Annotated in this window: 55 protein-coding genes (1 of these 55 cut by a window edge); 32 read left to right on the top strand and 23 right to left on the bottom strand. The window is 63.3% G+C overall.

Translation table 11 applies throughout. From position 1 onward, the window contains the following. The 7 genes from AC1DMA_RS15975 to AC1DMA_RS15945 form a co-directional block, all read right to left on the bottom strand. Positions 1-738: the 5' portion of a ParB/RepB/Spo0J family partition protein gene (locus tag AC1DMA_RS15975; protein ID WP_478127620.1), read on the bottom strand. The gene continues 204 nt to the left of window position 1, outside the view; only the first 738 of its 942 coding nucleotides appear in the window; its start codon is at positions 736-738; its stop codon lies off the left edge, out of view. Between the two features lie 5 nt (positions 739-743). Then, positions 744-1,286, bottom strand: coding sequence for an RBBP9/YdeN family alpha/beta hydrolase (locus AC1DMA_RS15970; protein WP_478127619.1), 543 nt, complete (start codon positions 1,284-1,286; stop codon positions 744-746). Positions 1,287-1,314: 28 nt separating this feature from the next. Then, positions 1,315-2,169 carry a ParA family protein gene (locus tag AC1DMA_RS15965; protein ID WP_478127618.1) on the bottom strand — a complete coding sequence of 285 codons (855 nt, stop codon included), beginning with the start codon at positions 2,167-2,169 and terminating at the stop codon, positions 1,315-1,317. Between the two features lie 65 nt (positions 2,170-2,234). Further along, a complete protein-coding gene (locus AC1DMA_RS15960) occupies positions 2,235-2,849 on the bottom strand; it encodes a LysE family transporter (protein WP_478127617.1) in 615 nt (204 codons plus the stop codon). A 59-nt stretch (positions 2,850-2,908) separates the two neighbouring features. Continuing rightward, complete coding sequence (rsmG, locus tag AC1DMA_RS15955; RefSeq protein WP_478127643.1) at positions 2,909-3,547, bottom strand: 16S rRNA (guanine(527)-N(7))-methyltransferase RsmG; 639 nt, start codon at positions 3,545-3,547, stop codon at positions 2,909-2,911. Between the two features lie 5 nt (positions 3,548-3,552). After that, positions 3,553-5,499 (bottom strand): tRNA uridine-5-carboxymethylaminomethyl(34) synthesis enzyme MnmG, encoded by a 1,947-nt coding sequence (mnmG, locus tag AC1DMA_RS15950; RefSeq protein WP_478144809.1) that lies wholly within the window; start codon positions 5,497-5,499, stop codon positions 3,553-3,555. Positions 5,500-5,664: 165 nt separating this feature from the next. Next, entirely contained in the window at positions 5,665-5,859 is a 195-nt protein-coding gene (locus AC1DMA_RS15945; protein WP_478127615.1) for a DUF1328 family protein, read from the bottom strand. A gap of 173 nt (positions 5,860-6,032) precedes the next feature. Between AC1DMA_RS15945 and gstA the strand changes: the two genes are divergently transcribed. Continuing rightward, positions 6,033-6,641: a glutathione transferase GstA gene (gene gstA / locus AC1DMA_RS15940; RefSeq protein WP_478127614.1), complete on the top strand. Its 609-nt coding sequence runs from the start codon at positions 6,033-6,035 to the stop codon at positions 6,639-6,641. A gap of 32 nt (positions 6,642-6,673) precedes the next feature. On the opposite strand, the gene AC1DMA_RS15935 is transcribed toward gstA, so the two are convergent. Beyond that, the gene (locus tag AC1DMA_RS15935) at positions 6,674-7,909 is read right to left on the bottom strand and encodes a YbfB/YjiJ family MFS transporter (protein WP_478144808.1); all 1,236 of its coding nucleotides are present in this window, start codon (positions 7,907-7,909) and stop codon (positions 6,674-6,676) included. Positions 7,910-8,027: 118 nt separating this feature from the next. On the opposite strand from AC1DMA_RS15935, the gene AC1DMA_RS15930 reads away from it, so the two are divergent. Next, on the top strand, positions 8,028-9,128 hold the full coding sequence (locus AC1DMA_RS15930) for an alkene reductase (protein WP_478144807.1): 1,101 nt from the start codon (positions 8,028-8,030) through the stop codon (positions 9,126-9,128). A gap of 130 nt (positions 9,129-9,258) precedes the next feature. Here the strand turns inward: AC1DMA_RS15930 and AC1DMA_RS15925 are convergent, their stop codons facing one another. Then, positions 9,259-10,629 (bottom strand): sensor histidine kinase, encoded by a 1,371-nt coding sequence (locus tag AC1DMA_RS15925; protein WP_478144806.1) that lies wholly within the window; start codon positions 10,627-10,629, stop codon positions 9,259-9,261. After that, the gene (locus AC1DMA_RS15920; protein ID WP_478144805.1) at positions 10,626-11,315 is read right to left on the bottom strand and encodes a response regulator transcription factor; all 690 of its coding nucleotides are present in this window, start codon (positions 11,313-11,315) and stop codon (positions 10,626-10,628) included. Before AC1DMA_RS15920 ends, AC1DMA_RS15925 begins: the two co-directional genes overlap by 4 nt. Before the next feature lie 157 nt (positions 11,316-11,472). Here AC1DMA_RS15920 and AC1DMA_RS15915 point away from each other — a divergent pair, with 157 nt between their 5' ends. After that, a complete protein-coding gene (locus tag AC1DMA_RS15915; RefSeq protein ID WP_478127609.1) occupies positions 11,473-11,667 on the top strand; it encodes a heavy-metal-associated domain-containing protein in 195 nt (64 codons plus the stop codon). 39 nt (positions 11,668-11,706) lie between these two features. Here AC1DMA_RS15915 and AC1DMA_RS15910 read toward each other — a convergent pair whose 3' ends face one another. Beyond that, positions 11,707-12,747 (bottom strand): cupin-like domain-containing protein, encoded by a 1,041-nt coding sequence (locus AC1DMA_RS15910; RefSeq protein WP_478144804.1) that lies wholly within the window; start codon positions 12,745-12,747, stop codon positions 11,707-11,709. A gap of 99 nt (positions 12,748-12,846) precedes the next feature. On the opposite strand from AC1DMA_RS15910, the gene creB reads away from it, so the two are divergent. Beyond that, positions 12,847-13,608 carry a two-component system response regulator CreB gene (gene creB, locus AC1DMA_RS15905; RefSeq protein ID WP_478144803.1) on the top strand — a complete coding sequence of 254 codons (762 nt, stop codon included), beginning with the start codon at positions 12,847-12,849 and terminating at the stop codon, positions 13,606-13,608. Positions 13,609-13,612: 4 nt separating this feature from the next. Then, positions 13,613-15,052: a two-component system sensor histidine kinase CreC gene (creC, locus tag AC1DMA_RS15900; protein WP_478144802.1), complete on the top strand. Its 1,440-nt coding sequence runs from the start codon at positions 13,613-13,615 to the stop codon at positions 15,050-15,052. Here creC and AC1DMA_RS15895 read toward each other — a convergent pair. Together AC1DMA_RS15895 and AC1DMA_RS15890 are read right to left on the bottom strand one after the other, a co-directional pair. Then, positions 15,046-15,651 carry a hypothetical protein gene (locus AC1DMA_RS15895; RefSeq protein WP_478144801.1) on the bottom strand — a complete coding sequence of 202 codons (606 nt, stop codon included), beginning with the start codon at positions 15,649-15,651 and terminating at the stop codon, positions 15,046-15,048. The two genes, creC and AC1DMA_RS15895, sit on opposite strands and share 7 nt — an antisense overlap. Positions 15,652-15,715: 64 nt before the next feature. Next, positions 15,716-18,100, bottom strand: coding sequence for a penicillin-binding protein 1A (locus tag AC1DMA_RS15890; protein WP_478144800.1), 2,385 nt, complete (start codon positions 18,098-18,100; stop codon positions 15,716-15,718). Between the two features lie 343 nt (positions 18,101-18,443). Between AC1DMA_RS15890 and AC1DMA_RS15885 the strand changes: the two genes are divergently transcribed. The 11 genes from AC1DMA_RS15885 (at position 18,444) to AC1DMA_RS15835 (ending at position 30,131) form a co-directional block, all read left to right on the top strand. Beyond that, positions 18,444-20,510 (top strand): VIT and vWA domain-containing protein, encoded by a 2,067-nt coding sequence (locus AC1DMA_RS15885; protein WP_478144799.1) that lies wholly within the window; start codon positions 18,444-18,446, stop codon positions 20,508-20,510. A gap of 18 nt (positions 20,511-20,528) precedes the next feature. Further along, entirely contained in the window at positions 20,529-21,419 is an 891-nt protein-coding gene (gene xrtQ / locus AC1DMA_RS15880; protein WP_478144798.1) for an exosortase Q, read from the top strand. After that, positions 21,400-21,972, top strand: coding sequence for a hypothetical protein (locus AC1DMA_RS15875; protein WP_478144797.1), 573 nt, complete (start codon positions 21,400-21,402; stop codon positions 21,970-21,972). Before xrtQ ends, AC1DMA_RS15875 begins: the two co-directional genes overlap by 20 nt. Before the next feature lie 7 nt (positions 21,973-21,979). Beyond that, a complete protein-coding gene (locus tag AC1DMA_RS15870; RefSeq protein WP_478144796.1) occupies positions 21,980-23,260 on the top strand; it encodes a biosynthetic peptidoglycan transglycosylase in 1,281 nt (426 codons plus the stop codon). A 44-nt stretch (positions 23,261-23,304) separates the two neighbouring features. Next, complete coding sequence (locus tag AC1DMA_RS15865) at positions 23,305-24,417, top strand: ABC transporter ATP-binding protein (RefSeq protein ID WP_478144795.1); 1,113 nt, start codon at positions 23,305-23,307, stop codon at positions 24,415-24,417. Positions 24,418-24,490: 73 nt separating this feature from the next. Continuing rightward, entirely contained in the window at positions 24,491-25,762 is a 1,272-nt protein-coding gene (locus AC1DMA_RS15860; RefSeq protein WP_478144794.1) for an ABC transporter substrate-binding protein, read from the top strand. Positions 25,763-25,910: 148 nt separating this feature from the next. Next, positions 25,911-26,828: an ABC transporter permease gene (locus AC1DMA_RS15855; RefSeq protein WP_478144793.1), complete on the top strand. Its 918-nt coding sequence runs from the start codon at positions 25,911-25,913 to the stop codon at positions 26,826-26,828. Further along, positions 26,825-27,715: an ABC transporter permease gene (locus AC1DMA_RS15850; RefSeq protein WP_478144792.1), complete on the top strand. Its 891-nt coding sequence runs from the start codon at positions 26,825-26,827 to the stop codon at positions 27,713-27,715. Before AC1DMA_RS15855 ends, AC1DMA_RS15850 begins: the two co-directional genes overlap by 4 nt. After that, positions 27,715-28,449: an aspartate/glutamate racemase family protein gene (locus AC1DMA_RS15845; RefSeq protein WP_478127595.1), complete on the top strand. Its 735-nt coding sequence runs from the start codon at positions 27,715-27,717 to the stop codon at positions 28,447-28,449. Before AC1DMA_RS15850 ends, AC1DMA_RS15845 begins: the two co-directional genes overlap by 1 nt. A gap of 49 nt (positions 28,450-28,498) precedes the next feature. Then, a complete protein-coding gene (locus AC1DMA_RS15840) occupies positions 28,499-29,410 on the top strand; it encodes a pirin family protein (protein ID WP_478144791.1) in 912 nt (303 codons plus the stop codon). A gap of 154 nt (positions 29,411-29,564) precedes the next feature. Beyond that, positions 29,565-30,131, top strand: coding sequence for a Spy/CpxP family protein refolding chaperone (locus AC1DMA_RS15835; protein WP_478144790.1), 567 nt, complete (start codon positions 29,565-29,567; stop codon positions 30,129-30,131). Between the two features lie 76 nt (positions 30,132-30,207). Here AC1DMA_RS15835 and AC1DMA_RS15830 read toward each other — a convergent pair whose 3' ends face one another. Next, the gene (locus AC1DMA_RS15830; RefSeq protein WP_478127592.1) at positions 30,208-30,636 is read right to left on the bottom strand and encodes a serine/threonine protein kinase; all 429 of its coding nucleotides are present in this window, start codon (positions 30,634-30,636) and stop codon (positions 30,208-30,210) included. Between the two features lie 208 nt (positions 30,637-30,844). Between AC1DMA_RS15830 and AC1DMA_RS15825 the strand changes: the two genes are divergently transcribed. The 4 genes from AC1DMA_RS15825 to AC1DMA_RS15810 all read left to right on the top strand — a co-directional run bounded on the left by AC1DMA_RS15825 (position 30,845) and on the right by AC1DMA_RS15810 (position 34,697). Next, positions 30,845-31,600 (top strand): endonuclease/exonuclease/phosphatase family protein, encoded by a 756-nt coding sequence (locus tag AC1DMA_RS15825; RefSeq protein WP_478144789.1) that lies wholly within the window; start codon positions 30,845-30,847, stop codon positions 31,598-31,600. After that, on the top strand, positions 31,597-32,838 hold the full coding sequence (clsB, locus tag AC1DMA_RS15820; protein WP_478144788.1) for a cardiolipin synthase ClsB: 1,242 nt from the start codon (positions 31,597-31,599) through the stop codon (positions 32,836-32,838). Before AC1DMA_RS15825 ends, clsB begins: the two co-directional genes overlap by 4 nt. After that, positions 32,838-33,830 (top strand): lysylphosphatidylglycerol synthase domain-containing protein, encoded by a 993-nt coding sequence (locus AC1DMA_RS15815; protein WP_478144787.1) that lies wholly within the window; start codon positions 32,838-32,840, stop codon positions 33,828-33,830. The genes clsB and AC1DMA_RS15815 overlap by 1 nt, the downstream gene beginning before the upstream one ends. A gap of 117 nt (positions 33,831-33,947) precedes the next feature. Next, positions 33,948-34,697 carry a TIGR03915 family putative DNA repair protein gene (locus AC1DMA_RS15810; RefSeq protein ID WP_478144786.1) on the top strand — a complete coding sequence of 250 codons (750 nt, stop codon included), beginning with the start codon at positions 33,948-33,950 and terminating at the stop codon, positions 34,695-34,697. Here the strand turns inward: AC1DMA_RS15810 and AC1DMA_RS15805 are convergent. Further along, positions 34,639-35,349, bottom strand: a complete 711-nt coding sequence (locus AC1DMA_RS15805) for an acyloxyacyl hydrolase (protein ID WP_478144785.1) — start codon at positions 35,347-35,349, stop codon at positions 34,639-34,641. The two genes, AC1DMA_RS15810 and AC1DMA_RS15805, sit on opposite strands and share 59 nt — an antisense overlap. Before the next feature lie 42 nt (positions 35,350-35,391). Between AC1DMA_RS15805 and AC1DMA_RS15800 the strand changes: the two genes are divergently transcribed. Further along, the gene (locus AC1DMA_RS15800) at positions 35,392-35,892 is read left to right on the top strand and encodes a polyhydroxyalkanoate granule-associated phasin (RefSeq protein WP_478127586.1); all 501 of its coding nucleotides are present in this window, start codon (positions 35,392-35,394) and stop codon (positions 35,890-35,892) included. 3 nt (positions 35,893-35,895) lie between these two features. Here AC1DMA_RS15800 and AC1DMA_RS15795 read toward each other — a convergent pair whose 3' ends face one another. The 6 genes from AC1DMA_RS15795 to dnaA form a co-directional block, all read right to left on the bottom strand. Further along, positions 35,896-37,077: a metallophosphoesterase gene (locus AC1DMA_RS15795; RefSeq protein ID WP_478127585.1), complete on the bottom strand. Its 1,182-nt coding sequence runs from the start codon at positions 37,075-37,077 to the stop codon at positions 35,896-35,898. A gap of 144 nt (positions 37,078-37,221) precedes the next feature. Continuing rightward, a complete protein-coding gene (locus AC1DMA_RS15790; RefSeq protein WP_478127584.1) occupies positions 37,222-37,692 on the bottom strand; it encodes a hypothetical protein in 471 nt (156 codons plus the stop codon). Positions 37,693-37,818: 126 nt separating this feature from the next. Beyond that, positions 37,819-38,316, bottom strand: coding sequence for a hypothetical protein (locus AC1DMA_RS15785; protein ID WP_478127583.1), 498 nt, complete (start codon positions 38,314-38,316; stop codon positions 37,819-37,821). Between the two features lie 136 nt (positions 38,317-38,452). Then, complete coding sequence (gyrB, locus tag AC1DMA_RS15780; RefSeq protein WP_478127642.1) at positions 38,453-41,080, bottom strand: DNA topoisomerase (ATP-hydrolyzing) subunit B; 2,628 nt, start codon at positions 41,078-41,080, stop codon at positions 38,453-38,455. Positions 41,081-41,214: 134 nt separating this feature from the next. Then, positions 41,215-42,321, bottom strand: a complete 1,107-nt coding sequence (dnaN, locus tag AC1DMA_RS15775; RefSeq protein ID WP_478127582.1) for a DNA polymerase III subunit beta — start codon at positions 42,319-42,321, stop codon at positions 41,215-41,217. A gap of 269 nt (positions 42,322-42,590) precedes the next feature. Further along, the gene (gene dnaA / locus AC1DMA_RS15770) at positions 42,591-43,970 is read right to left on the bottom strand and encodes a chromosomal replication initiator protein DnaA (protein WP_478127581.1); all 1,380 of its coding nucleotides are present in this window, start codon (positions 43,968-43,970) and stop codon (positions 42,591-42,593) included. A gap of 350 nt (positions 43,971-44,320) precedes the next feature. Here dnaA and rpmH point away from each other — a divergent pair, with 350 nt between their 5' ends. From rpmH to AC1DMA_RS15735, 7 genes are all read left to right on the top strand, one after another. After that, positions 44,321-44,455, top strand: coding sequence for a 50S ribosomal protein L34 (gene rpmH / locus AC1DMA_RS15765; RefSeq protein WP_047486751.1), 135 nt, complete (start codon positions 44,321-44,323; stop codon positions 44,453-44,455). 75 nt (positions 44,456-44,530) lie between these two features. Next, positions 44,531-44,920, top strand: coding sequence for a ribonuclease P protein component (locus AC1DMA_RS15760; RefSeq protein WP_478144936.1), 390 nt, complete (start codon positions 44,531-44,533; stop codon positions 44,918-44,920). Beyond that, the gene (yidD, locus tag AC1DMA_RS15755) at positions 44,920-45,207 is read left to right on the top strand and encodes a membrane protein insertion efficiency factor YidD (RefSeq protein ID WP_478144784.1); all 288 of its coding nucleotides are present in this window, start codon (positions 44,920-44,922) and stop codon (positions 45,205-45,207) included. Before AC1DMA_RS15760 ends, yidD begins: the two co-directional genes overlap by 1 nt. Further along, complete coding sequence (gene yidC / locus AC1DMA_RS15750) at positions 45,204-46,958, top strand: membrane protein insertase YidC (RefSeq protein ID WP_478144783.1); 1,755 nt, start codon at positions 45,204-45,206, stop codon at positions 46,956-46,958. The genes yidD and yidC overlap by 4 nt, the downstream gene beginning before the upstream one ends. Before the next feature lie 65 nt (positions 46,959-47,023). Continuing rightward, the gene (mnmE, locus tag AC1DMA_RS15745) at positions 47,024-48,430 is read left to right on the top strand and encodes a tRNA uridine-5-carboxymethylaminomethyl(34) synthesis GTPase MnmE (protein WP_478127578.1); all 1,407 of its coding nucleotides are present in this window, start codon (positions 47,024-47,026) and stop codon (positions 48,428-48,430) included. Between the two features lie 86 nt (positions 48,431-48,516). Next, on the top strand, positions 48,517-48,984 hold the full coding sequence (locus tag AC1DMA_RS15740; RefSeq protein ID WP_478127640.1) for a Crp/Fnr family transcriptional regulator: 468 nt from the start codon (positions 48,517-48,519) through the stop codon (positions 48,982-48,984). Between the two features lie 353 nt (positions 48,985-49,337). Next, positions 49,338-49,841, top strand: coding sequence for a hypothetical protein (locus AC1DMA_RS15735; protein ID WP_478144782.1), 504 nt, complete (start codon positions 49,338-49,340; stop codon positions 49,839-49,841). Between the two features lie 16 nt (positions 49,842-49,857). On the opposite strand, the gene AC1DMA_RS15730 is transcribed toward AC1DMA_RS15735, so the two are convergent. After that, positions 49,858-51,843, bottom strand: coding sequence for a monovalent cation:proton antiporter family protein (locus AC1DMA_RS15730; RefSeq protein ID WP_478144781.1), 1,986 nt, complete (start codon positions 51,841-51,843; stop codon positions 49,858-49,860). Positions 51,844-51,920: 77 nt separating this feature from the next. On the opposite strand from AC1DMA_RS15730, the gene AC1DMA_RS15725 reads away from it, so the two are divergent. Genes AC1DMA_RS15725 through AC1DMA_RS15710 form a run of 4 tightly spaced genes read left to right on the top strand, consistent with a single transcriptional unit; the run spans position 51,921 to position 54,887 of the window. Next, positions 51,921-52,922 (top strand): KpsF/GutQ family sugar-phosphate isomerase, encoded by a 1,002-nt coding sequence (locus AC1DMA_RS15725; protein WP_478127575.1) that lies wholly within the window; start codon positions 51,921-51,923, stop codon positions 52,920-52,922. After that, positions 52,922-53,470, top strand: coding sequence for a KdsC family phosphatase (locus AC1DMA_RS15720; protein ID WP_478127574.1), 549 nt, complete (start codon positions 52,922-52,924; stop codon positions 53,468-53,470). Before AC1DMA_RS15725 ends, AC1DMA_RS15720 begins: the two co-directional genes overlap by 1 nt. Then, complete coding sequence (lptC, locus tag AC1DMA_RS15715) at positions 53,467-54,120, top strand: LPS export ABC transporter periplasmic protein LptC (RefSeq protein ID WP_478127573.1); 654 nt, start codon at positions 53,467-53,469, stop codon at positions 54,118-54,120. Before AC1DMA_RS15720 ends, lptC begins: the two co-directional genes overlap by 4 nt. Continuing rightward, on the top strand, positions 54,117-54,887 hold the full coding sequence (locus tag AC1DMA_RS15710; protein ID WP_478127572.1) for an SDR family oxidoreductase: 771 nt from the start codon (positions 54,117-54,119) through the stop codon (positions 54,885-54,887). The genes lptC and AC1DMA_RS15710 overlap by 4 nt, the downstream gene beginning before the upstream one ends. Positions 54,888-54,946: 59 nt before the next feature. Here the strand turns inward: AC1DMA_RS15710 and AC1DMA_RS15705 are convergent, their stop codons facing one another. Beyond that, the gene (locus AC1DMA_RS15705) at positions 54,947-55,474 is read right to left on the bottom strand and encodes an RNA recognition motif domain-containing protein (RefSeq protein ID WP_478127571.1); all 528 of its coding nucleotides are present in this window, start codon (positions 55,472-55,474) and stop codon (positions 54,947-54,949) included. Positions 55,475-55,693 lie beyond the last annotated feature (219 nt).

Below are 55,693 nucleotides of genomic sequence, written 5' to 3'. Positions count from 1 at the left end.
TGATGAAGGCGTGAGGCTGAACTCGGCCGCTAGCTTCTTGACCAGCGCCTCGGTCTCTCGCACCGACATTTTCTTGGCTGCAATCTGATTGGCAGCGGTGATCTGCGTCGCCTTTTCGAGCGAGAGCAGCGCACGTGCATGGCCCATGTCGATGTCGCCCGCCATCAGCATTGCCTGAGCCGGTTCCGCAAGATTCAGCAGGCGCAACAGGTTGCTGGCCGCACTGCGCGAGCGCCCGACAGCCTGCGCCGCAGATTCGTGAGTAAGCCCAAACTCAACGACGAGACGGTGCAGGCCTTGGGCTTCCTCCAGGGGATTCAAGTCTTCGCGCTGGATGTTCTCGATCAGTGACATGGCCGCAGCAGCCTCATCGGGCACATCGCGCACCAGCACAGGCACACTGACGAGCCCGGCCAGGCTTGCGGCCCTGAAGCGCCGCTCACCCGCGATGATTTCGAACTCGGCCTTCTTGGCGAGGGCAAGCTCCGGTTCAAGCCGACGAACCAGAATGGGCTGCATGATCCCTTGCGCCTTGATGCTCTCGGCCAACTCGTAGAGCGCGCCCTCGTCCATCCTGGTACGTGGCTGGTACACGCCGGGAACCATCTGATCGAGATTGAGCGTCGTCGGGCTTGGCGGCGCCGAGTCGTCGGAGCTTGCCTGATCGGCTCCGTTGAAAGTCGGCCCGAGAAGGGCTTCGAGTCCTCGGCCCAGGCCCTTGAGTTTTTTGGTCGCCATGGATATCAGTTTTCTTTCAGGAGGTCGGTCAGCAGCTTGCGGCCTTCGAGCCAGTCGCCCAAGCCGGATTCGCTATTGATGTGGCCGCGGGCACCCAGATTGACGTAGTCGGCACCCCAGTCTTCGGCCATTTGGCGGGAGCGTTCGGCGGTGCAGTACGGGTCATTCGTGGCTGCAATCATCAGGGAACGAAACGGCAACGGGCGCCGCATGATGGGCGCCCAGCCGGGAATCATTTGCCGCAGGTCGTCGCGCTCCAGATCACCGGGGGCGACAAGCAGTGCGCCATGCACCTTGCTCGAATGGCTTGAATGAGCCGCCCATGCGGCCACAAGGATGCATCCCAAGCTGTGCGCGACCAACGCCACCGGCCCCGGCGACGCCAGCACCTCTTCCTCGAGCCGAGCCGACCAGTCGCCGCGCAGCGGGCGCATCCAGTCATGCTGATCGACCCGCTGGTCACCGTGAATGGCTTCCCAGCGGCTTTGCCAATGCGCGGGGTCGCTGTTCTGCCAGCCGGGCAGCAACAGGATTTTCGGCGTCTTCATCGATGCAAGATGCGTTCTCGGCGACGGCTCAGATGCCATCGGGGGCATGCACCGTGACCTCCGGTGCATCCATGGGCACGGGTGCGGGTGACGCTGTCTCGGTCGCCATTGCGCTCGCCGGTGGCATCTTGACGACCAATTCTTGCGCAAAGGCAATGAACGCCTGGCTGCCCTTGGCAGGCGGGTCGAAAACCACGCCCGGCAAGCCGTAGCTCGGAGCTTCGGCGAGCCGAACGTTGCGGGGAATGACCGTGTCGAAAACCTTGTCGCCGAAATGCGCCTTCAATTGCTCGCTGACCTGTTGCTGAAGCGTGATACGCGGGTCGAACATCACGCGCAGCAAGCCGATGATCTGCAGGTTCTTGTTGAGGTTGGCGTGCACTTGCTTGATGGTATTGACCAGATCAGTCAGACCTTCGAGCGCGAAATACTCGCACTGCATCGGCACGATGACACCATGCGCGGCGCACAAGCCGTTAAGGGTCAGCAAGCTGAGACTTGGCGGGCAATCGATCAGAATGAAGTCGTACTCCGCGCCCACTGCGGCCAGCGCCGTCCGCAAACGCTTCTCGCGACGGTCGAGCGCCACCATTTCGACCTCAGCGCCGGCCAGCTCGCGGTTTGCGCCCAGGACGTCGTAACCGCACTTCTCAGCCTTCACTCGGGCTTCTGCCACGGAGGCAGACTCCAGGAGCACGTCGTACACCGTCGTCTCGAGCTGACGCTTGTCGATGCCAGAACCCATGGTCGCGTTGCCCTGCGGGTCCAAGTCGATCATGAGCACACGCTGCCCTACGTTGGCGAGGCCGGCGGCAAGATTGACGGTTGTCGTCGTCTTTCCGACCCCACCCTTTTGATTTGCAATGCAGAAGATCTTGGCCATGTCTTAGCCGCCGTGCCCGAGGACATGGCCAGATGCAGGAGTGCGCGGCGGAAGGTTTTGCATACTTATTTGGAAACCGCAAGCCTGACGCCGAACGCGATCAGGAAAACACCGGCGAGCTTGCCTAGGACCCCCGAGATGCGCGGATTGGCCCGCATCCGTTCTGCAAGGAAATGGGTCAAGAGCGTTGCCGTGGCCCCGTACAAAAAGGTGAGCGCTGCGATCGTCAACGCCATAACGGCGAAGGTGGTGATGCCCTGATGACGTGCCGGATCGACGAACAGGGGGAAAAACGCCATATAGAAGACGATGGCCTTGGGGTTGAGCAGCGTGATCATCATCCCTTGGCGCAGGTAGTGCGACGGACGGATGTTGAGAATAGGAGCAGCGCCAGGCCTTGCGCGCAGCATCTTGAAGCCGAGCCACGCCAGATAGACGGCGCCCAACCACTGCACGCCCCGAAACGCCGCAGGATATGCGGTCAGCAGCGTTGCGACGCCGGCAACGGCCGCCCACATCAGCACCTGATCTCCCGCAATCACGCCTAACGTGGCGGCCAATCCGCCACGGATGCCGCCTTTGCTCGTCGACGTGATCAGCGCCAGATTTCCGGGACCGGGGAGCGCCAGAAAAAGAACAATGGCGGCGACGAACGCGCCGTAATCAGCGATGCCGAACATGCAAATTGCTCAAAAAGGGAAGCGTCGAGTCTAAGCGAGGTCGACGCGACAGATGCGGCTCAGGAAACGAGTTTTCGCATCCAGACGATGCATCGCTCGGCATCGAGCCCTGGAACGTTCAGTTGTTCCACGTGAAACGCTTCGGTCTGCGGGGGAAGTTGGACGATTTCGTCCGCAGGCACCCTGCCCTTCATGGCCAGCCAAACGCCGTCAGGCGCCAGCAGGTGTATCGAACCTGAGACGAAATCGACTAGCGAGGCGAACGCGCGAGAACTGATCACCTCGTAAGCGCCCGTCATGGACTCGACGCGCGCATGGAGGCCGCGAAGGTTACGAAGACCAAGCTCAGAGGCGGCTTGCTGGACAAAAGCGGCCTTCTTGGCGACAGCATCCACACAGGTTACGTGCACGTCCGGTCGCATGACGGCGATCACGACGCCGGGCAGGCCCGCACCCGCGCCGACATCCAGGAGCTTCGCAGGGCCGCTGTGCTCTCGTCCGAGTGGCCCGACGGCCGCCAAGCTGTCGAGCAAATGATGCGTGAGAACCGAATCCGCATCACGCAGTGCGGTCAGGTTGTAGACCTTGTTCCATTTCAGTATGAGGGCGCCGTAAGCCAGCAACTGCTCGGTCTGCCGATCGGTCAGCGCGATCCCGAGAGAAAGCGCTCCTTCACGCAGTCTTTCCTCCTGAACCATTCCGGTCATTCGGCAACCGGCGATTTTGACGCGAGGCCAACCGTGAATGCCCGATGGCCGCCTTTGCGGAGATGAATCATAAGAAGCGAGATCGCGGCCGGAGTCACCCCTGATATCCGGGATGCCATGCCCAACGTCTCAGGGCGGTGCTTGGCGAGCTTCTGTCGCACTTCGATGCTCAACGCCTTGACCTGACCATAGTCGAGATCACTCGGCAGCCGGAGATTCTCGAAATGGGCGGCGCGCTCGACTTCATCGTGCTGACGGGTGATGTAACCCGAGTACTTGGCGGCAATCTCGATTTGCTCGACCTCCGTCTCTCCGAGCGGCGCACTCGACCGGTACTTGCCGCCGTCGAGAGACATCAGAGACTCGTAGCTCACATTCGGGCGGCGGAGGAGCTCACCAAGATTGTGTTCGTGGTCGATGGCCTTCCCCAGCACGCGCTCGGATTCGGCTTCTGGCAAGTTCCGAGGATTGACCCATATCGAGCGCAGGCGCTCTGTTTCACGTGAAACAAGGTCGCGCTTCCGCGAAAAAGCGTCCCAACGCGCATCGTCCACGAGGCCGAGCTTGCGTCCAGCGTCGGTCAAGCGCATGTCGGCGTTGTCTTCACGCAGTTGCAGCCTGAATTCCGCACGACTGGTGAACATGCGATACGGCTCAGTGACGCCCTTTGTGATCAGGTCGTCGACCAAGACGCCGAGGTAAGCCTCGTCCCGCCGAGGAAGCCAAGCCTCTTCGTCGCGGCATTGCAATGCAGCGTTGATGCCGGCAAACAGCCCCTGAGCGGCGGCCTCCTCATACCCTGTCGTCCCATTGATCTGGCCCGCGAAGAACAAACCGCGGATTGCGCGCGTCTCGAAGTTGCTCTTGAGCTCACGCGGGTCGAAATAGTCGTATTCGATGGCGTAGCCGGGCCGAAGGATGTGCGCGTTTTCCAATCCAGCCATCGACCGAACCAGCTGGTACTGCACGTCAAAAGGCAGGCTGGTCGAAATTCCGTTCGGGTAATACTCGTTCGTGGTCAGCCCTTCCGGCTCGAGGAAGATTTGATGGCTTTCCTTGTCCGCGAATCGGTTGATCTTGTCTTCGACGCTCGGGCAGTAACGCGGGCCGACCCCATCGATCTTGCCGGTGAACATTGGGCTGCGGTCGAAGCCAGAGCGGATGATCTCGTGGGTGCGCGCGTTGGTGTTCGTGATCCAGCACGGCATTTGCTGCGGGTGCATGTCAGCACGACCCATGAAGCTGAAAACCGGCATAGGTCCCGCACCGCCCGGCATGCCGTCGCCCGGCTGCTCGGTGCATTTTGAAAAATCGATGGTGCGTCCGTCTAATCGCGGAGGCGTGCCCGTCTTCAAGCGGCCTTGGGGCAGTTTCAGCTCCTTGAGACGCGCCGACAAGCTGATCGCCGGCGGATCGCCCGCCCGCCCCGCCTGGTAGTTGTCGAGGCCGACGTGAATACGCCCGTCGAGAAAGGTCCCTGCGGTGAGAACCACGGTCCGCGCCCGGAACGCGATGCCGACCTGTGTGATGGCGCCCACGACACGGTCGCCTTCGATCATCAAGTCATCCACGGCCTGCTGGAACAGCGAAAGGTTCGGCTGGTTTTCCAGGCGGCGACGAATCGCGGCCTTGTAGAGCACGCGATCGGCCTGTGCGCGTGTCGCGCGCACTGCCGGGCCTTTGCTCGAATTGAGCACGCGGAATTGGATACCGCCCTCGTCCGTGGCAATTGCCATGGCGCCGCCGAGCGYATCCACCTCTTTGACCAGATGACCCTTGCCGATGCCACCAATCGACGGGTTGCAGCTCATCTGCCCCAGCGTCTCGATATTGTGGGAGAGCAAGAGCGTGCGGGCGCCCATTCTGGCGGATGCGAGCGCCGCTTCGGTGCCCGCGTGGCCGCCGCCGACGACGATCACATCGAATTCTTCGGGATAAAGCATGAGAGTGAGGGCGCACTGACGCGTGCGCTGCGCAAAGGGGCGCTGATTTTAATCTCCGGCGCCTGTTTGTGCCGGTCAGGGCCAAATCCGCCCAGACCGTCCTCGTTCCAATCCCGGGCCAGCATTGGCCCCCAAGCTATCAAATCGATAGCAGTTGCTTTGGATTCACGGGGATCGGTCCACAGCGTTCTTCACTGCGCCGACACCCAGCGCAGCGAGCACCAGGAACACCACGGCAAGTATCAGGAACAGCCCAAACAGGATCTTTGCGATACCGGCAGCCCCTGCCGCCACGCCGCCGAAGCCCAGCGCGCCGGCGATCAGCGAAATCACGGCGAAAACAATGGCGTACTTCAACATGTACAGGCTCCTCGCGATGACTTCATCGCAGTGCCGCGAGCTTAGAAACCCGCGAAATGTGCACTCATAGTCGCCGCCCGCGAGAAGCCGTAGGACAAAAACGCCGAGGCCTCGAACTCGCTAGCATCAGCCTCTTCCACCAGAATACGTTCCTCATTCATTGGAGTTTTTGCATGAAGCTGTACTACTCGCCGGGCGCCTGCTCGCTGTCTCCCCACATCGCGCTGCGTGAAGCTGGCCTCGCTTTCGAGCCCGTGCTCGCCAGTACGAAGAGCCACAAGCTGCAAGATGGAACCGACTACTACGGCATCAATCCGCTGGGCTATGTCCCGCTGCTCGAGCTCGATGACGGTACGCGTCTTCGCGAAGGCCCGGCCATCGTGCAGTACGTCGCGGATCTTGCCCCGGCAAAGAACCTCGCTCCAGCCAACGGCACCCTCTCGCGCTATCGCCTGCAGGAATGGCTCACCTTCATCGGGACTGAGATCCACAAGGGCTTCTCGCCGCTCTTCAATCCCAACATGCCTGAAGAAGCCAAGACGATTTCCAAGACCAAGCTAAAGTCGCGCTACGAGTGGCTCGATGCTCAGCTCGCAAGCAAGGACTACCTCATGGGCGAGCACTTCACCGTCGCCGACGGCTATCTGTTCACCGTGACCAATTGGGCGCAGCCCACCGGGGTCGACATTTCCTCATACGCGAATGTGAAGGCGTGGCATGCACGCGTGGGCGCTCGCCCGGCAGTCCAGGAAGCGATGAAAGCCGAAGGTCTGCTCAAGTAAATTTCGAGCAGGAAGAATGGCGCGGGTTTGATTCAGGACGTCAAGGGCTTCTGCCTCGACGCGAGGATCGCACCGGCCCAAAGTGCTGCGGCCGAGGCCACGAGGCCTCGGGCCAGCCCACCCGGACCATCCGAGATCCACCCGGTGACCGTCGGCCCGACGATCTGCCCCAGCGCGAAGGCGATCGTAAATGCACTGATACCCGTTGCCCACTGCGAAGCCGGCAAGTTGTGCCTGACCAAGGCTGTCGTCGAAGCAACCACCGACAAAAACACCCCACCGAACAACAGCCCCGATGCCATGGTCATCGGCCAAGCAGAGCTCAGCACCGGCAGCAGGGTGGCAACCCCGAGCAGCGCGTTGAGCAGCGCTTGCGGTCCGCCGCCGCGAGAGCGGTCCAACAGCCCGGCCCAAATTCGTGACGACGCCATGCAGGCCAGCCCGAGCAAGGCGTAGAACAAGGTGATGTCGCCTGGCCTCGCGCCCTGCTCGCGCAACAACGCGATCACGAAGGTCATGTAGCCGATGTATCCGGCCCCGAAAAGCGTGTAGCCGGCGAGTGCCCAACCGAAGCGCCGCACCGGCGCAGCTGCGACAGATGACCCGGCGTGCGGCGAGTTGGGCGCCCTTTGCGCATTTTTTGCATGCATCTGTCCCGGCATTGCACGCATTGCGGAAGCCAAGACCGCGGTCGCCGCAAAGCTGGCGGCTGCCAGCGCCCACCATGCCCAGGCCCAGCCGTGCGGAGCCCCCTTTGCATCTTGCAGAACAGCCGGCACGAGGAGCGCGGAGAGCGTAATTCCGGCACCCGTACCGCCGTAGTACAGCCCCAGCAGAAAACCTGCACGAGAAGGCTGCAGCGTGCCCAGACGCGCGGCGAGCAATCCCCCGGCAACGAAGACCCAGGCGCTCGCAAGGCCTGCCAGCAACCGCTGCAGCAGCAACGCGGCCGCGGAAGTGAAGAACCCGCTGGCGACCATGAAGAGGCTCGCCCACAGCGCGCCGCCCACGARCAGGCGCACGGGTCCGAAGCGCCGTATCAGCGCGGGCGTCATTAACGCACCGAGCAGGTATCCCGCAGCATTGGCCGTGTTCATGCCGCCAGCCAGCGTATAGCTCCAGCCGAGGTCTTCGCGCATTGGCGGCAGCAGCAGGCCGTATGAAAAACGCGTGATCCCAAGTGAAACAGCGGCGCCCAACGAGAGTGCCAGCGCGAGCCGCAGTACTTGTGCGGGCGTGGTCAGAAGCGGGGCGTCGTGAACGATCATGGATGCGCGGTCATTCTGCGGCACTGCATAGCAGCAATGCGACAACCCCGCGACAGCGAAGGGAGACGCCGAGGGTTTACCCTCCGTTTCGCCTCCACAACAACCATCAAGATCAAAAATGTCCTCCCTCTTCGATCCCGTGCAAGCTGGCGACCTCCATCTCAGCAATCGCATTGTCATGGCGCCGCTGACGCGCAACCGTGCGCCCGATGCGGTGCCGCGCGACATCACCGCCACCTACTATGCACAGCGGGCTAGCGCCGGCCTGCTGATCACAGAGGCCACCGCGATCAGCCATCAAGGCCAGGGATACGCGGATGTGCCCGGACTCTACGGCACAGAGCAGCTCGACGGCTGGAAGCGCGTTACCCAGGCCGTGCATGCAGAGGGCGGCAAGATCGTCGTGCAGTTGTGGCACGTCGGGCGCGTCTCGCACACCGAGCTTCAGCCGGAGGGAGGCAAGCCGGTTGCGCCGTCGGCCATTGCGGCCAAGACCAAGACCGTGCTGATCAAGGACGGCGTGCCGACTTTCGTCGATACCTCCGAGCCTCGGGCGCTCGACGTCGGTGAGCTGCCCGGCATCGTGCATGACTACGCCGTCGCCGCACGCAACGCCATCGAAACGGCTGGCTTCGACGGCGTGGAGATTCATGGCGCCAACGGGTATTTGCTCGACCAGTTCCTCAAGAGCGGCAGCAACAAGCGCACGGACGACTACGGCGGCAGCATTCAGAACCGTGCGCGGCTTTTGCTCGAAGTGACGCGCGCCGTGGCGGACGCCGTTGGCGGCGGCAAGACCGGCATCCGCTTGTCGCCCGTCACGCCGGCCAACGACGTGCATGACGACAACCCGCAGCCGCTTTTCGACTATGTCGTTCGACATCTCGCGCCACTGAATCTCGCCTACATCCACGTGATCGAAGGCGCCACCGGTGGCCCGCGCGAACTCGCCGACCGTCCCTTCGACTACGAAGCTCTCAAGGCCGCCTACCGCCAGGCTGGCGGCAAGGGCGCGTGGATGGTGAACAACGGCTATGACAAGCCGCTCGCGGAAGAAGCACTCAAGGAGGGCGACGACCTGGTCGCCTTCGGGAAGCCCTTCATCTCCAACCCCGATCTGGTTCGCCGTCTGCGCGAAGGCGCACCGCTGAATGCGTGGGACAAGAATACGTTCTACGGCGGCGGCGAAGAGGGGTATATCGACTATCCGGTGATGTAGCTCGCCCCCAGGCTTGCCCACTTCGTGTGGCCGCCAACCCCCTGCCGGGGGCAACCCCGGTGGCCCGGCGGAGCCGGTTCCACGGGGTTTCTGGAGGGGCACCGCAGTCTTTGGGGTGGGTGCGCCGGCTTCAGGATGGGGGGAACGCGAGGCTTACGCGGAGGCCGCCTTCGGGGGACGCTTTGGCGAAGGTGAGTTCGGCGCCCAGCAACCTTGCGTAGCGAGCGACGATCGCCAAGCCGAGGCCGGCGCCTTGGCCGAGCTTTTGGCCGGCGGGGCCTTGCGCCCAGCGGCGCAAGAGGTCGCTCTGGGTTTCCGGCGGGATGCCGGGGCCGTCGTCGACGACGCTCATCGTGTGGCCAACGAGTTCGATGGTGATCGTGCGGCCACCGTAGCGCAGTGCGTTGTCGATCAGGTTATCGAGCGTTCCTTCGACCAACGCGGCATTCGCCAGCACGGTCACGGGTTCGTCGAGACCCTGCGCGCCGAGGTCAACGCCCTTGGAATCCGCGCGCGCGAGGTGCCGCAGCACCGCTTGCTGGATCAGCTCGTCCAGCCTCAATGGCTGGCGCTGGAGTCCGGTGCGGCTTTCGTCGGCCAGCGCGAGCGCAAGCAATTGGTCCACGAGATGGCTGGCCCGCGCCTGGCTGGCAGCGATGTTCTGCAACTGCTCCCGCCAGACGTCCGGCGCCTGCTGGGCAAGGCCGTATTCGGCCAAGGCGCGTATTCCTGCCAGAGGCGTACGCAGTTCATGCGCGACATTGCCGGCAAACTCACGCTGAGCCGACGCGCTCTGCGCAAGCCGATCGAGCAGCGCATTGAGGGTGTCGCCCAACTGCTCGAGTTCGCGTGAGCTTCGGGCGACCGGCACGGGGGCAAGATCGTGAGCATCCCGCTTCTCCAGGGTCTGCCGCAGTTCCCCGAGTGGACGAAGCTCGCGTCCGATGCCGCGCCAGAGCCAAGTGGCCAGTGCCGCCAGAAGCACGAACTGCGGCGCGAGCGAATAGACCAGCAGCCGCTCAACCAGCACTGTTCGCGCCCGCGTGGTCTGGGCGATCACCACGCGATACGCGTCCGGCGCCTCATGGTTCAGCACCACGGCGCGCAATGCCTGGCCGCGATACAGCACATGCGAGAAGCGATATCGCGCGCCAGCCTCCGGCGCGGGCGCCTCCAGCCCTTCATGACCCGCCAGCAGCGACCCATCCGGCCGCAGCACGGCAAAGAACACCGCTTCGGACTGATCGAAAAGCACACTCGTCACCTCACGCGGCGAGAGCAACAACTCCATGCCGCGCTCGCCCGCCTGCACGTTGGCGGACACGGAATAGGCATCGTCGAGCATCGCCCGGTCGAAAGCCTGCTCGGTGAAATAGCTCGCCACATAGAGCGCGACTGCTGTCCCGACCAGCCACGTCAGTGCCAGCGGGAACAGCACGCGCTGCAGCACGCGCGCGGTCAACGATGGCGCCGCCGAGTTGCGCGGCGGCGTTCCGGTCACGCGTCGGCTTCCAGCAGATAGCCGATGCCGCGCAGGGTGCGAATGACGGCCCCGCTGCCGACCAATTTCTTGCGCAAGCGGGAAATGAATGCTTCGAGCGCGTTGTCGCCCAACGATTCATCGAAGGTCGAGAGCTTGTCGGACAGCTCTCGCTTGCTGATCGTGCGGCCGGGCGGGCTCATCAACTCCCATAGCACTTCGAATTCGCGGGCGGGCAGGTCGAGGGGCATGCTGCCGACACCGAAGCGCCGTGCTCGCCGGTCGAGGCGCAGCTGTCCGAGGATCGCAATGTCTTCCGTGCCCTGCGCTCGCCGGACGAGCGCGCGCAACCGCGCCTCGACTTCCGCGAGATCGAAGGGCTTGCCCAAATAGTCGTCCGCGCCCGCATCGAGCCCGGCGATCCGTTCCTCTGTGCGATTGCGCGCGGTAAGAACCAGCACCGGCGTCCGGTCGCCCCGGGCTCGCGCATGGCGCAATGCCGTCAATCCGCTCGCAAGCCCGCTGGTCGGGCTGACCGTTGCAGGCAAATTGAGATCCAGCAGCACGGCATCGAAAGTCTGCACTCGCCAGAGGTGATCTGCCTCCTCTACGCTTGCCGCCACGTCGACACGGTGACCCGCATCACCAAGGCTGCGCAGCATCACGCCGCGCAGGACCGCATCGTCTTCGACCAAGAGGATTCGCATCGGGATTGAGAGATGAAAAGGTACGTCTTTTTACAGCATGGAAGAGGCGGAGCGCCGCGAAGACCGGTAGGCTGGGCGCGTCACGTCCCCTCGCTGGACATTGACATCGTGAGAAGGTTCACACTCCCATTTCACTCAACTCGAAGGAGCAACCACGATGAGCCAGAAGATCCAGGTCACGGGCATGAGCTGCGGACATTGCGCAAACTTGGTGCAAAACGCCGTGCAGACCATCGACCCCAAGGCACAGGTCACGGTCGACCTCGAAACAGGTCATGTCGACGTGGTCAGCCAGCATCCGAGGGAAGACATCATCGTGGCGATCGAGAACGCCGGCTACAAGGCTCAATAACGCGGGCGCTGGCGCTGGCCTTGGCCGCGCCCTGGATGCTCAATCCGTAGGAATCCGGATCCGAAGCTGGCGCCGCGAAGGATCGGGCGCCGTTTCCGCAGAGAGGGGCGCGATGATTGCGGGAAACACCAGCGCCCGCGCCAACCCAGGCGAGCGACGCTGAAAATCTTCCAGCCCCGTCAACACTTTGTCGATCAGCGTGAGCCGCTTGGCCAGCGCCTGGGCCGCGCGCTCGGAATTCTTGGTCGCCTCGACCGCCACGACCTCATCCTGAAAGCCCTTCCAGTTCGATGGATCCAGCATGTTCGTGCAGGTCGAGATCGACGTCGACAACGCCCTCGCCGCATGCCACCAGCGCGCCGGCACGAAGATCATGTCTCCCGGCTTGAGCACCGTGCGATACAGCGTTGCCTTGGCCAGCAGCGGAAAGCGCACGCGATCCTGCATCACCGGGTCGTCGACCATCGATTGGTTCGGCAATGCCGAACGCGGATAGAGGTACTGGCTGTCTTCGGGTGGAAAGACCACGAATTCCTTCTCGCCGTAGATCTGGACGATGCCAGCGTGAGAGTTCTCGCCATCGAAATGCATGACCGGAAACTTGCTCCCGACCCCGCCCACCAGCAGCTTGAGGTAGCCGTCCGGACGGCGCCACTTTTCCGGCATTAGCGGGCTGGCATAGCGCCGCGGAAACGAAAACTTGATCTGCGGCCGCACGTCCGGCAGCAATTCCGGCAGCACCTCATGCAGGAACGATCGGTACATGTACGGACCCGGATTCTCGGCACTGGACGCAAGAACCTCGTCGATGAATTGATCRAAAGGCATATCCCGCCCGTAGCCGATCGCCACCGGCTGGCCGCCGAATCGCTTCTTGAAGTTCTCGGGCGTCCAGGTGCGCATGGCGGCCCAGCCTTTGCCGACGTTCGAAATCACGACCGGCTGGTTGCCATGCATGTAGCGCGCGAGGAAATCGTCGTAGCTCAGCTTGTCGCCGTCGACGCGTTCGATGGGAAGCCAGGGGGCCGGCGTGCGCGCCTCGCTTTCAATCGCGATTCCCCCGTCAAGGATATTTTGCATTTGCATACAAAGATACTACAAGGAAGCCCTTGGCTTGCCTAGCAACCATTGGTCGATGTCCAAAGGAACAGCTGCCGCCGGTCGCTACCATCGGCTCCCATGCTCCCCAACCCGCGCATCCTCCTCGTCGAAGACGAATCCGCCATTGCTGACACCGTGCAGTACGTGCTGCGCACCGATGGCTTCGTGCCGCTCTGGTGCCCGACGGCGCAGGAGGCTATCGCGCAGTTCACGGCCGATCCGCCCGCGCTTGCAATTCTTGACGTCGGTCTCCCGGACATGAACGGGTTCGAGCTCTTCAAGCGGCTGCAAGCGCTGCCCGGCGGCGCGCAGGTGCCCATGCTGTTTCTTACGGCGCGAAGCGATGAGATCGATCGCGTCGTGGGTCTGGAGCTCGGCGCGGACGACTACATCGCCAAGCCGTTTTCGCCGCGCGAACTGGTGGCACGCGTACGAACCATCCTTCGGCGCAGCGCACGCACCGGTCAAGCCCCGATCGCGCCTGTGCCCTCATCGTCGCCCTCGCCCTCGTCTTCGCCGGCATCGCCTTCGCCAACAATGCCTTTCGCACTCGACGCCGAACGCATGCAGATCCGCTACTACGGGCGCCTTCTCGAACTCTCGCGCTACGAATATGGGCTGCTGCGCCTGATGGTGCAGCGCCCCGGCCGCGTCTTCACGCGCGACGAATTGCTGCGGTTAGTGTGGGACGAATCGAGCGAAAGCTACGACCGCACGGTCGATGCGCACATCAAGACGCTGCGCGCCAAGCTCAAGGCGATCGCGCCGGACATCGAGCCGATCCGCACCTTGCGCGGCACGGGCTATGCGCTGAACGAAGAACTGCCTCAGAGCACGTGACAGGGTGAGCCGAAGAACACGCATCTTCGTCGGCATCCTGCTGATCTACACAGCGGGCATCGCATTCCTGCTCTATCGGGTGGTTGCCGACATCGATCCGCGCTACCGCGAATCAGCGGAGGAATCGCTGGTCGAGACATCTCAACTCATGGCGAGCCTGATCGAGCAGGACGTTATCGCCGGCGCCATCAACACCTCGCGGCTCGAGCCGTTGTTCCGATCGGTCTATGCCCGTCAGTTCTCGGCGCAAATCTACAACCTGCACAAGCGCCACGTCGAGCTCCGCGTCTACGTGACTGACCGCAATGGTCATGTGCTCTTCGACTCGCTGGGCCGCAGCACCGGGGCGGACTACTCGCAATGGGCCGACGTCAGCCGCTCGCTCGCCGGCACCTACGGCGCGCGCACTTCGCGCGACATCGAAGGCGATCCGATGACCTCCGTGATGTATGTGGGCGCGCCAATTCGCTGGAACGACGAGATCGTCGGCGTGGTCACCGTGGGCAAGCCGGTGCGCAGCTTCGGCCAGTTCGTGCAAGACGCTCGCGCGCGCACGCTAGGTGTCGGCGTGGGCTCGGCCTTTGCGCTGCTGGTGCTCGCGATCATCGTGTCGGTCTGGCTGGTGCGGCCATTCGGATTGATCTCGGACTATCTCGGCTGGCTGCGCAACCAGCGCAGCCCGACCCTCTCGCGGATGATCCGCCGCGCCGTAGATACCTTGCGCAGCGGCGTCGGCGAGATGCGGGATGCGCTCACCGGCCGCAACTATGTCGCCGACTACGTGCAGACCTTCACGCACGAGATCAAGAGCCCTCTGTCGGCGATCCGCGGCGCGGCGGAGCTGATCCAGGAACCGTCGATGCCGCAAGCCGTGCGCGAACGCTTTCTCGCCAACATCACGAGCGAAACGCAGCGCATCCAGGAGATTGTCGACCGCATGATGGAGCTCACGGCCCTGGAGGCGCGGCGCGCGCTGGAGCGCAGCGAACCGGTCGCGCTCGCGCCGCTTCTTCGTGAGGTCGGCGCGGGCGCGCAAGCCGCGGCCTCGGCGCGCGATATTCATGTGAACGTCGCCATCCACAACGAAGCCAGCGTCGAGGGCGACCCCTTTCTCCTGCGCCGCGCGATCAGCAATCTGCTGGACAACGCCATCGATTTTTCGCCTCCAGGCGCCGAGGTTCTTCTCGCGCTGGAGACAGGCGGCCGCAGAGCCCGAATCATGGTGCGCGATCGCGGACAAGGCATTCCGGACTACGCGAAAGACAAGGTGTTCGAGAAGTTCTATTCGCTCGCACGGCCGCACAACCGCAAGAAGAGCACCGGGCTCGGGCTCGCATTCGTCAAGGAAATTGCCACGCTGCACCGCGGCCGGGTCGAGCTCGCCAATGCGCCGCGCGGCGGCGCGCTGGCGACGCTCACACTGCCGCTGCTTTCACATCACTGACCAACCAGCGCCAGATAGGCCTTGCGCGTGCCGGGACTCACCGAGTCGATGAGCTGCTGGTAGGAGGTCTTGTGCCGAGCCAGCATGCGCGCGGACGCCACGGTCTTCGATTTGCAATACCAGTGGCAGGTGTGTTGCATCAGGAAGAGCTCGGCCGACATGGTGAAGGCCTTGGCCTTCGAGCTGCGGTGCGCCTCATTGCGCATCACGTCGGCGATGCCGCGTGCGTGGATCGCGAATGCCTTTCGCAGATCGAAAGTCAGGGCCGGAAAGAACTGGTGCGCGTAGGGAATGGCAAGGGGCAGCTTGCTCACGCGCGTCTCGCTTGCGTCGATGCTGGCAAACTCGGCCGCAAAGCTGTCGAACTGCGCGGACAGCTTCTGCTCGGTGCTGTCCAGAAGGGCCCATATCTGGGCGCGACGTTCCACGTCGTCTTCGCCGAGGCACCGCAGATAGCCTTCGGTGAGGTTCTCCATCAGCTTTTCGATCTGGTAGTGGCCCAGATGGCTGCCCAGCAATGCGATGCGGCGGCGCTGATCGACTGACTTGAGAATGGAGGCGCCGACGACGATGAAGGTCGCCAGGATCAGAATTTCCATGACTGCGTGAGAAGAGAGGGATGTGGAGTGTAGATACCTCCGCAAGCCCCCTCGTCTTGGGGCGCTACCTGAACAGATCGAGGATGCGGTTGCGCTCTTCGGGCGCCGCCGGCGGGCTCACCGGCACCCCGGCCAGTTCCTCCGCCGTCGGAGCGGGCGCCTGGACCTGGGTGTCGACGCCCAGGCTCGCGATGCCGCGGCCCGGCGCGTAGTCATCGAAATACCATTCGCCTTCGACGTTGACCACGCCCGCAGGCGCGCGCGGCTCGCTCACCGGAACGCCTTGCAGCGCGGTCTGCATGAAGCCGACCCAGATCGGCAAGCTCAGGCTGCCGCCGGTTTCACCTCGAACGCCCAGCTGACGGGGCGTGTCGTAGCCCACCCATGCAATGCCGACCATCGTCGGCTGAAAGCCCGCAAACCAAGTGTCGAAGGAATCGTTGGTCGTGCCGGTCTTGCCAAAGAGGTCGTTGCGCTTAAGCGCCTGGTGGGCCTTCGTCGCGGTGCCGCCATTGACGACGCTCTGCAGCAGCGATCCCATCACGAAGGCGTTGCGCGCTGGGATCGCGCGCTTGTCTTCCCCAAGCACCGGAGGCTCGGTCTCCAGCAATACCTTGCCCCGCAGATCGGTGACGCGCGTCACAAGATAGGGATTGACGCGATAGCCGCCGTTGGCGAACACCGAATACGCAGCCGCCATCTGCATGGGCGTGACGGACCCGGCACCCAGTCCCATCGGCAGATTCGCCGGTTGCCTCTCGCGGTCGAAGCCGAAGCGCGTGATCCAATCCTGCGCGTAGTCGACGCCAATCGACTGCAGCACGCGGAGCGTGACGAGGTTCTTCGACTCTTGCAGCGCACGGCGCAGCGTGATCGGCCCTTCGTAAGTGCCCTCGAAGTTCTTCGGCTCCCAGGCTTGTCCACCCGGGCCCGCTTCGAAATACAGGGGCGCATCGTTGACGACGGTGCTCGGCGTGAAACCCTTTTCGAGCGCCGCGGAATAGATGAAGGGCTTGAAGCTGGAGCCCGGCTGGCGCCACGCCTGCGTGACGTGGTTGAACTTGCTCTTGCCATAGTCGAAGCCGCCGACCATGGCCTTGATCTCACCGGAGCGCGGATCGAGTGCAACGAATGCGCCTTCGACTTCCGGCAGCTGGGTGATCTCCCAGCCACCCTTCGCAGTCTTTGCCACGCGGATCACGGCACCGCGCCGGATCTTGATGGCGGCAGGCGCCTTGTCCGACAGACCCGACTGCGCAGGCCTCAAACCCTCGCCCGAGATCTGGAGCGTCTCTCCATTCGCGCGGACAGCCTTGACCTCCTTCGCGTTGGCCTGGAGAACCACGGCCGCGATCACGTCGCCGTTGTCCGGATGGTCGGCGAGCGCATCGTCGACAGCGTCATCGAGATCCTTGGGATCGTCCGGAAGCTCCGCAAAAGCCTCAGGGCCGCGATAGGGCTGGCGGCGCTCGTAATCCATGATGCCGCGGCGCAGCGACCGGTAGGCCGCCGCCTGGTCAGCGGCGACGATCGACGTGTAGACGTTCAGGCCGCTCGTGTAGATGCTGTCGCCGTACTGCGCATGCATCATCTGCCGCACCATCTCGGCGGCGTGCTCCGCGTGCAGGCGGTTCGGGTCGGCAGCATCGCGCAGATGCAGTTCTTCCGACTTGGCTTGCGCCGCTTGCTCGGCGGTGATGAAGCCGGTCTCCTGCATGCGGTCGATGACGTAGAGCTGCCGCGCACGCGCACGGCGCGGATTGCTCACCGGATTGTTCGTGCCCGGCGCCTTGGGCAGCCCCGCCAGCATCGCGGCCTCGGCGATCGTGACGTCCTTCAGCGGTTTGCCGAAGTAGGTATCGGCAGCGGCCGCGAATCCGTAGGCGCGATTGCCCAGGTAGATCTGGTTCAGGTAGATCTCCAGGATCTGGTCCTTGCTCAGCTCGCGCTCCAGTTGCATGGCCAGCAGGATCTCGTAGGTCTTGCGGCTCAGCGTGCGCTCCGAACTCAGGTAGACATTGCGCGCCACCTGCATCGTGATGGTCGAAGCGCCCTGCTGTCTTCCGCCCTTCAGGCTCGCGACCGCCGCACGCAGGAAGCCCTTGTAGTCCACACCGCCATGGTCATAGAAGCGCGCGTCCTCGACCGCCAGGACGGCGTCTTTCATGACCTGGGGAATATCCGCGAAAGGCGTGAGATTGCGGCGCTCCTCGCCGAATTCGCCGATGAGGCTGCCGTCGGACGAAAACACCCGCAGCGGCAGCTTGGGTCGGTAATCGGAAAGCTCCGAAATATTGGGCAGCTTGGGATAGATCAGGACCGCCGCAATGCCCGCGGTGATCAGAAGCACGAGCGCGCCGGCCGCGACGATGGTGCCGCCCCACAAGGCGATGCGCCGAAGCCGGGTCGACCGCTGGGCCGGCCCGCTGGAAGATGATGTTTTGGACATGGCAAGAAGCGTCGACGGAGGGGAAAAGCTCGGGGAGTCCGTTGCGGAACCGCACTTTGCTATCGAATAGATAGCAGCAGATGGCGGCATGGCGCTGTCGACCCGCAGTAGGAGCGCTCAGACAATTCTCAAGTTCCCCACCGAAATTGCATAAGAAGCGAGGTCCTCATACTCGCCCATGGAACTGAAGCCCATATGAAGTCCCCGCCCGCCGGGACTTCATACAGGCTTCACACAAGGCCGCTGGCTTCAAACAGGCTTCCAACTGTCTTCTCGCCCGCCCACGACATTGGCTCCCGTGCACTGTTGCACGACACCCCTCCGAGGGACAAGGACCCAAGTCATGGACGCCACTACACCCCGCCCCGGCCGCTGGCTCTGGCTCGGCACATTCGGCCTCGCGGCTGCTTGCTTCTTCATGCTCGTGGCGCAGCCCGCAGAGGCCCAGGAAGGGCCCGCGCCGCGCCCCAAGACCGAAAGCCCGTACTTCTTCGTCAAAAGCGACGATCCCGAGGTCGATCGCCTGCCGCTCAAGGGCACCGAAGTCGACGTGAAGATTTTGGGCGTGATTGCCGACGTCACGGTCACGCAAACCTATCGCAACGAAGGCCTCCGCCCCATCGAGGCGAAATACGTGTTCCCTGGTTCGACCAAGGCGGCGGTCAGCGGGCTTAACGTGCGGCTTGCCGATCGCCTGATCACGGCGCAGATCCGCGAGAAGGCACAGGCACGCATCGACTACGACAACGCCAGGAAAGAAGGCAAGACGGCCGCGTTGCTCGAACAGCATCTGCCCAATGTCTTCCAGATGAACGTCGCCAACATCCTGCCCGGCGACGACGTCAAGGTCGAACTGCGCTACACCGAACTGCTGGTTCCCCAGGGCGGCAACTACCAGTTCGTGTTTCCGACGGTCGTGGGGCCGCGGTACAACAGCCCGCAATCGGAAAACGCGCAGGCCCGATGGGTCGCACAGCCGGTCCTGCGTGCGGGCATTGCAAGCGGCGCCGCATTCAAGCTCAAGGTCGCGCTCGACACTCCGCTCGGCATCAAGGAGATCCGCTCGCTGACGCACGAGATCGAAGTCAGCCGCCGCGACAACGACTCTCATGCCGACATTGCGCTGACCCGATCCGCCGAACCCGCAGACAACCGCGACTTCGTGCTCGACTATCGCCTGGCGGGCGAGAAGATCGAATCGGGCCTCATGCTCTACAAGGGCCAGGGCGAGAACGCGGAGAACTTCTTCCTCGCCATGGTCGAGCCGCCGAAGTCCGTTGCCGCCAGCGCCATCACGCCCCGCGACTACATCTTCGTGGTCGACATCTCGGGCTCGATGCACGGCTTTCCGCTGAACACGGCCAAAGTCGTGCTGGAGCGCCTGATCGGCGGGCTGCGGCCGAGCGACACCTTCAACGTGCTGCTGTTCTCGGGCAGCAACCGGATGCTGTCGCCGCATTCGGTGCCCGCCACGCGCGCCAACATCGATCAGGCGCTCTCCACCATCGGCAACTACAGCGGCGGCGGCAGCACGGAGCTGATTCCGGCACTGAAGCGCGCCTATGCCGAACCCAAGGCAAAGGACGTGTCGCGCACGATCGTGGTCGTGACCGATGGCTACGTCACGGTCGAGCGCGAGGCTTTCGAGCTGGTCCGCAAGAACCTCTCCAATGCCAATGTGTTCGCCTTCGGCATTGGCTCGTCCGTCAATCGGCACCTCATGGAAGGCATTGCACGTGCAGGCATGGGCGAGCCCTTCATCATCACCGACCCCCTTCAGGCGCCTGAACAGGCCACCCGCTTCCGCCGCATGATCGAGTCACCGGTGCTCACCAGCGTCAAGGCTCGATTCGAAGGACTCGACGTTTATGACGTGGAGCCGGCCGCGCTGCCCGACGTGCTGGGCGAGCGTCCGGTGATCGTGTTCGGCAAGTGGCGCGGCGAGCCCAAAGGCCGCCTCGTGATCGAAGGCCGGAGCGCCAGCGGCCCCTATCGCCAGGAACTGGAGGTCGATCCCCACGCACCGCGCGGCACCGCCGCCTTGCGCAGCCTCTGGGCCCGTCATCGCGTCGCGAGCCTGAGCGATCAGGAAGCGCTGGAAGGCGGCGACGAGTTCCGCCAGCGCATCACCGATCTGGGCCTGCGCTACAGCCTTCTCACGCAATACACGAGCTTCATCGCTGTCGACGAAGTGGTGCGAAACGCAGCACCGCAGAACAACGTCGGCATCGACCAGCCGTCGCCGCTGCCCAAGGGCGTCAGCGAATTGGCGGTCGGGCAAAGCCTGGGCGCCGAAGTGCCGAGCACACCCGAACCCGAGGTGTTCGGCGCCGTCGCGGTGGTGCTGTCGATGCTGGCGATGCTGCGCCGTCGCGCACGCCGCAACGACGCGCGTCGATTCACTTCGTGAACGGGGAGGAACGACGCCATGACGCTCGCAGGCCTTGCACAAACCCATCCGCGTGTCATCGATTGGGGCATCCAGCTCGATCGCGCGCCCGCCGCAGGCTTGCTGGCTTTGCAAGCCGCCGCCCTCGCGCCACACTGGATCTGGATGGCCCAGCGGCTGCGCGACGGATCGGACGATCCGCTCGGATTGCTGGCACTCGCAGCCCTGGCCGTACTGACCTGGAAATTGCGGCGCGAGCTTCGGACTTCACCCCGGCTTGGTTGGCTCTCGGCGGCCACGCTCGGCACGTTGGCAGCCACCCTTCTGCGTACCGGTGCAGGGGCGTTGCCATCGATTCCGCCGCTTGCAGCCGGTCTTGTCGCGGTGCTCTCGGTGGCGTGCGCGATGCTGGCCTTTCTGCCAAAGCGCGTGCCGGCACTGCCTGTCGCAGCCCTCGCTGTGCTGGCACTGCCGCTCTTGTCCTCGCTTCAGTTCTATGCGGGCTATCCCCTGCGCGTGCTCGTCGCCGAGGCCTGCCGCTGGATGCTGGCATCCGGATTCGACGTGATGCGTGAAGGCAGCAGCCTGTGGATCGACGGGCAATTGGTGATCGTCGACGCCCCGTGCTCCGGCGTGCAGATGGTCTGGCTTGGCTACTTCACCGCGTGCGTGGTGGCGTTGTGGGCCGRGCGCGACGATCGAGGTTTTCTCGCGCGCTTGCCAGCGGTCGGCCTGCTGGTGCTGGCCGGCAACATCATTCGCAATGGCGTGCTGATGGCCCTCGAAGCAACGGGACATTCGCCGGCGCCCTGGGCGCACGAGCTGTTCGGCCTGGCCATCCTTGCGCCGGTCTGCGGCGGCATCGCGTGGGTCATGGGTCGTACCGTTTTCACATCCCCCGGAGGCCGCAGTGTCCATCACGTTCCTTGACCGCTGGTTCGCCAATCGATTCGTGAACCGGATCGCTCACAAGTCACTCTTCGCGGCCGCGATGCTGTTGTGCGTGGTCTGGTCCGCTGCCACGGCCTTGCACCCACGCATGGAGCCCGGTTCCCGCGCCGCCTTCCAGGAGTGGCCAGCCGAATGGGACGGCGAACCGCTGCGGCCCCTGGCCCTCGGCGAAGTGGAGCAGCGATTCGCCGCCCACTTTCCGGGCGCCATTGCCCGGCTGACCGATGGCCGGCAAGTCCTGGTCATGCGACGCGTCGACAAGCCGACCCGCATGCTCCACCCTGCCGCCGATTGCTATCGTGCGCTCGGCTACGGCATCGCACAGGCGCGGCTGGAGCGAGACGTCCATGGCCGACTGTGGCGTTGTTTCGTCGCCGAGCGCAGCGGCATACAGAAATTGCACGTCTGCGAGCGCATCGTCGATGCCGATGGCAACGCTTTCGCCGACACTTCAGCCTGGTACTGGGCGGCAGCCAGTGGCCGTTCGAACGGGCCCTGGCAAGCTGTGACCCTGGCCAGACCGATCGAGTGAGAGAGATTTGCTCAAAAAAGCGCTGCTTTATTTTTTCTTCGCGACCCTGGCCCTGGTGCTGACCGCCGCGGTCGCCGCGTTCCTGATCGTGAGACTGGCGCTGGCCCCCGGCCCCGACGAGTGGCCAGCCCGTGTCCCGGCCGGCCCGCTGTCTTTCGATGTCGGCGTGCCGACAGCCATCCGGCTGGCGACTTCGTCATGGTTCGCGCCCTGGATTGCCGGCCGGACGCTCGACACCAGGTTCGGCCCTGTCGCTTTTGGCTGGAACGAGCCTACGGGCACGCTTGAACTGCAATGCGCCCCCTGCAGCGCGACGGTGCCCGCGCTGGGCAGCGCACCCATTCGGTTCGAGCGCCTGAAGGCCACCGTGCGGCGCGACGCGGGCACGCTCAGCGGCATTCTCGAAGCCTCGCCTTCCGATCCAACCTCGACCGTCACCGAGGCCAAGGGCGACCAGACGCTCCACGCACGATGGGATGGACGCCTGTCGCAGAAGGCCCTGCTCCTCAACATTAACGTGCCGGAAGCACCGATCGCCAGCTGGTACGCCATCCTGGCACCTGATTTGGCCGAGCTGCGGCGGGCACGCATCGGCGGCACGCTGGGCCTGCACGCCCAAGTCGCCCTCCCGGCGGGTACGTTCTCGTTGCAGCCGCAGATCAGCCAGTTCACCGTCGACGGATTGGGGACCGAGGCGATCGCCAACGCACGCACCGTTTGCGGCGCACCAAGCCGGCTCACGAGCGAAAGCTGGCTCGCCCGCGCCGTCATCGCGGCCGAAGATCAACGCTTTTTCATGCATCCCGGCTACGACCTCACCGAACTGGCCGCCTCACTGGAAACCAACCAGAAAGCGTCCAAAGTCGCTCGGGGCGGCAGCACGCTGACCCAGCAACTGGCCAAATTCCTCGTCACCGGCGGACAGCAAAACGCCGACCGCAAGCTGCGCGAGTTGCTCTACGCGGTCGAAATGGAGCAGACGCTGGGCAAGGCGCGCATCCTCCAGCTGTACCTCGACAACGCACCGTGGGGCGCCCAGATCTGCGGCGCGGAAACCGCGGCACGCACCTATTTCAAGCGCTCTGCGCGCAATCTCGAACCGGCGCAGGCGGTGTGGCTGGCTGCCATGCTGAACAACCCGGCCGCCGCCGTGCGCAAGTGGCAGCAGGAAGGCAACATCAATCTCGATCGCGCAAAGTGGGTGGCGGACGGCGTACGCGGCATCACCAAGCCTCAACGGGACGCGCTGCTGAGCAAAGTCGCCGCAGCCCGCTTCGCACCACCCTGACGTGGCTGGGATCGCTGGCACATGTCTTGCGATGACACGCATCAATGGATGCTGTCACCGCCCCTCCGCCCGCAGCCGTTGAGATCGTCGCGCTGACCAAGCGCTACGTCGCCGGTGCGCCGCCCGCCGTCGACCAGATCGACCTGCGCATCGCCAGCGGCAGCTACTGCTGCCTGCTGGGCCCATCGGGTTGCGGCAAGAGCACGACGCTGCGAATGGTCGCGGGTCACGAGTCAGTATCGGGCGGAGACATCTTGCTGGACAACCGCAACATCACCAACCTGCCCGCCGCAGCGCGGGGCACGGCGATGATGTTCCAGAGCTTCGCGCTCTTTCCACATCTCTCGGCGCTCGACAACGTCGCCTTCAGCCTCAAGATGAAGGGCGTGTCCAAGAGCGAGCGCCACAAGCGCGCCAGGAACCTGCTGGAGCGCGTCGCGATGGGCCAGCTCGCAGAACGCAAGCCGGGAGAGCTCTCGGGCGGACAACAGCAGCGGGTCGCTTTGGCGCGCGCGTTGATCACCGAACCGCGCGTCTTGCTGCTCGACGAGCCGCTTTCGGCACTTGACCCTTTCTTGCGGATCCAGATGCGCGCCGAGTTGCGCCGCTGGCAGAAGGAATTGGGCCTCACCTTCATTCACGTCACCCATTCGCAGGAAGAAGCGATGGCGCTGGCGGACACGATGGTCGTCATGAACCACGGGTTGATCGAACAGGTCGGTCCGCCGCATCAGGTCTACAACCATCCAACCAGCGAATTCGTCGCGCGCTTCATGGGCGGCCACAACGTCTTCGCCGTGCATGACGGACTCATCGCGGTGCGCAACGATCACATGCAGATCGCGCCGGCGACCGGCGCCGCAGGAGAGACTGGCTTGCCGGCGCACGTCACCGATGTGGAATACCAAGGCACCTACGTGCTGCTCGGACTGCGGCTCACGGGCGTGCGGCCCGAGCAAAGCAGCGTCTCGGTGCTGCTGTCCGAAAAGGCCTTCGTCAGCCGCACCTTCGAAGTCGGCGAGAGCGTGCGCCTGAGCTGGTCAGAGGCCGACGCCCGCCCGCTCGGCGCCGGCGCCACACGCCCTGTCAAACCTGGCAACGGCGCACCGATTCCGCTGCGCGAACCCCTCGCCGCGCTGGCCGCAATGGCCGCCTGACAAGCCGCAAGAAGCCCGGGTAGCAACCGCCGTCCTCCTCAGTTTCCTCACCACCGCCTCTTCGGAGACCACCATGTCCAAAAAAATCGAAACACCCTCCACCGGCGTGCAGCGCCGCACGCTGCTGCAAGGCACAGCGGGCATCCTCGCGAGCGGCGTCTTCCCCGCCATCCATGCACAGGAAAAGACCGTGCTGCGCTATCTCGGTACCGCGGTCAACCAGGACAAGGCGATCGCGGAGAAATTCAAGGCCGACACAGGCATCGAAATCCAGTACGTGGCAGTCACCACGGACGACGTCACCAAGCGCGCGGTGACCGCGCCCAACAGCTTCGACCTGATCGATACGGAGTACTTCTCGCTCAAGAAGATCGTGCCCACGGGCAACCTCAAGGGCATCGACACTCAGCGCGTGAAGAATGCCGACAAGATCACCACGCTCTTCACAAAGGGCGAAGTCGCTGGCAAGAAGGTCGGCAGCCAAGGCACTGCGCCCATCAAGGTGATCTACCTGGAAGGCGAGAAAAGCAAGGCATTCGCGGCGTCGCCGACGCGGTTCATGTCGCTCATTCCGACCACCTATAACGCCGACACGCTCGGCATCCGGCCCGATCTGATCAAGCGGCCGATCGGCTCTTGGGCCGAGCTGCTCAATCCCGAGTTCAAGGGCAAGTCGGCGATCCTGAACATCCCGTCGATCGGCATCATGGACGCGGCGATGGTGGTGGAGTCCAAGGGCATCCACAAGTACGCGGACAAAGGCAACATGACGAAGGCCGAGATCGATCTCACGATCAAGACGCTGATCGAAGCCAAGAAGGCGGGGCAATTTCGTGCGCTGTGGAAGGACTTCAACGAGTCGGTGAACCTCATGTCGTCAGGCGAAGTCGTGATCCAGTCGATGTGGTCGCCTGCGGTCACCGCCGTGCGAAGCAAAGGCATCGACTGCACCTTCCAGCCGCTGAAGGAAGGCTACCGCGCCTGGGCCTCCGGCTTCGGCCTGCCGGCAACGTTGTCGGGCAGGAAGCTCGACGGTGCGTATGAATTCATCAACTGGTTCCTCGATGGCTGGGCGGGTGCCTACCTCAATCGCCAGGGCTACTACAGCGCTGTCCTGGACACCGCAAAGGCCAAGATGGAGCCATACGAGTGGGCCTATTGGATGGAAGGCAAGCCTGCGGCGCAGGACATCAAGAGCCCGCAAGGCGACGTCATCGCCAAGGCCGGTGCGGTGCGCGACGGCGGCAGCTACGAAGAGCGCATGGGCGCAATTGCCTGCTGGAACGCCGTGATGGACGAGAACGAGTACATGGTGAGGAAGTGGAACGAATTCGTGGCGGCATGAAGCTCGCCCCCCAGGTTGGCTCACTCCGTGTAGCCGCCCACCCCCCTGCCGGGGGGCGACACCGGCGGCCCGGCAAAGCCGGTTCCGCGGTGTCTCACGAACAGGCTTCGTGCGGCTCGCCTCGAGAAATCAACTTTGCTTCTTCGTCATGAGCACTCTTGTTGCGGGCGGCGATGCCGCCCCATCGGCCGCCCGCCCGCTTAACGCGTGGTGGCAGGCGGCGCCGTTCGCGCTGGTGTTCGTGTTGTTCTTCCTGATTCCTCTGTCGCTGATCGCGATGGTCAGCCTGTGGAACTTCAACGAGTACGAACTCATCCCGGCGCTGTCGGCGCGCAACTACCTGAGCATCTTCGAAGGGTGCTCGCACCTCACGGACAACGGTGACCTGTGCGTCACGCTGTCCACCTACATCAGCACGCTCAAGTTCTGCCTGCTGGTTTGGGCGATCACTCTGTTGATCGGTTTCGCGGTTGCCTACTTCCTGGCTTTTCATGTGCGTTCGCCGGGCATGCAGACGCTGCTTTTCGTCCTGTGCACGGTGCCGTTCTGGACTTCGAACGTGATTCGCATGATCTCGTGGGTGCCGCTCCTGGGGCGCAATGGGCTGGTGAACCAAGGCCTCATGGGCATCGGGCTGATCGACTCGCCTGTCGAATGGTTGCTGTTCTCGGACTTCTCGGTGGTGCTCGCCTTCGTGCACCTGTACACGATGTTCATGATCGTGCCGATCTTCAATTCGATGATGCGCATCGACCGCTCGCTGCTCGAAGCAGCCAGCGACTCCGGCGCGTCCGGCTGGCAGACGCTGTGGAACGTGATCGTGCCGCTCTCGCGCACGGGCATCCTGATCGGCTCGATCTTCGTCATCACGATCGTGATGGGTGACTTCGTGACGATCGGCGTGATGGGCGGACAGCAGATCGCATCAGTGGGCAAGATCATCCAGGTGCAGACCTCGTACCTGCAGTTTCCGCTGGCGGCCGCGAACGCGATGATCCTTTTGGCGGTGGTGCTCATGATCATCTGGGGCCTCACGCGGCTCGTCGACATCCGCAAGGAACTATGAACATGCGGATCGGCGAACAACGCTCGGCGGGCTTCTGGCCTCTGGCTTTTGTCTTCTCGGTCTTCGTGCTGTTTCTCTACGGGCCGATGATCACGATCTTCGTGCTCAGCTTCCAGGGGCCCGAGGGCGGCCTCACGTTTCCGCTGCGCGGTGTTTCGCTGCACTGGTTCTACAAGCTGGCCGAAGGGCTTGGCACGGTGGACATCGGCGCTGCATTCCGGCGCTCGCTGATGCTGGGCACCGTCGTGATGCTGTTCACTGTGGTGCTGTCGGTGCTGGCGGGCCTTGCCTTCCGCAAGAGCCTCAAGGGCGGCAACGCGCTTTTCTTCATCACCGTGGCGAGCCTGATCATGCCGTCGATCATCGTGTCGCTTGGCATCGGGCTGCAGTTCCGCCTGCTTGATGCGGGGATCAAAGGTGCGCTGACTGCGCTCGATGCGACCGGCACGCTCGAGAACTACGGCACTGCATTGGGCCTGCTCACCTCAGCCCTCGGCGCGCATCTCACGTGGACGCTTCCGTTCGGGCTCCTGATCATGTTTGCCGTGTTCAACCGCTTCAATCCTGCATACGAAGAAGCGGCTCGCGACCTCGGAGCAACGCCCTGGCAGACCTTTTGCCACGTCGTGCTGCCCCTGATCGGGCCGTCCGTCGTGGGGATCGGCATGTTCGGCTTCACGCTGAGCTGGGACGAGATCGCGCGCACCTCGCAGGCGATCGGCGACGTCAATACCTTGCCGCTCGAACTCCAGGGCCTCACATCGACGGTGACGACGCCTTCCATCTATGCGCTCGGCACGGTGACCACTGTCGTGTCCTTTGCTGTCATGGGGCTTGCCCTGGGTGCCGCAGCGCTTCTGCGAAGACGGGCGACGCGTCCCTGCTGATGGCTCGTCTGCTCATCATCAATCCCAACACCTCCGCTTCGGTGAGCCAGTTGCTCGAGCGCCATGTGCGCGCCCAGGCCGGAGATGCGCTTGAAGTGCACACGATCACCGCCCGCTTTGGCGCACCGTACATCGCCAACGAGGCCGGCTACGCGGTTGCGCAGCACGCCACGCTCGATGCCTGGGCGGTCGCGCATGCGCACGGCGAGCGCCCCGACGCCGTGCTGATCGGCTGCTTCGGAGATCCGGGTCTGTTCGCGATGCGCGACGGTGCGGGGGTGCCCGTCAGCGGGCTCGCGGAGGCCGCCTTCACGTCCGCCGCAAAGTACGGCCGCTTCGCCGTCGTGACCGGCGGCGAGCCGTGGCGCCCGATGCTCGAACGGCTGGCGTGGTCGCTCGGATATTCGCCATCGCTCGCGGGTATCCACACCTTGGCACCGACCGGAGCACAACTCGCGGCCGACCCGATCGCCGCCCACGCACTGCTTGCCGAAGCCTGCCGCGACGCGGCCCTGCGCTTCGATGCGCGAGCGGTCATCCTGGGCGGCGCGGGCCTTGCCGGCATGGCCGCCGAAATCGCCCCTGCGGTGCCCGTCCCTGTCATCGACAGCGTGCATGCCGGTGCCGACTGGGCGGTGCTCGCGACCCAGGCGGCTCCCGCATCGGGCGCCACTCGGACGGGCTTCGGCATCGCCTGGCAAAGCGTCTCCTGGGAACTCGAAGCGCTCGGCTGAGGCGCCCCCACCCCTAGCGCGGTCGTCCCGACCGTGCCACCATGCTTGGATGACCACACCCACTCCAAACCACGCCCACAGCGCGCACGCGGTCGAACCGATCGCCCTGGCCCAACCCCGTGGCGTCGACCAGATCGTTGCCGGCGTGTCCACCAGCGACGGAGATGGCGTCAAGCTCACCCGCGTGCTGCACCAGACGCTGCAGCAGCGGCTCGATCCCTACCTGATGCTCGACGCCTTCGGCAGTGACAACCCCGGGGACTACATCGGCGGCTTTCCGAGCCACCCGCACCGTGGCTTTGAAACCGTGACCTACATGATCTCGGGGCGCATGCGTCATCGGGACAGCCATGGCCACGAAGGGCTGCTGTCCAACGGCGGCGTGCAATGGATGACGGCCGGCCGCGGCCTCGTACACAGCGAGCTGCCGGAACAGGAAGAAGGCCTCATGGAGGGCTTTCAGCTGTGGCTCAACCTGCCGGCCAAGGACAAGATGCGCGAGCCCTGGTATCGCGACATCCAGAGCCATGAGATTCCGGAATTCGTCACGCCGGCAGGCGTTCGGGTGCGTGTCATTGCTGGCGAAAGCCACGGCGTCGCCGGCGCGATGCAGCGTGAACATACCGAGCCGGTCTACCTCGACATCGCGCTGCCACCCGGTGCCGAATTTGCGCAGCCACTGCCGGACCACTACAACGCGTTGATCTACGTGTTTCGCGAGTCGATCTACATCGGAAGCAGCGAGATCCCGACCAAGCGCATGGCGATACTCGCGAACGACCCGGGCAGCGATGGCGTCGTGCTCCGCGCGCCCGCCTCCAATCACAGCATTGCGCGAGCGCTCCTGATCGCCGGCAATCCGCTGCACGAGCCGATCGCCCAATATGGGCCTTTCGTCATGAACACCCGAGAGCAGGTGACGCAGGCCGTGCATGATTTCCAGAACGGAAAGTTCAGCTGAAGCGGAGGCTGAAACCAAGGCCGAAGGCGGCGCGAGCGTTCATCTATCTTTACGCCCGCTAACCCGACCCTCACCGTCGCGAAACACGGGCTCGCCACACTTCCCTTCACCTGCTGCCCATCGGCGGCGGGCTTCTTCGAAAGGAAGCACTCTCATGATCTCGTCTCGCAAAAGCCTTCTCTGTGCCGGTCTGCTGGCAGTCTCGTTTGCCTCGACTGGCGCCTTCGCGCAAGCGACCCCAACGCCAGTGACGCCTGCTCCAGCAGCGGTCGCACCGCAGCCTGGCGCGAATCCTTCGCACACACGGCCGGACCGCGCGCAGCGCTTCGAGCAGATGCAGCAGCGCCACGCGCAGCATCTCGCAGAGTTGAAGGAAAAGCTCAAGCTCACGCCTGCGCAGGAAAGCGCGTGGAGCACGTTCACGGCCGCGCAGCAGCCGCCGGCGCCCCCTTCAGGCCAGCCGCCCCGTATGGACCGCGCCGAGTTTGCCAAGCTGACCACGCCGCAACGGCTTGACCTGATGCAATCGCGTCAGGCCGAACGCACCGCCAGGTTTGCCAAACGGGCCGAGGCCACGCGGACTTTCTATGCTGGACTGACGCCCGATCAGCAGAAGACCTTCGATGCCGAGTCGATGCGGCGCTTCGGCCCTGGCGATCGGGGTGAACATGGCGAACACGGCGGCCGTCGCCATCCAACGGCGCCAGCCAGCAAGAGCTGAGCCTCGTCAGCGGATCCCGAAGCCCGCGGCGGAAGTGCCGCGGGCTTTTTCATTTTTGGTTCGCCGGACCTCGAGCCTATTGGGGCGTGCCAGTCTTGGTCGTCGGATTGGTCGGCACGTCAGGCCGCTCACCCTTTTGGCCAAACTGCGGCTTGGCTTTGCGCCCCGACTGGCTCACTTCCGCGCGCGACATCTCGCCCGTCGGCTGCGCAACGGCATTGGGTTGGTTGTTCACGGTCGTTGATGCTTCGCCCTTGGGCACCTGGTTGTTGGCGTTGTTTCGGTTGTGCGCACGCGCCTCTGCCTTCACCGCCTCGCGTGAAGCCGGCTGCGTGCCGTCGGGCCGCTGGGTAGGATTGCCGACGCCCGCCGGAGTCTTCGTACTCGCCTGGCCGGCCACCGCAGGGTCGGGCTGCGCCGGCTGCGAGGTCATCTGCGCGGACGCAATGCCCGCCAGGCCGAGAAGTCCGGCCAAAACGGTGCTCGTGAACAGTGCTTGCTTCATGATGGCTCCTGTCTTGTCTCTCATGGAATGGAATCCACCGTAGGAGGGGTGCCTGCTGCGACATGTGAGGAGCGGCACGCCGTGCCTGTAGGAGCACGCCCATGAGCCGCGCAGGCTGGCAAAGAACGTGGTGCGTTCCTACACTTGCCGAACTTTGGCCAGCTTACAAACTTCAACTGTGAAGCCCTCGTCCCACACGGCGGCTGTGATGCCCTTGCCGACCTCGCTCAAAGTCATGACCGTGAACACCCACAAGGGCTTCACGGCCCTGAATCGCAAGTTCATCCTTCCGGAGCTCAGGGAAGCGGTTCGTACAGTGGGCGCGGACGTCGTGTTTCTCCAGGAAGTGCTCGGCACGCACTCGCGCCATTCGCGCAAGATCGACAACTGGCCGGAGGCGCCGCATTACGAGTTCCTCGCGGACACGATGTGGCCCCAGTTCGCCTATGGCCGGAACGCCGTCTACCCCAAGGGGCACCACGGCAACGCGGTGCTCTCGAAGTTCCCGATCGTGCACCACCGAAACCACGACGTGTCGATCACCGGACCCGAGAAGCGAGGACTGCTGCATTGCGTATTGCGGCTGCCCGCAAGGCCTGTCGACGTGCATGTGATCTGCGCGYACCTCGGGCTGGCTGAAAGCCATCGGCAGGAGCAGCTCGACCTGCTCTGCCATATCGTGCGCGACGAGGTGCCGGCCGACGCGCCCTTGATCGTTGCGGGCGATTTCAATGACTGGCGCGGCAAGGCGCATCGCATCCTCGAAGTGGGCGCCGCGTTGCGGGAGGTGTTCGTGCTCGCGAACGGCAACGCCGCGAGGACCTTTCCGGCGCGGTTTCCGGTGTTGCCGCTGGACCGCATCTACGTGCGCAACGCGGCGGTGCATGCGCCGGTGGTGCTGCCCCGAAGGCCCTGGTCGCATCTTTCGGACCATGCGCCGCTCGTCGCGGAGATCCAGCTGTGAGCGCGGCCGGCAGTCAGCGCTGGATCGGCGGCAACCAAGTCGAGTTGCTCGAGAACGGCGAGACATTTTTCCCGCGTGTGTTCGACGCCATCCGAAGCGCGCGCCAGGAGGTCATCGTCGAAACTTTCATCCTGTTCGAGGACAAGGTGGGCAAGGCGCTCCACGCCGCCATGCGCGCGGCTGCCCAAAGAGGTGTGAAGGTCGACCTCATGGTCGACGGCTTCGGTTCGCCGGACCTTTCGCCTGAGTTCATCGAAGGGCTGACCTCCGCCGGCGTCAAGGTGCGTGTGTTCGATCCCGGCAGGCGCCTGTTCGGGCAACGGCTCAACGTCTTCCGCCGCATGCATCGGAAGATCGTGGTCATCGACGGATCGATCGCCTTTGTCGGCGGCATCAATTTCGCGGCCGATCATCTGCTCGATTACGGCCCCAAGGGCAAGCAGGACTACGCAGTGGCACTCGCAGGTCCGATCGTGGCCGAGATCCATCGCTTCGTGCTGCATGCCATTGCCGTAGGCGGCAAGGGACCCAGCTGGTTCAGGCGGCGCCTGAAGTCCTCTAGTCGAATCCGCCCCGAGCCGCAGGGCGAAGCCGAAGTGCAGTTCGTGACGCGAGACAATCGCCGCCATACCGACGACATCGAACGCCGCTATCGGGCCGCGATCCGGAGTGCGCGGCAACGCATCGTGATTGCCAATGCCTATTTCTTCCCCGGCTACACCTTGATCAAGGAAATGCGACGTGCGGCGCGGCGCGGGGTGGACGTGCGGCTGATCTTGCAGGGCAACCCGGACATGCCTTTCGTGAAGACAGCCGCGAGCATGCTCTATCACCATCTCCTGCACGCCGGCGTTCGCATCTATGAGTATTGCGAGCGGCCGTTGCACGGCAAGGTTGCTGTCGTCGACGAGCAGTGGAGCACAGTCGGATCGAGCAACCTTGACCCGCTCAGCCTGTCGCTGAACCTGGAGGCCAACGCGATCGTGCGCGACCGGGCATTCAATCAGGTGCTGTGGGACCGTCTCGATTCGCTGATGCAGCATGGCTGCAAACAGATTCATGCGGCCGACCTGACGGAATGGAGCGCCTGGCGGCTGGTGCGCAGCTTCTTCATCTTCCATCTCTTGCGCTGGTATCCGGCGTTGATCGGCATGTTGCCGCGACATGCGCCGCTGCTGAAGCCGCTTGAAGGCTCACAGCCACGCGGCTCGGGCGCGACGCGAACGGATGCAGCGTGATGGCCTCCACACCGGCGACGGGCGCCGTGGCGCCCCCAGGAGGCCCTGCCTCGCCAGGATGGCACCGCACTAGACGAATCGCAGCATGGGTCTTCTTTGCGCTGGTGCTGTTCCTGATCTTCCGGCAGGCGCGCACCATCGATTGGCGCGGAGTGCTCGCGTCGGTGCGCGAGATTCCGCTGCCACTGTTGCTCGCGGCCGCGGCGCTGGCCGTGTGCAGCCACTTGCTCTACAGCACCTATGACTTGCTCGGCCGCCGGATGACGGGCCACCGGCTGCGCACCAGCTCGGTGATGGGTATCACCTTCATCAGCTATGCATTCAACCTGAACCTGGGCGCACTGGTCGGCGGGATCGCCTTCAGGTATCGCCTCTATTCACGGCTCGGCCTGGACAACAACACGATCACCCGCGTGCTCGCCTTCAGCATGTTGACCAACTGGTTCGGCTATTTCGCGGTCGCTGGAGCGGCTTTCTGCTTCTGGCCCATGCCGCTGCCTCCCGAGTGGAAGATCGGCGACGAGGGCCTGCGGATTCTTGGCGCTTTGCTGATTCTGGCGGGGCTCGCCTACCTGATCCTGTGCGCCATTGCGCGCGAACACACCTGGCGCATACACGGCCACGAGATCGACACGCCGCCGCTGCGCATCGCGCTGCTCCAACTCGTGATTTCATCCGCCAACTGGTCGCTGATCGGGGGCGTGATCTGGTTCCTGCTCGAGCAACGACTGCCCTACCCATCCGTGCTCGGCGTGTTTCTGGTTGCGGCCGTGGCGGGAGTCATCACGCACATCCCGGGCGGGCTGGGGGTGCTGGAGGCCGTCTTCATCGCGCTGCTGTCGCACCGGCTCTCGCAAGACCAGCTGCTCGGGGCGTTGCTGGCTTATCGCGCGCTCTACTATCTTCTCCCGCTGATCGTGGCCTGCGTGGTCTACATCGCGACCGAAGTGCACACGAGGCGCCTGCGGCGCCGATTGGCAACAGCCAGGTAGCGCCGGATCGGCGGTCGCGAGATGGGCGGCCCCTCGCCAGTGAAGCCAGCGCATCCTTCGCCGTTTTACGCCTCACCGCCTACAGGAGCGTCCAGAAGCGAGACCTAACTTGACGGCATGTCGCTTCATTCCGTCACCCTGGCGAGCCAGACCGACCTGGACGGATTCCGCCGAGAAGCCCGGGTGTTGCTCGCAACGCTTGTTCCGCCAGAGGAAGTCGAGTGGAACGCGCCGCAGGGGCTCGCCATCTCCCCTTCATGTGCGGCGGCAAATGGCGAAAAACGGCATTCCGCCGACAGGCCGCACGGGGGCGTCAATCTCTTCCTGCCTCGCTCATTCATGTCTCTGTGCGATGTCGTCATTCTGCACAGCGACCCCGGTCGTTTCGACCTCCTGTACCGCTTGCTGTGGCGGCTCGTGCACGAACCCGGCCTGCGCCGCAGCCCCTTGGACAGCGATCGCGTGCGCGCGGTGCACATGGCGCAGGCTGTGCGGCGCGATATCCAGCGGACAAAGGCGCTCATCCGCTTCAGGCCTGTCGATTCAGGTGTAGAAGGCGCCCCGCTGCACATCGCGTGGTTGGAGCCCGATCACTACATCGTCGAGGCGATCGCACCCTTCTTTGCGCGCCGGTTCGCCCAGATGAACTGGGCCCTCCTCACCCCGACCTGCAGTGTCCGATGGAATCGCGAGGCTCTGGAGTTCGGGCCGGGAGTCGACAAGGCCGACGAAGGCCTGTGGCTCACGCGCTATAGGCAAGCTTTTGAAAGCGCGCGATCCACGCGCGGATGCAATGAGCCGCCTGAACTCAGAACCGATACAGGTAGCGCACCCGCACAAAGTTCTCGCCTGGGTTCGGCTCTTTGATGCCCCCATTGGAAAAATGCTGGATCCGCAGCGAGAGTTCGTGCTCCCGCGCCGCTCCAAAACTGCGCCCCACGCTCAGTTGCTCGGTGAACTGGAAGGCAGTGGTGAACTGGCGGTCAGGCGTGCGATAGAGGCTGTCGGTCACTGTGCCGCCCAAGCCTGCTTCGACAAACCAGGGGGATTGGCCTTCGCCGAATCTGTAGCGGAAGTTGCCGATCCCGCCGATTTGCGCATAGTTCTTCTTGTCCGCGCCATTGGGCGGTTCTGGTGCACGCCAAGCGCTCAGGAAGAAGTCCCAATAAAAGGTCATGACGCCGCCCCACATCGCTCGTGGCGCCATCAGCGCCGGAACGACCAAGCCAGCAGTCAGGGAGTCGGTGTTATTGGAGCCACTGGGTGTGCGGCCGAAATCGATGTAGGCGCCCTTCATCTCGTCCGAGGAAGCTGCCGCAGCACCCAGAGAGAGGAAAACGGATCCCGCGAACAAAACCGTTCTGAAAACGGCAGGTAATTGATGCATTCTTCTAATTCCACGAGGATGAAAATCGACGATGATCGTAAGGTTTTCGAGCCCGATCTGCTGGCTACCACGGCAGGCACGCGAGTAGGACGCCATCCTTAATTGAATGTTGCAGCGCAGCAAAAGAGACATGGAAGGTCTATAGTCCAGTGGACTCCAAGCACACAACGTTCCATGACACGCAGCATCTCCTCCCCGCGCTTCTTCAACCCGCTCATGCTGTGGGCTGATGTCGCCGTCAAGACGACAGAAATGCTCGTGTGCTCCCGGTCAGTCATTCAGATGCGCACCGAGCGCATCGCCCGCGCGGGGCTGACCCCAACGGACGAGGACCTTGTCGAATTCCAGCTCATGAGTCACGAAAAGCTGGCGGCAGTGAGCGAAGCCGGTGCCGCGATGGCCAACCAGCTTCACACCACACAATTCGCGCTCACCAACCGCGCAGTCCGTCACTGGCTCGGCAGCGGCGTGGCTCTTTTCTCGCTGTCCATGAGCGTGACCGCGGCAGAGGCCCTGACGCACGCCGAGGCGCTCGGAAGTGCGGCGGCCGGATCGGCGGCAGCCATCACTCAGTTGAGCAGCGCAGGCGCGCGCATCGTGCAGCGCGGGCTCAAGCCGATCCACACGAAGGCGACCTCCAACGCTCGCCGCCTTGCCGACGCTATCTCCGCGTGAGGCTCAGGACGCCACCACGAGGCGCAGCAACGTGATCTCCGAAGGCGCTCCGAAGCGCTTGGGCGGCCCCCAATAGCCGGTGCCGCGGCTCGTGTAGACCCACATTTCGTGCAGCTTGTGCAGGCCGGCCGTGAAAGGCTGCTGCAGCGGAACGAACAGATTCCACGGAAAGAACTGCCCGCCGTGGGTGTGCCCGGAAAGCTGGAGGTGATAGCCCGCCTCGGCTGCGGCTGGCGCAGTGCGAGGCTGGTGCGCGAGCAGCACGCGCGTATGAACCAGAGGAGGCGCGTCCAGCAATGCGCCTTGCGGATCGCTCGTATGTGCGACATCGAAATGCGCTCCGGTGTAGTCGGTCACGCCAGCCACAACGAGCGCGCTTTCGAGCACTTCTTCGTCGGTCTGCGCGCCGCTCACGTTGCGCGTCTGCAGCACCACGTGCTCGTTCAGCAGCACGCGCAGGCCCAGCCGTCGAAGCTCGTCGACCCATGCATGAACGCCGGCGTAGTACTCATGGTTGCCGGTGACCACGAATGTGCCATGCCTCGCGCGCAGTCCCTCGAGGGGCGCGATGTGCTCCCGCAGCTCGGACACGGTTCCATCGACCAAGTCGCCCGTGATTGCGATCATGTCTGCGCTCAACCCATTGACCGCGTCGACGATGCGCTGGATGTAGCTTCGCTTGATGGTCGGACCGACGTGGATGTCGCTGAGCTGCGCAATCGTGAAACCGGCCAGCGCCGAAGGCAGATCGCGAATCGGCACGTCCACACGCACCACGCTGGCCGTACGGCGAGCATTGAAAAAGCCTATCAGCGAAGTCGCTGTGGCAAGTACGGGCACCGCGATGGCGCTCAGTTCCTTCCAGTGCGGCCAATCGACTGCCCACCCGCCGGCCAGCGTCGCAAGCCAACCCAGAAGCAAGCCCGCATCGCGCACGATCGTGAGCACGAACATGGATGAAAACCAGCCCATGCTCAGAAGTCCGATCCATTTCCAGCCATCGGCGAACTGCCGGCGTTTCGAGCGCATGCCGATGAAAGGAAGGGGCATGGTCGCCGCAGAGACAACCAGCACTGCCAGGAGCATTGGCCAGCCGAATCCGTGGCCGGCCAGCGAAGGCAGCAGCCGTAGCCCGATGTAGACGTGCAGCAGCGTGGTGAGGAGGATCAAAGGTCGAAGCGGCATGAGCGCCTGGCAGGACGGGCAAACCCGGACCCTCCATGTGCGAGCAGGAAGCTGCACATTCAAGGTGTGTGCCAGTGGTCGGCCGATATTAATATCGACCGAATATCCGCGCGCGAGCGAGTGCGCGTGGGCAAGCAGCGAACGTCAGGAGTGCGCTGCGATGCTCGTGCCGGCAGGCCACACGAAAGTCGTACGCGACGAACTGCCCGGCAGGATGTCCACCTGCTGCTTCAGCGTCTGGCCGCCCAGGGTCGCCTCAACTTCGTAGTGCCCAGGATCAAGGCGCGCCACCATGAAAGGGCCATCGGCAACAACTCGGCTCAGCACCGTCTCGCCGGATGCATTGCGCACCGTCACCACGACCTCAGCGGCAAAGTCCGCGCGCTTTCCGTCCTTGACGGCGAACTCGAAGGTCGCCGGCCATCGAGGCGCGACGGTTTCCATCAACTCGGCCTCGTCGCTCCCCACGCCGCCGCTCATGTACTCGACGCCGTTCATCATGTGGATCGGGGGGTTGTAGACCGCATGTGCCGCCATTGCACCGAAAAGCGACACGCTACCGACGGCCACTGTGAACAGGGTGGCGGCGGGTCGCCAAACACGCATAGTTCTCATCGCGATGTCCTTCTTGTTGCCCAAATGAATGTGAAGCCAGCTTCACGCCATCACTATCTGCAACAACTCTTAGGAGAACCTGAACTGCAAGCGCGTTTTTTTGCGCCGCCTGCAGCGGAATCCGACTCAGTCGCCCGTGCTGGCGGAAGCCTGATGTTCGGGCCGAGGCAATCCCATCTCGGAAGCGAAATCCACGTTCGAGGGCCACGTAAACACAGCTTTCGATCCCAGTCCGTTGAAGACGATCAGCGGCTGGGTGAGCGTCACGCCGCCCATCGTCGCATCGATCTCGTAGGCACCTGGATTCAGCCGTGCGACCATGATGGGAGATCCGGTTGAAACCGTCATCACCTCCCTGCTGGAATACCGCTCCCGCACGACGATGCTCACGTCGGACGGAAACCGGACTCCGGGGGCTGATCGCGCGATACCGAACTCCAGAGCGGCGGCCCAGCGCGGCGCAACCGTCTTCATGAACGACGCTTCATCACTGCTTCTGCCGCCACACATGTATTCGATGCCGTGCGCCACCTTGATCGGTGGATTCGTCAGCGCGTGCGCGGAGGTGAAAGCACCGAAGATGAGCGCGGCCGCGAGGGGCCGGCAAAAACGGTTCGGGATCATTGCTGTGCTGTCCTCTTGCTCAAAATGGCGTGAAACCGCCGGAGATTTTGCTTAGCAAGAGTCGGGCTAGGAATAGCGTTTACACGCAGTTTGCGGTTCCCAGCCCGCAGTTGGTTACCGCAACGACAGCCGAAACTCAAACGTCGATATTGGCCGCCCGAAGCGCGTTCTGCTCAATAAATTCGCGGCGCGGCTCGACCTCGTCGCCCATCAGCATCGTGAACACGCGATCCGCCTCGATGGCGTCGTCGATCTGAACGCGCAGCAAGCGCCGCACGTTCGGATCCATGGTCGTTTCCCACAACTGCTCGGGATTCATCTCGCCGAGTCCCTTGTAGCGCTGGCGTGCGGTTGCGTTCTCGGCCTGGCCGATCAGCCAGCGCATTGCTTCGCGGAAGTCGCCGACCTTTTCTTCCTTGGCTCGGTCGCCTTCGCCGCGCTTGACGACAGCGCCCTCGCCCAGGAGATCACGGAATGTCTTGGCGGCCTCCGCGAGTGCCGCGTAATCCGCACCATGCACAAAATCCTGGGTCAGCACGCTGCTCTTGATATTGCCGTGATGGCGGCGGCTGATACGCAAAAGCGGTTTGTCCGTTCGCGCGTCAAATTCGCTCGAAACGTCCGCCGGTGCACCGGTGGTGTTGAGTTCGCGCAGCTTGTTCTGGAGCGCGACGGCCGACGCCTCGGCACTGGCTGTCGTGTCGAGGTCGAGCGACACCCCGTCGGCAATCGCGCGCAATGCTGCGGCGTCCAGGAAGACACCGAGCCTTGCGATCACGGCTTCCGCCAATTGATGCTTGCGCGCGAGTTCAGCCAAGGTGTCGCCGCTCAGCGTCGTCGGCTTGTCGCCGCCGGTCATCACGCTGGCGTCCTTCAGCGCCACCTTGAGCAAGAAGGCATCGAGCGCGGGCGCATCCTTCAGGTATTGCTCTTCCTTGCCGACCTTCACCTTGTAAAGCGGCGGCTGGGCGATATAGATGTGGCCGCGTTCGACCAATTCCGGCATCTGCCGGTAGAAGAAGGTCAATAGGAGCGTGCGGATGTGGGCGCCGTCCACGTCGGCATCGGTCATGATGATGATGCGGTGATAGCGCAGCTTGGCCACATTGAAGTCGTCGGCACCGCCGCCTGAAGTCGTCGCACCTGCGCGACCGATGCCGGTGCCGAGCGCCGTGATCATCGTCAAGATTTCGTTGCTCGTCAGGAGCTTTTCGTAGCGCGCTTTTTCGACGTTCAGGATCTTGCCGCGCAGCGGCAGGATGGCCTGGAATTTCCGGTCGCGACCCTGCTTGGCCGATCCGCCCGCGGAGTCACCCTCCACCAGGTAGACCTCGCACAGAGCCGGATCCTTCTCCTGGCAATCCGCCAACTTGCCGGGCAGGCCCATTCCGTCGAGCACGCCCTTCCGGCGCGTCATCTCGCGCGCCTTGCGCGCGGCTTCGCGCGCTCGCGCCGCTTCGACGATCTTGCCGCAGATGATCTTGGCGTCGCCGGGCCGCTCCTGGAGATAGTCGGACAGCAAGCGGCCGACGATGTCTTCGACTGGCGCACGCACTTCGCTCGACACCAGCTTGTCCTTGGTCTGGCTCGAAAACTTGGGCTCCGGCACTTTTACGCTCAACACGCAGCAAAGGCCTTCGCGCATGTCGTCGCCGGTCACTTCGACCTTGGCCTTCTTGGCCAGCTCGTTTTCTTCGATGTATTTATTGATCACCCGCGTCATCGCCGCACGCAAGCCGGTGAGGTGAGTGCCGCCATCACGCTGCGGGATGTTGTTGGTGAAGCAGAGAACCTGCTCGTTGTAGCCGCTGTTCCACTGCATCGCGACTTCGACGCCGATGTGCGTTCCGGGGATGCCGCCATACGTATCCGCCGGCTTTTCTCCCGACGCATAGAAGACGTTCGGATGCAAAACCGTCTTGCCCTTGTTGATGAACTCGACAAAGCCCTTGACCCCACCGGCACCGGAAAAATCGTCTTGCTTGCCCGTGCGTTCATCGATGAGCCGGATCCGAACACCGTTGTTGAGGAAGCTGAGTTCACGAAGGCGCTTGCTCAGGATCTCGTAATGGAAATCCGCGTTTTCCTTGAAGATTTCCGTGTCAGGCAGAAAGTGCACTTCAGTGCCGCGCTTTTCGGTTTCGCCCGTCACCTTCATCGGCGAGACTTCGAAGCCGTTCACCGTCTCCAGGATGCGGTTCTGCACGAAACCCTGGCTGAATTCGAGCGTGTGAACCTTGCCTTCGCGCCGAACGGTGAGGCGCAGCATTTTGCTGAGCGCGTTCACGCAACTCACGCCCACTCCGTGGAGGCCGCCCGAAACCTTGTAGCTGTTCTGATTGAACTTGCCGCCGGCATGCAGTTCAGTAAGCGCGATCTCCGCCGCCGAGCGCTTGGGCTCGTGCTTGTCGTCCATCTTCACGCCCGTGGGAATGCCGCGGCCGTTGTCTGTCACTGACACCGAATTGTCGGTGTGGATGGTGACAACGATGTCGTCGCAGTAGCCCGCGAGCGCCTCGTCGATCGAGTTGTCCACGACTTCGAACACCAGGTGGTGCAGACCCGTACCGTCCGACGTGTCCCCGATGTACATACCCGGACGTTTGCGAACTGCCTCCAGACCTTCGAGGATTGTGATGGAACCTTCGCCATAGGACGTGTCGGCCGACGGCGGCGTCACCTCGATCGGAATCGCGTTGTCGATCTCAGGGGTGTAGACCGGCTCGGTGTGCGGCACTTCCAGCTTGTTCTCTTCGCTCATCAGAATCTTTCTCATCGGCAGCCCCGGAGCTACCGTCATTTCGGGAAACACCGCGGGACCGGCTTTGCCGGGCCCGCTGGTGTTGCCCCCTGCAAGGGGGTTGGCGGCCACTCGAAGTGGGCAAGCCTGGGGGTGTGCTAAATCCTCATCGGCATGACGACGTACTTGAAGGAGGCGTTCTCAGGGATGGTCATCAGCACAGAACTGTTTGAGTCGGCGAGATCCAGCTTCACCATCTCCTGGCTCATATTGGTCAGCGCGTCGATCAGGTAGGTCACGTTGAACCCGATCTCGATCGAGTCCCCGCCGTAGTCGATGTCGAGCTCGTCCTGCGCTTCTTCCTGCTCGGCATTGTTTGAGGCGATGCGCAAGGTACCCGGTTCGATGTTGAGCCGCACGCCTTTGAACTTCTCGCTCGTCAGGATCGCCGTGCGCTGAAGGCTTGCGAGAAGGGGAGCGCGCCCCAGCGTCACCGAATTCTTGTGATTCTTGGGGATCACGCGGTTGTAGTCGGGGAACTTGCCTTCGACTAGCTTCGTGACGAACTCCATCCCGCCAAAGTTGAACTTGGCCTGGTTGTTCGCGAACTGCATCTCGATTGCGCCCTCGGCATCGGACAGCAGCCGCTGCATTTCCAAGACTGTCTTGCGTGGCAGGATCACTTCCTGGCGGGGTACTTCGACGTCCAGCGTTGCCGACGCGAACGCCAGCCGATGGCCGTCCGTTGCCACGAGGCTCAACTGTTTACCTTCGGCCACGAACAGGATGCCATTGAGGTAGTAGCGGATGTCGTGCACCGCCATCGCGAACGACACCTGGCTCAGCAGATCCTTCAGCGTCTTTTGCGGAACGCTGAAAACCGGACCGAAATTGGCGGATTCCTGCACCAGCGGGAAGTCTTCCGCAGGAAGCGACTGCAGCGTGAAGCGACTCTTGCCACCCTTGAGCACCAGCTTGTTCGCGCTGGATTCAAGGCTGACCGTCTGGTCGGACGGCATAGTCCGCAGGATGTCGATCAGCTTGCGCGCGCCAATGGTCGTCGTGAAGTTACCCTCGTCGCCACCCAGTTCAGCCTGGGTGCGAATCTGGATTTCCAGATCGCTGGTGGTCAGCTGCAACTGGCCGCCCGTCTTGCGGATAAGCACATTGGCCAATATCGGCAGGGTGTGCCGCCGCTCCACGATACCCGCCACCGACTGCAGCGCTGCGAGGACTTTGTCTTGCGTAGACTTCAAAACGATCATGTTCTTACCTCTTCCTTTATTTCTTTAATTCAAATTAGTAGTAGTAGATAAGGGGCGCGCCCACCTGTGGACAGGGCGATTTTCCGTTTCTACGACAAGGACTTGGCGAGCTCCGTTCGCTGTGCGCAGCAGTGCTTCCGTGATGTCGTGCAAATGCGAACAACTTCGGGTCGCGCGACGGCCCTGTGGACAAGCTGTCATTTGTGCTTGAACTTTCCCCAGAGTTGTCCTTTGACAGGACTCGAGAATCTGCGTAAAGCGCTCATCCGTCATCCCTTGAGCGTTTGCTCCAGCACGTGCAGTTGCTGATTCAGTTCGGTGAGCTGCTGCCGCTCACCGGAAATCTTGCGCACTGCGTGCAGTACGGTCGTGTGATCGCGGCCTCCGAAAAGCTCCCCGATTTCGGGCAGGCTCTTCTGGGTCAGTTCCTTGGCCAGGTACATCGCGATCTGTCGCGGCCTTGCGATCGAGGCCGGCCGCTTCTTCGAATACATGTCCGCGACCTTGATCTTGTAATAGTCGGCCACCGTTTTCTGGATGTTCTCGACGGAAATCTGACGGTTCTGGATCGACAGCAGGTCGCGAAGTGCTTCCCGTGCCAATGCGATGGAGATTTCCTTTTGATTGAAGCGCGAGTAAGCGAGGATCTTGCGCAAGGCGCCTTCCAGTTCGCGGACGTTGGAACGGACGTTCTTGGCCACGAAGAACGCCACCTCCTCCGGCATTTCGGTGCTTTCGGCGCGCGCCTTGTTGATCAGGATCGCAACGCGCATTTCGAGCTCGGGCGGCTCGATGGCGACAGTGAGCCCTGAATCGAAACGGGAAACCAGTCGCTCGTGGATATCCGCAAGCCCCTTGGGATAGGTGTCGCTCGTCATGACGATGTGCGATTTCTTTGCGAGCAAGGCCTCGAACGCATTGAAGAATTCTTCTTGTGTCCGATCCTTGTTCGCGAAGAACTGGACGTCGTCGATCAAAAGCAGGTCCAGAGAGTGATACCGCTCCTTGAACTCGTCAAAAGTCTTGCGCTGATAGGCTTTGACCACATCTGAGACGAACTGCTCGGCGTGGATGTAGAGAACTTTGGCATCCGGCCGGTCGGTCAACAGCCGGTTGCCGACGGCATGCATCAAGTGCGTCTTGCCGAGACCAACGCCGCCATAAATGAAAAGCGGGTTGTAAAGATGGCCGGGAGTACTCGCGACATGCATCGCCGCGGCGCGCGCCATTCGATTGGCAGTACCTTCGATGAGCGTTTCGAAAGTGAGACCCGAGTTCAGGCGGTTCTTGAATGCGGCGGCTGCCAGATCTTCCCCTGCGCTCGGCAGGTCTCGCGGAACATCGACCTCTGACACGACCGTCAAGCTCGTCGGCCGGTTAACGATTTCTCGAGGAGCAAGCGCTAACTCGATGACAACTGGCTGACCATAAAGGTTCTCGGCCATGGAAGCGATCTTGCCCGCATACTGCGCCCGAATCCAGTCCAGCTTGAACCGGTTGGCAACAAAGACAGTGACACGCGAGAAGTCGTCTGCGACCCTTGCGGTGAGCGGTTTGATCCAAGTGTTGAATTGCTGTTCGGACAGTTCCTGCGCGAGTTGATCGACGCAGGCTTGCCAAAGGCTGTCACCAACGCCGTCACTCGGCATGGGTGCTCTGAAAAGTGGTTTGTCCCTCAGCCATCTCTCGTGTTTGTGTTGTGGATAGTCGCACCCGCGATGCGCCGCCGATTCTAACTTGTCAAAAACTTATCCACACCATTTCGAAGCCTCTTGCGGCGATGTGGATGGCGGCACGGGATTGTCTGCCGCCAAAATCTTTGTGATAATCGCGGGTTTCCCTGAAAACCCTTTAGTGTGTTTCGGGGTATCTCGGGCTCAGGTCGGCCCCAGGCTTTGTCTTCTGGACAGCTTGGAGCGGCTCGGGGCGACTTGGGGTTGACGCCTCGGGGCGCAAATACCGGGACTGCCGGGTCATCCGGTCACATCAGGAATCCATCATGAAACGCACTTATCAAGCATCCAAAACCCGCCGCGCCCGTACCCACGGTTTCCTGGTCCGCATGAAGACTCGCGGCGGCCGCGCGGTCATCAACGCACGTCGCGCCAAGGGCCGCAAGCGCCTCGCCGTCTGACGGCACGCATCGGCACGGTTGCCAGTCATTCGGTGTGCGCCAACATACTCTGACGGCGCCCTGCGGTTGACTTCCATGCAGCGGCTCAAGACCCGCGCACAGTTCCAGGCTGTACTCGCAGGGGCTACCGTGGCGCGCACTGCCCACTTCGCACTGCACCGCTGCACGTTCGACGTGCAGTCGGGCACGACTTCGCTCTTCGACACGCACGATGTGTGGGTCGGCGCCATGGTCCCCAAACGCTGGGCGCGCCGCGCAGTGACCCGCAATTCGATCAAGCGCCAGATCTACACCGTGAGCGGCGCCGCCTCCGAAGGCTTGCTGCAGCGCTCGGCGCATGTCGTGCGTCTCCGTGCGGCATTCGATCGCAAGGCCTTCGTGAGCGCGACATCCGATCGGCTCAAGGCAGCCGTGCGAGCCGAACTTCAACAATTGTTGACACGAGCCGCTGCGGCTGGCGGATGATGAAGCGCCTGTTGATTGGCCTGGTCAAGGCCTACCGCATGCTCCTGAGTCCCTGGCTTGGGCAAGCCTGCCGGTTCGAGCCCACTTGTTCCGTCTACGCCATCGAAGCGCTCGAGCAGCACGGCGCAACGACTGGCAGTTATCTCACCCTGCGTCGCATCGCCAGGTGCCAGCCGTGGTGCCAAGGCGGCCACGACCCGGTTCCCCCCAAGGCCCAACAGTCGACTTCGCCATCGAAGTCGCTGTTCGCCTTTCTCTCTACCGACGACAAGAAGTCTTCTTCATGAACGATATCCGCCGCACCATCTTGTGGGTGATTTTTGGTTTCTCCCTGGTGTTGCTATGGGACCAATGGCAGGTCTACAACGGCCACAAGCCGACCTTCCTTCCGTCGACGAAGACAGCTGCACCGGCCAATGCGCCGGCTACCCCAGCGCCGTCGGCCAATGGTGTGCCCGCCGCGGCCGGTAGCTCTACGAGCGCAGTGCCCGCACAGGGCGCGGTTTCTCCGATTGGCGAAAAGGTGACTGTCTCGACAGACCTTTTCAAAGCGGTGATCGACGGAGAGGGCGGGACCCTGTCCGAGCTGCAACTGCTCAAATTCGTCGACCAGACCAACAACGGCGGTTTGGTCGAATGGGCACGTCGTCTGGTCGGTTTGCCCGTGGCGCAGAGCGAATCCAGACCCGTGATGTTGATGGAAAACGGATCCCCGGCGACGCGCTATGTCGCGCAGACAGGGCTTCTGAATCCGGTGGATACGGGCGATCGATTCCCGAATCACTTGAGTCTGATGTCCGCGCGGAGCGGTCCTCGCGAGTTGGCTGACGGCCAGAACAGCCTGGAGGTGGTATTTGAGTCTCAGCCGGTAGGGGGCCTGAAATACGTCAAGACCTACGTATTCCAACGTGGCGACTACTCCATCCACGTCAAACACCAAATCGTCAACGTCAGTGACCAGCCGCGGGATGCACAGCTGTATCTGCAGTTTGTGCGGCATGGCACGGTCGCATCGGGCACGATGTTCGGCACCAACACCTTCACGGGCCCGGCCATCTTTACCGAACAGAAGAAGTTCCAGAAGATCGCGTTCACCGACATCACGAAGAACAAGATTGAGCTGCCCGCACCCGCCACCAACGRCTGGGTGGCAATGGTCCAGCACTACTTTGTGTCCGCATGGCTTCTCAATGTGCCGGGTAGCGATGCGATCAAGCGTGAGTTCAGGGTGGCGGATCTGGGCAACAACCTGTTCTCCGTAGCCATGGTCCTGGAGTTGCCCAAGCTTGCACCGGGGGCTGCGCAGACCGTCGACAGCAACCTGTTCGCAGGCCCAGAAGAAGAAAAGAAGCTGGAGGCGCTCGCGCCAGGCCTTGATCTGGTCAAAGACTACGGCATCTTCGCAATCATCTCCAAGCCGCTTTACTGGCTGCTCAATCAATTGCACGGAATCCTCGGCAATTGGGGCTGGTCGATCGTCGCGCTGGTCGTTCTGTTGAAGGCGGCATTCTTCTGGCTCAATGCGAAAGCCTACGCGAGCATGGCGAAGATGAAGGCCATCAATCCCAAGATCATGGAGATGCGCGAGCGGCTGAAGGACAAGCCGCAGGAAATGCAGCAGGAGATGATGCGGATCTATCGTGAGGAAAAGGTCAACCCCATGGGCGGCTGTTTCCCGATCGTGATCCAGATCCCTGTGTTCATCGCGCTGTACTGGGTGCTGCTGTCCTCTGTCGAAATGCGGCACGCGCCGTGGATTCTGTGGATCCATGACTTGTCGGCGCCCGATCCATGGTTCATCCTGCCGGTCGTCATGACCGCGACATCGCTGTTCCAGACTTGGCTCAATCCGACGCCGCCGGACCCGATGCAAGCCAAGCTGATGTGGATCATGCCGCTGGCGTTCAGCGTGATGTTCATCTTCTTCCCGGCTGGCCTGGTGCTGTACTGGATCACCAACAACGTGCTGTCGATTGCTCAGCAGTGGTTCATCAACAAGCGCCTTGGTGTGCTTGGCAACAAGACCCCCAAGAAGTAGGGGCGATCACACTCTCATCGAAGAAGGGCCGCGCAAGCGGCCCTTCTTGCTGAAAGAATCACGCCATGCTTGCGCGTCCCACCGATCCGATCGTTGCCATTGCTACGGCCTCAGGCCGCGGTGCCGTCGGGATCGTGCGAGTGTCCGGAGTGCAGATGGCGCCTCTGATCGCAGCGATCTGCGGCCGAAGTCTCAAGCCGCGAGAGGCCACGTACCTCCCGTTTCGGGACGCCACGGGAGAGCCCATCGACCATGGACTCGCAATCCATTTCCCTGCGCCCCACTCGTTCACGGGCGAGGATGTTCTTGAGCTGCAAGCACATGGGGGACCAGTCGTGCTGCAACTGTTGCTGGCGCGATGCCTTGAGGCTGCCGCTGAACTCAATGCCGCGACGGCCCAACCTCGACTCAGTGGCCTGCGAGTCGCCGAGCCCGGTGAGTTCAGCCAGCGCGCCTTTCTCAACGGCAAGATCGATCTGGCCCAGGCGGAAGCCATTGCTGATCTGATCGATGCCAGCACGGAAGCCGCGGCTCGCAGCGCAGGGCGGTCGCTGTCGGGGGAGTTCTCGAAGGAAATCCACACACTGCTCGACGCCCTGGTTCGTCTGCGGATGCTGGTCGAAGCGACGCTGGACTTTCCGGACGAGGAAATCGATTTTCTGCAGGAAGCCGATGCCGCCGGCCAACTGACTTTGCTGAAATCGCAATTGGGGTCTGTTCAGCAACGTGCGCGGCAGGGCGCGCTGTTGCGGGAAGGCATCAAGGTCGTGATCGCTGGTCAACCGAACGCCGGCAAGAGTTCATTGCTCAATGCTTTGGCCGGTGCCGAACTGGCCATCGTCAGTTCGGTCGCCGGCACGACGCGCGACGTGGTTTCGCAGACGATCCAGATCCACGGGGTGCCGCTGCACGTGGTGGACACGGCCGGCTTGCGCCACAGCATCGACGAAGTGGAGCAAATCGGCATCGCGCGTGCCTGGGGACAGATCGAGGACGCAGACGCAGTGCTCTTCCTGCACGATCTCACACGCGCTCAGTGGCCGGACTACGCGGAAGCGGACTCGGCGATATCGGGCGCCCTGGCAACCAAGCTACCTATCGGCGTCCCCGTCATCGATGTGTGGAGCAAGCTGGACGCAGTGCCGTCAGCGCCCGAATCCACAGGCATCAACCTGTCCGCGCGGACCGGCTTCGGGATCGAAGCGCTTCGTGGCCGCCTGCTCGAAGTCGCAGGGTGGCAGTCGGTTCCCGAGGGGGTCTACCTGGCCAGGGCACGCCATGTACAGGCACTGTCGCGCGTCGAGCAGCATGTCGACTGGGCGGCAGAGCACTTGGCAGCACGAGCCCAGTCCCTGGATCTTCTGGCCGAGGAACTGCGCCTGGCGCAGAACGCGTTGAACGAAATTACCGGCGAATTTGGCGCCGACGACCTGCTGGGCGTGATTTTTTCCCGGTTCTGTATTGGTAAGTGACCGAGAATGCAAGCACTTGTGACAAGTGTCACTATGCATTTAAGCTTCCGCAGATACTCCAGCAGGCACAGCAGGGGCTCACAACGATGTCATCCAGCATTCAAGATCTTTGCCGCGCGATCGCTCAGAACACCAGTTACGACGCGTTTGCGCCCGCTTTCAATGCCCAGCAATGGGAAACGGTCGCCTCGTATCTACAACCCCACGACATGCCTGCAGGCCAAGTGCTCATCGATCAAGGCGCCGTCGACCGGACGCTCTTTTTTATTGAACGGGGCGCACTCAGCGTTCATTTGATCGGCGAAAAGGGGCAGATGCAACTCGCGATCCTGAATCCGGGTTCCGTCGTCGGCGAGGGCGCATTCTTCTCGCGGTTGCCGCGCTCGGCCAATGTGGTTGCGACGGGTGCGGCCCGTGTCTGGCGATTGACGGCGTTGCGATTTGCCGAAATGTCCAACCGCCAGCCGAATCTCGCGCTCGAACTCACGCTGGCTTTGGGCGCTGTGATTGCCAAGCGGATGGTGAACAAGCCGAAACGGGTCGCGGTGACCTGACTATGCCGCCGATATGTGCGGACTGCCGGACGGCCAACCGAGACGGTGCCAAGTTCTGCAAGGGTTGCGGCCATAGGCTCAGGCTCGTTGTGCCGGCCAATTCGACTGAGGCCCGACCCGATACGGAAGAGAACACTGAAGAGGATTGGCCCGCTACGCAGCGCGTGCCCATGCGGCACGAGTTGGAGCGCGTCGAAGACTCACCGCCGTCGCGAGAGTTGTCCGCATCTCTTCCGCCGGGCGGATGGCAATCCAAGGGTCCAAACTCGTCGGCAGCAAGTCCCCAGACGGTCCAAACGGGCTCGCGCGAGAGCGGGTCAAGGCGAATCGCCTCTTGGGGCTTGATCGCTGCGATGCTCGTCGTGGTCGGCGGCTGGTATGCACTCCACTCGCGAACCGTCAACGAACCGGCGAAAGTCCTGGATCGCATGCCGGTCGTCCAGCCGACGCCTTCGCCTCCTGTTTCAGAGTCAATCGCTTCGGCGCCGGCTCCTGATGCGGCAGAGCACCTGCCGCCACCGCCCCAGGCAGAACCGCAGCTCGCGCCCCCGCCGCAGGATGCGCCCATCAAGCCTGCCGCCACGCCTGCCAAGGCGCGCAAGCCGGCACCGGTCCGCATTGCCGCGCCGGCAGTTCCGCCTCCGCCATCCCCCGTCGCCGCGCCCGAGCCGGCCCCAGCGCCCGCCGCTCCGCCCAGTCCGCAGTCCGCTTGCGAAGGCCTCAATTTCTTTGCACGCGCAAGATGCATGGCAGCGCTGTGTGCCAAGGCCGACTACAGGGCGCACGCTCAGTGCGAAGCCGTGCGACGCCAGCAGCAGATCGAGGAAGAAAAGCGGAATCCGTCCTTGCTCAACTGACGGGCAAGGCCCCGCTTCACCCCTTCTGCAGCTTCTCGATCGCCATCGCCAGCGCGCCAGGTTTGCCTGACAGCACCAGCGTATCTCCATCCGCGAGCACCGCTTCCTCCGTAGCGTCTGCCGTCTTTCCGTCCCGGCGGCGCAGGCTGGCGACGCGTACGCCCAATGCTTCAAGCGCAAGTCGCGCGAGCGGTTGCCCGATGGCGCGCGCTCCCGCCGAAAGAGTGAAGGTGTTGAGCCGCTCATGGTCGACCTCATCGGCCTTGTCGTCATCGGCGCCATGGAAGTACCCGCGCAGCAGGTTGTAGCGCGCATCTCGCTGATCCTGCACCACGCGGATCACGCGACGCATCGGCACGCCGACGAGTGCGAGCGCGTGGCTGGCGAGCATGAGGGATCCTTCGATGGCTTCGGGCACGACTTCGGTCGCACCGGCGGCCTGGAGCTTCTCGAGGTCGCGATCGTCCTGTGTACGCACGATCACCGGCACCTGCGGTGCATGCGAGCGCGTATTGGCCAACACCTTCAGTGCACCAGGGACGTCCTGGTAGGTCACGACCACCGCGCTGGCACGAGCCAGGCCTGCCGCCATGAGCGCCTGCAGCCGCGCCGCATCGCCAAACACGACGGAGTCCCCCGCCGCAGCGGCCTGGCGAACTCGATCCGGATCGAGATCGAGCGCCAGATAAGGAATGCCTTCGCGCTCCAGCATGCGCGCGAGGTTCTGCCCGCAGCGGCCGTACCCGCAGATGATCACGTGTTGGGCGGTGTTGATCGTCTTGCGGGCGATGCTTGTCATCTGCAACGATTGCTGGAGCCAGTCGCTCGCAACCAGCTTTCGCACGATGCGATTGCTGTACATGATGATGAAAGGCGTGGAGAGCATCGACAGCACCATCGATGCAAGGACGGGATTGACGAGCCATTCCGGCAGCAGTCCTCGGCCCTGTGCCAGCGCCAGGAGCACGAATCCGAACTCGCCTGCCTGGGCCAGATACAAGCCAGTGCGCAATGAGACGCCGCTTGTCGCACCCAGCATGCGCGCGAGCGCCGTCACCAGCGCCAGCTTGAAGGCCAGCGGAATCAGCAGCAGCGCCGCAACGAATACCCACCTCTGAACGACGACATGCCAATCGAGCGACATCCCGACCGTGATGAAGAACAAGCCCAGCAGTACGTCGTGAAACGGGCGGATGTCTGTCTCGACCTGGTGTTTGAACTCGGTCTCGGAAACAAGCATGCCTGCGACGAAGGCTCCCAGAGCCAGGCTCAGGCCAGCCAGTTGCGTGAGCCAAGCCAGTCCGAGGGTGACCAGAAGAAGGTTGAGCATGAACAGCTCTTCGCTGCGCCGCCGTGCGACCAAAGTCAGCCACCACCGCATCACGCGCGGTCCGCCGTACAGGAGAACGGCGATCAGGAAGATTGCCTTGATCGACGCGAGACCGAGCGCCTTGAGAAGCGCTTCCGGAGGTGCGCCCAGAGCCGGAATCAGCACCAGCAGCGGCACGACGGCGAGATCCTGAAACAGCAGCACGCCCATGACGCGCTTGCCGTGCTCACTGTCGAGCTCGAGGCGTTCAGCCATCAGCTTCACGACGATCGCGGTGCTGCTCATGGTGAGCGCACCCGACAGCACAAGGGCAGTCTGCCAATCGAGACGCCATTGCGGCGGCAGCACCGTGGCGATCAGCAAGGCGCCCGCGGTCGCCATAGCGATGGTCAACATCACCTGCAGAAGACCGAGCCCAAACACGTGTCTGCGCATCGCGCGGAGCTTGGGGAGGCTGAATTCCAGCCCGATGACGAACATCAGGAAGACGACGCCGAATTCGCCCAGGTGCTGGATGCCTTCGGAGTTCTGGGCCAGTGCGAAGGCATGTGGGCCTATCAAGACGCCGGAAGCCAGGTAGCCAAGCATGGGCGGCAGTTTGAGAGAGCGGCACGCGACCACGCCGATGACCGCGGCCAGCAAGTACATCAGCGTCAGGTCGAATGAGGTCATGGCTTGATGCTACTGAATGTGCGAGGGTTCAGCGGCGCGCATTCCGGCGCGCCGGCGTCGCCCGATAAAATCCCGCGATGAGCTTTCGCCCCGACTCGCCCCTGACTGCCGACCCTGAAGCCATGCTCGCGCGAGCTCGCACCACTTTCGACATCGAAGCGGCTGCTGTCCTCGGACTGAAGGAGCGTGTCGGGCCGAGCTTCGTCGAGGCGGTCCAAAAAATTCTCGATGTCCGCGGGCGCGTGGTCGTCATGGGCATGGGCAAGAGCGGCCATGTCGGCCGCAAGATCGCTGCCACGCTCGCTTCGACGGGCACTCCGGCCATGTTCGTGCATCCCGCCGAAGCAAGCCACGGCGACCTCGGCATGATCAAGGCGGTCGACCTCGTGCTCGCCATCTCCAATAGCGGCGAAGTCGAAGAGCTCACCGTCATCCTTCCCGTGGTCAAGCGGCAAGGCGTGCCATTGATCGGCATGACCGGGCGCCGAGACTCCACCTTGGGGCGCCACGCTGACATCGTGCTCGACAGCAGCGTCGAGAAAGAAGCCTGCCCTCTCAACCTCGCGCCGACGGCCAGTACCACCGCGCAAATGGCGCTGGGTGATGCACTCGCCGTCGCCCTGCTCGATGCGCGTGGCTTCGGCACCGATGATTTCGCGCGTTCGCACCCTGGCGGCGCACTCGGCAGAAAGCTCCTGACTCACGTCAGCGATGTCATGCGCTCGGGCGACGACGTGCCGCGCGTCGCGCCTTCAGCCAGCCTGAGTGACCTGATGCGCGAGATGAGCGCCAAGGGACTCGGCGCGACCGCGGTGGTCGACCCCACAGGACGGGCGATCGGCATCTTTACCGACGGTGACCTGCGCCGGCAGGTCGAAACCGGCGCCGACTTGCGCGCGCTCACTGCCGGCGACGTCATGCACGTCGGGCCGCGCACGCTGCGCGCCGATGCGCTGGCTGCTGAAGCGGCCGACCTCATGGAACAACATCGCATCACCAGCGTGCTGGTGGTGGATGCGTCCGGCGTCCTGATCGGAGCACTCAGCATCAACGATCTCATGCGCGCGAAAGTCATTTGATGGCCATTGAATTCCGGCCGGAAACGCTTTTGGCAGCTCAGGACATTCGCGTCGCGTTTTTTGACGTCGATGGCGTGCTGACCGACGGCGGCGTCTACTTCAGCGAGCACGGCGAAACGCTCAAGCGTTTCAGCATCCTCGACGGATACGGCCTCAAGCTGCTGCGCATGGCGGGCATTACGCCAGCGGTCATCACCGGGCGTGATTCGAAACCGCTCCGCGTGCGTCTCGAGGCGTTGGGAATCCAGCATGTGCGCTACGGCACCGAGGACAAGCTGCCAGCCGCCGAGGCGATGCTCGCGCTCCTCGGAACCGACTGGCAACATGCCGCCGCAATAGGCGACGACTGGCCCGACTTGCCTGTGCTTGCGCGCGCAGCCTTCGCGGCCGCACCCGCGAACGCCCATACGGAGGTGCGAGCGATTGCCCATCACGTGACGAACGCACGCGGCGGCGAAGGCGCGGCTCGAGAGTTCTGCGACTTGCTCCTGACGGCTGGCGGACATTACCGCCGGCTGCTGGACGGTGCGCGGGGCCTGCCCGCATGAAGTCGGCCTGGAGTTTCCTGCGCGACGGATTCGATCGCGTCACGATTTATCTGCCGCTCATCCTGACTGCCACCCTCGCGCTGGGAACCTATTGGCTCGTTCGCAATGCGCCGAGGCTGCTCGAACCCACCGCCAAGGAAGCGCCGGCGCACGACCCCGACTTCTTCATGCGCGACTTCGTGGTCAAGAGCTTTCAACCGAACGGCGATTTGCGCACGGAGCTTTTCGGTAAGGAAGGACGCCACTATCCGGACACTGACACGCTCGAGGTCGACGAGGTGCGCTTTCGTTCCATCTCGGACCAGGGCCTGGTCATGCACGGGTCGGCGAACCGCGGTTTGTCGAATGGCGACGGCACGGAGATCCAGCTTTTCGACAATGCCATCGTGATTCGCGATGCCGCGACGACGCCGAAAGGCGCTCCGCTGCCGCGGCTGGAGTTTCGCGGCGATTTCCTGCATGCCTTCACCGACACCGAGCGCGTCAAATCGGACAAGCCGGTCATCCTGACCCGCGGGGCGGACACGTTCACCGCCGATTCGATGGACTACGACAACCTGACGGGTATTGCCAATCTCAAGGGTCGCGTTCATGGCCTTCTGGTGCCGTCGGCAGCGATGGCTGCRCCGGCTCCGAAGCGAAAGCCATGACCCTTGCTTTCATCACCGGCGCGTCCAGCGGCATCGGACAGGCACTCGCAGCCCGCTTCTATGCGGCGGGCTACGATCTCGCGCTCGTGGCCCGCCGCACGGCGGAGATCGAAGCCTGGGCGGTGGAACGGCAGATGGATCCTGCTCGCTGCCAGATCTACAACGCCGACGTGGCGGACATCGACAGCGTTGTCGCGGCCGGAAACGCATGCCTGGAACGCCAGGGCGTTCCCGACGCGGTGATCGCCAACGCAGGCATCAGCGTGGGCATGGACACTGCCGAGCGCGACGATCTTGACGTGCTCGCCCGAACGTTGGCGATCAACAACATCGGGCTCGCTGCGACTTTTCATCCCTTCCTCCGCGCCATGCAGGCAAGGGGGAGCGGTCGTCTCGTCGGCATCGGCAGCGTCGCCGCGATACGTGGGCTGCCGGGGCATGGGGCCTACTGCGCGAGCAAGGCCGGTGTCGTGGCGTATTGCGAAAGTCTCAGGGGAGAAATGCGGGCCAGTGGCGTCAAGGTAGTGACCGTGTTGCCTGGGTACGTCGACACGCCGCTGACGCAGGGCAATCGCTACGGCATGCCATTCCTGATGCAGCCGAACGATTTCGCCGAGAAGGCGTTCCGTGTCATCGAGTCGGGCAGCAGCTATCGGGTGATCCCTTGGCAAATGGGCGTGGTCGCGAAGGTCTTGCGCCTGCTTCCGAATGCGTTGTTCGACCGCGCACTGCAAGGTCGCGGACGCAAGAAGCGCGCTGGCGAGTAGCCATCAAAAAAGGCTCCCTGAAAGGAGCCCTTTTGCTGTTCGACGTCGGTCGGAAGGAATCAGTAGCCGCTGTTGCCGCCGTTGCCGCCGCCGTAGCCGCCGCGACCACCACCGCCGCCGCCACGAGGGCCAGCACCGTAAGGGCTGCGGAAACCGCCGTCGCCGCCGCCACCGCCGCTGCGGCTGCCACCACCACCGTAGCCGCCACCGCCGCCGCCGTAACCACCACCGCCGCCGCTGCGACCACCGCCGCCGCCACCACCGTAGCCGCCGCCACCGCCGCCATAACCACCACCGCCGCCGCCGTAGCCGCCACCACCGCTGCGAGGCGGACGAGCTTCCATCGGGCGAGCTTCGTTGACCACAACGCTGCGGCCGCCCAAGGGCTGGCCGTTCATGCCGTTGATTGCCGCTTGCGCTTCAGCATCACTGCCCATCTCTACAAAGCCGAAGCCCTTGGAGCGCCCGGTATCGCGCTCCATCATGACTTTGGCGCTGGTGACGGCACCGAATTGGCCGAAAGCCTGCTCGAGATCGCCGTCACGCACCGAGTAAGGCAGATTACCGACGTACAGTTTGTTGCCCATCAAGGGACTCCTAATAAACACGTAAAAAAAGCGATGGAGTCCCGAGAGCACCGCAAGGCGGAATCCGCCAATGTTGCGCGAAACTGACCGATCACCCAATCACCTCCACCTGAAATTCAGAGGGAGGCTCGCGCATTATGTGGGAAATAAAAGTTGCGCAAGTAGGAATTTGCCCGGACCGATGTCGCCCGCAAAATATATTTGATGTTAGTGCAAACT

This window comes from Variovorax sp. 05N34, from assembly GCF_056397405.1.
The sequence above is the reverse complement of the archived record's forward strand: the minus strand, read 5'-3'. Positions and strand labels throughout refer to the sequence as shown.

Excerpts from the sequence above, each read along its gene's own strand:
- AC1DMA_RS15855 (WP_478144793.1), top strand. The coding sequence starts at position 25,911 with ATGAGCACTCTTGTTGCGGGCGGCGATGCCGCCCCATCGGCCGCCCGC.
- AC1DMA_RS15865 (WP_478144795.1), top strand. The coding sequence starts at position 23,305 with ATGGATGCTGTCACCGCCCCTCCGCCCGCAGCCGTTGAGATCGTCGCG.
- AC1DMA_RS15850 (WP_478144792.1), top strand. The coding sequence starts at position 26,825 with ATGAACATGCGGATCGGCGAACAACGCTCGGCGGGCTTCTGGCCTCTG.
- AC1DMA_RS15930 (WP_478144807.1), top strand. The coding sequence starts at position 8,028 with ATGTCCTCCCTCTTCGATCCCGTGCAAGCTGGCGACCTCCATCTCAGC.
- AC1DMA_RS15845 (WP_478127595.1), top strand. The coding sequence starts at position 27,715 with ATGGCTCGTCTGCTCATCATCAATCCCAACACCTCCGCTTCGGTGAGC.
- AC1DMA_RS15725 (WP_478127575.1), top strand. The coding sequence starts at position 51,921 with ATGAGCTTTCGCCCCGACTCGCCCCTGACTGCCGACCCTGAAGCCATG.
- dnaN (WP_478127582.1), bottom strand. The coding sequence starts at position 42,321 with ATGATCGTTTTGAAGTCTACGCAAGACAAAGTCCTCGCAGCGCTGCAG.
- AC1DMA_RS15890 (WP_478144800.1), bottom strand. The coding sequence starts at position 18,100 with ATGTCCAAAACATCATCTTCCAGCGGGCCGGCCCAGCGGTCGACCCGG.
- AC1DMA_RS15720 (WP_478127574.1), top strand. The coding sequence starts at position 52,922 with ATGGCCATTGAATTCCGGCCGGAAACGCTTTTGGCAGCTCAGGACATT.
- AC1DMA_RS15790 (WP_478127584.1), bottom strand. The coding sequence starts at position 37,692 with ATGAGAACTATGCGTGTTTGGCGACCCGCCGCCACCCTGTTCACAGTG.
- AC1DMA_RS15965 (WP_478127618.1), bottom strand. The coding sequence starts at position 2,169 with ATGGCCAAGATCTTCTGCATTGCAAATCAAAAGGGTGGGGTCGGAAAG.
- AC1DMA_RS15805 (WP_478144785.1), bottom strand. The coding sequence starts at position 35,349 with ATGTCTCTTTTGCTGCGCTGCAACATTCAATTAAGGATGGCGTCCTAC.
- dnaA (WP_478127581.1), bottom strand. The coding sequence starts at position 43,970 with ATGCCGAGTGACGGCGTTGGTGACAGCCTTTGGCAAGCCTGCGTCGAT.
- mnmE (WP_478127578.1), top strand. The coding sequence starts at position 47,024 with ATGCTTGCGCGTCCCACCGATCCGATCGTTGCCATTGCTACGGCCTCA.
- AC1DMA_RS15895 (WP_478144801.1), bottom strand. The coding sequence starts at position 15,651 with ATGGAAATTCTGATCCTGGCGACCTTCATCGTCGTCGGCGCCTCCATT.
- AC1DMA_RS15915 (WP_478127609.1), top strand. The coding sequence starts at position 11,473 with ATGAGCCAGAAGATCCAGGTCACGGGCATGAGCTGCGGACATTGCGCA.
- AC1DMA_RS15835 (WP_478144790.1), top strand. The coding sequence starts at position 29,565 with ATGATCTCGTCTCGCAAAAGCCTTCTCTGTGCCGGTCTGCTGGCAGTC.
- AC1DMA_RS15840 (WP_478144791.1), top strand. The coding sequence starts at position 28,499 with ATGACCACACCCACTCCAAACCACGCCCACAGCGCGCACGCGGTCGAA.
- AC1DMA_RS15730 (WP_478144781.1), bottom strand. The coding sequence starts at position 51,843 with ATGACCTCATTCGACCTGACGCTGATGTACTTGCTGGCCGCGGTCATC.
- AC1DMA_RS15800 (WP_478127586.1), top strand. The coding sequence starts at position 35,392 with ATGACACGCAGCATCTCCTCCCCGCGCTTCTTCAACCCGCTCATGCTG.
- AC1DMA_RS15885 (WP_478144799.1), top strand. The coding sequence starts at position 18,444 with ATGGACGCCACTACACCCCGCCCCGGCCGCTGGCTCTGGCTCGGCACA.
- AC1DMA_RS15705 (WP_478127571.1), bottom strand. The coding sequence starts at position 55,474 with ATGGGCAACAAACTGTACGTCGGTAATCTGCCTTACTCGGTGCGTGAC.
- AC1DMA_RS15735 (WP_478144782.1), top strand. The coding sequence starts at position 49,338 with ATGCTCGTCGTGGTCGGCGGCTGGTATGCACTCCACTCGCGAACCGTC.
- AC1DMA_RS15945 (WP_478127615.1), bottom strand. The coding sequence starts at position 5,859 with ATGTTGAAGTACGCCATTGTTTTCGCCGTGATTTCGCTGATCGCCGGC.
- AC1DMA_RS15960 (WP_478127617.1), bottom strand. The coding sequence starts at position 2,849 with ATGTTCGGCATCGCTGATTACGGCGCGTTCGTCGCCGCCATTGTTCTT.
- AC1DMA_RS15760 (WP_478144936.1), top strand. The coding sequence starts at position 44,531 with ATGCAGCGGCTCAAGACCCGCGCACAGTTCCAGGCTGTACTCGCAGGG.
- AC1DMA_RS15810 (WP_478144786.1), top strand. The coding sequence starts at position 33,948 with ATGTCGCTTCATTCCGTCACCCTGGCGAGCCAGACCGACCTGGACGGA.
- AC1DMA_RS15710 (WP_478127572.1), top strand. The coding sequence starts at position 54,117 with ATGACCCTTGCTTTCATCACCGGCGCGTCCAGCGGCATCGGACAGGCA.
- AC1DMA_RS15740 (WP_478127640.1), top strand. The coding sequence starts at position 48,517 with ATGTCATCCAGCATTCAAGATCTTTGCCGCGCGATCGCTCAGAACACC.
- creB (WP_478144803.1), top strand. The coding sequence starts at position 12,847 with ATGCTCCCCAACCCGCGCATCCTCCTCGTCGAAGACGAATCCGCCATT.
- AC1DMA_RS15860 (WP_478144794.1), top strand. The coding sequence starts at position 24,491 with ATGTCCAAAAAAATCGAAACACCCTCCACCGGCGTGCAGCGCCGCACG.
- AC1DMA_RS15830 (WP_478127592.1), bottom strand. The coding sequence starts at position 30,636 with ATGAAGCAAGCACTGTTCACGAGCACCGTTTTGGCCGGACTTCTCGGC.
- rpmH (WP_047486751.1), top strand. The coding sequence starts at position 44,321 with ATGAAACGCACTTATCAAGCATCCAAAACCCGCCGCGCCCGTACCCAC.
- gstA (WP_478127614.1), top strand. The coding sequence starts at position 6,033 with ATGAAGCTGTACTACTCGCCGGGCGCCTGCTCGCTGTCTCCCCACATC.
- AC1DMA_RS15795 (WP_478127585.1), bottom strand. The coding sequence starts at position 37,077 with ATGCCGCTTCGACCTTTGATCCTCCTCACCACGCTGCTGCACGTCTAC.
- AC1DMA_RS15920 (WP_478144805.1), bottom strand. The coding sequence starts at position 11,315 with ATGCGAATCCTCTTGGTCGAAGACGATGCGGTCCTGCGCGGCGTGATG.
- AC1DMA_RS15970 (WP_478127619.1), bottom strand. The coding sequence starts at position 1,286 with ATGAAGACGCCGAAAATCCTGTTGCTGCCCGGCTGGCAGAACAGCGAC.
- AC1DMA_RS15815 (WP_478144787.1), top strand. The coding sequence starts at position 32,838 with ATGGCCTCCACACCGGCGACGGGCGCCGTGGCGCCCCCAGGAGGCCCT.
- yidD (WP_478144784.1), top strand. The coding sequence starts at position 44,920 with ATGAAGCGCCTGTTGATTGGCCTGGTCAAGGCCTACCGCATGCTCCTG.
- AC1DMA_RS15785 (WP_478127583.1), bottom strand. The coding sequence starts at position 38,316 with ATGATCCCGAACCGTTTTTGCCGGCCCCTCGCGGCCGCGCTCATCTTC.
- rsmG (WP_478127643.1), bottom strand. The coding sequence starts at position 3,547 with ATGGTTCAGGAGGAAAGACTGCGTGAAGGAGCGCTTTCTCTCGGGATC.